This is a genomic window from Mesonia phycicola, assembly GCF_900141885.1.
GTDB classification, from domain to species: domain Bacteria; phylum Bacteroidota; class Bacteroidia; order Flavobacteriales; family Flavobacteriaceae; genus Mesonia; species Mesonia phycicola.
This window is the reverse complement of sequence record NZ_FQYY01000007.1, coordinates 115,344-173,014: the sequence shown is the minus strand read 5'-3', so window position 1 is coordinate 173,014 and position 57,671 is coordinate 115,344. Positions and strand designations below refer to the sequence as shown.

47 protein-coding genes and 4 tRNA genes (1 of these 51 only partly in view) are annotated in these 57,671 nt (G+C 31.9%); 17 read left to right on the top strand and 34 right to left on the bottom strand.

Going from position 1 to position 57,671, the window contains the following annotated elements:
* Window positions 1-198: 198 nt before the first annotated feature.
* From secDF to gyrB, 5 genes are all read right to left on the bottom strand, one after another.
* Entirely contained in the window at window positions 199-3,198 is a 3,000-nt protein-coding gene (gene secDF, locus BUC03_RS11745; RefSeq protein WP_073152197.1) for a protein translocase subunit SecDF, read from the bottom strand.
* Between the two features lie 152 nt (window positions 3,199-3,350).
* Entirely contained in the window at window positions 3,351-4,277 is a 927-nt protein-coding gene (gene mdh / locus BUC03_RS11740) for a malate dehydrogenase (protein ID WP_073152194.1), read from the bottom strand.
* Between the two features lie 100 nt (window positions 4,278-4,377).
* Window positions 4,378-5,385, bottom strand: coding sequence for a DUF6588 family protein (locus BUC03_RS11735; RefSeq protein ID WP_073152192.1), 1,008 nt, complete (start codon window positions 5,383-5,385; stop codon window positions 4,378-4,380).
* Between the two features lie 24 nt (window positions 5,386-5,409).
* Window positions 5,410-6,411, bottom strand: coding sequence for a DUF6588 family protein (locus BUC03_RS11730; RefSeq protein WP_073152189.1), 1,002 nt, complete (start codon window positions 6,409-6,411; stop codon window positions 5,410-5,412).
* A 2-nt stretch (window positions 6,412-6,413) separates the two neighbouring features.
* Window positions 6,414-8,351: a DNA topoisomerase (ATP-hydrolyzing) subunit B gene (gyrB, locus tag BUC03_RS11725; RefSeq protein ID WP_073152187.1), complete on the bottom strand. Its 1,938-nt coding sequence runs from the start codon at window positions 8,349-8,351 to the stop codon at window positions 6,414-6,416.
* 235 nt (window positions 8,352-8,586) lie between these two features.
* Here gyrB and BUC03_RS11720 point away from each other — a divergent pair, with 235 nt between their 5' ends.
* The gene (locus BUC03_RS11720; RefSeq protein WP_073152184.1) at window positions 8,587-9,123 is read left to right on the top strand and encodes a DUF2911 domain-containing protein; all 537 of its coding nucleotides are present in this window, start codon (window positions 8,587-8,589) and stop codon (window positions 9,121-9,123) included.
* Window positions 9,124-9,194: 71 nt separating this feature from the next.
* Here BUC03_RS11720 and BUC03_RS11715 read toward each other — a convergent pair whose 3' ends face one another.
* From BUC03_RS11715 to BUC03_RS11675, 9 genes are all read right to left on the bottom strand, one after another.
* Complete coding sequence (locus BUC03_RS11715) at window positions 9,195-9,812, bottom strand: low molecular weight phosphatase family protein (RefSeq protein WP_073152181.1); 618 nt, start codon at window positions 9,810-9,812, stop codon at window positions 9,195-9,197.
* A 1-nt stretch (window position 9,813) separates the two neighbouring features.
* Window positions 9,814-10,854: an ACR3 family arsenite efflux transporter gene (gene arsB, locus BUC03_RS11710; protein WP_073152178.1), complete on the bottom strand. Its 1,041-nt coding sequence runs from the start codon at window positions 10,852-10,854 to the stop codon at window positions 9,814-9,816.
* Window positions 10,855-10,866: 12 nt separating this feature from the next.
* Window positions 10,867-11,388, bottom strand: a complete 522-nt coding sequence (locus BUC03_RS11705; RefSeq protein WP_073152176.1) for a DUF6428 family protein — start codon at window positions 11,386-11,388, stop codon at window positions 10,867-10,869.
* 43 nt (window positions 11,389-11,431) lie between these two features.
* Complete coding sequence (locus BUC03_RS11700; RefSeq protein ID WP_073152173.1) at window positions 11,432-11,767, bottom strand: ArsR/SmtB family transcription factor; 336 nt, start codon at window positions 11,765-11,767, stop codon at window positions 11,432-11,434.
* A gap of 245 nt (window positions 11,768-12,012) precedes the next feature.
* Window positions 12,013-12,768, bottom strand: coding sequence for a triose-phosphate isomerase (tpiA, locus tag BUC03_RS11695; RefSeq protein WP_073152171.1), 756 nt, complete (start codon window positions 12,766-12,768; stop codon window positions 12,013-12,015).
* 28 nt (window positions 12,769-12,796) lie between these two features.
* Window positions 12,797-13,873, bottom strand: coding sequence for an ABC transporter permease (locus BUC03_RS11690; protein ID WP_073152168.1), 1,077 nt, complete (start codon window positions 13,871-13,873; stop codon window positions 12,797-12,799).
* 5 nt (window positions 13,874-13,878) lie between these two features.
* Complete coding sequence (locus BUC03_RS11685) at window positions 13,879-14,103, bottom strand: hypothetical protein (protein WP_073152165.1); 225 nt, start codon at window positions 14,101-14,103, stop codon at window positions 13,879-13,881.
* 19 nt (window positions 14,104-14,122) lie between these two features.
* Window positions 14,123-15,091 (bottom strand): BT_3928 family protein, encoded by a 969-nt coding sequence (locus tag BUC03_RS11680; RefSeq protein ID WP_073152161.1) that lies wholly within the window; start codon window positions 15,089-15,091, stop codon window positions 14,123-14,125.
* A gap of 130 nt (window positions 15,092-15,221) precedes the next feature.
* Window positions 15,222-15,758, bottom strand: coding sequence for a DUF1599 domain-containing protein (locus BUC03_RS11675; protein WP_073152159.1), 537 nt, complete (start codon window positions 15,756-15,758; stop codon window positions 15,222-15,224).
* A gap of 68 nt (window positions 15,759-15,826) precedes the next feature.
* Here BUC03_RS11675 and folP point away from each other — a divergent pair, with 68 nt between their 5' ends.
* The 3 genes from folP to BUC03_RS11660 are packed head-to-tail and all read left to right on the top strand — an operon-like array spanning window position 15,827 to window position 18,222.
* Window positions 15,827-16,651 carry a dihydropteroate synthase gene (folP, locus tag BUC03_RS11670; protein WP_073152156.1) on the top strand — a complete coding sequence of 275 codons (825 nt, stop codon included), beginning with the start codon at window positions 15,827-15,829 and terminating at the stop codon, window positions 16,649-16,651.
* A 28-nt stretch (window positions 16,652-16,679) separates the two neighbouring features.
* Window positions 16,680-17,465, top strand: a complete 786-nt coding sequence (cdaA, locus tag BUC03_RS11665; RefSeq protein WP_073152153.1) for a diadenylate cyclase CdaA — start codon at window positions 16,680-16,682, stop codon at window positions 17,463-17,465.
* 1 nt (window position 17,466) lies between these two features.
* Window positions 17,467-18,222 (top strand): DUF3667 domain-containing protein, encoded by a 756-nt coding sequence (locus tag BUC03_RS11660; protein ID WP_073152150.1) that lies wholly within the window; start codon window positions 17,467-17,469, stop codon window positions 18,220-18,222.
* 44 nt (window positions 18,223-18,266) lie between these two features.
* Here the strand turns inward: BUC03_RS11660 and BUC03_RS11655 are convergent, their stop codons facing one another.
* The 3 genes from BUC03_RS11655 to truA all read right to left on the bottom strand — a co-directional run bounded on the left by BUC03_RS11655 (window position 18,267) and on the right by truA (window position 21,462).
* Window positions 18,267-18,878, bottom strand: a complete 612-nt coding sequence (locus BUC03_RS11655) for a hypothetical protein (RefSeq protein WP_143159190.1) — start codon at window positions 18,876-18,878, stop codon at window positions 18,267-18,269.
* A 72-nt stretch (window positions 18,879-18,950) separates the two neighbouring features.
* The gene (locus BUC03_RS11650) at window positions 18,951-20,714 is read right to left on the bottom strand and encodes an ABC transporter ATP-binding protein (RefSeq protein WP_073152144.1); all 1,764 of its coding nucleotides are present in this window, start codon (window positions 20,712-20,714) and stop codon (window positions 18,951-18,953) included.
* Between the two features lie 4 nt (window positions 20,715-20,718).
* Window positions 20,719-21,462 (bottom strand): tRNA pseudouridine(38-40) synthase TruA, encoded by a 744-nt coding sequence (gene truA / locus BUC03_RS11645; RefSeq protein ID WP_073152141.1) that lies wholly within the window; start codon window positions 21,460-21,462, stop codon window positions 20,719-20,721.
* A gap of 74 nt (window positions 21,463-21,536) precedes the next feature.
* On the opposite strand from truA, the gene BUC03_RS11640 reads away from it, so the two are divergent.
* Window positions 21,537-22,031: a metallophosphoesterase family protein gene (locus BUC03_RS11640; protein ID WP_073152138.1), complete on the top strand. Its 495-nt coding sequence runs from the start codon at window positions 21,537-21,539 to the stop codon at window positions 22,029-22,031.
* A 71-nt stretch (window positions 22,032-22,102) separates the two neighbouring features.
* Here BUC03_RS11640 and BUC03_RS11635 read toward each other — a convergent pair whose 3' ends face one another.
* On the bottom strand, window positions 22,103-22,513 hold the full coding sequence (locus BUC03_RS11635) for a DUF4293 domain-containing protein (RefSeq protein WP_073152135.1): 411 nt from the start codon (window positions 22,511-22,513) through the stop codon (window positions 22,103-22,105).
* Between the two features lie 195 nt (window positions 22,514-22,708).
* Here BUC03_RS11635 and rho point away from each other — a divergent pair, with 195 nt between their 5' ends.
* Window positions 22,709-24,349 (top strand): transcription termination factor Rho, encoded by a 1,641-nt coding sequence (gene rho / locus BUC03_RS11630; RefSeq protein ID WP_073152133.1) that lies wholly within the window; start codon window positions 22,709-22,711, stop codon window positions 24,347-24,349.
* Between the two features lie 160 nt (window positions 24,350-24,509).
* Here rho and rpsT read toward each other — a convergent pair whose 3' ends face one another.
* The 4 genes from rpsT to proS form a co-directional block, all read right to left on the bottom strand.
* Window positions 24,510-24,758, bottom strand: a complete 249-nt coding sequence (gene rpsT / locus BUC03_RS11625) for a 30S ribosomal protein S20 (protein ID WP_073152130.1) — start codon at window positions 24,756-24,758, stop codon at window positions 24,510-24,512.
* A 34-nt stretch (window positions 24,759-24,792) separates the two neighbouring features.
* Window positions 24,793-24,864 (bottom strand) — tRNA-Glu (locus tag BUC03_RS11620).
* A gap of 46 nt (window positions 24,865-24,910) precedes the next feature.
* Window positions 24,911-24,982, bottom strand: a tRNA-Glu gene (locus BUC03_RS11615).
* 83 nt (window positions 24,983-25,065) lie between these two features.
* Entirely contained in the window at window positions 25,066-26,544 is a 1,479-nt protein-coding gene (gene proS / locus BUC03_RS11610; RefSeq protein WP_073152127.1) for a proline--tRNA ligase, read from the bottom strand.
* 102 nt (window positions 26,545-26,646) lie between these two features.
* Between proS and BUC03_RS11605 the strand changes: the two genes are divergently transcribed.
* Together BUC03_RS11605 and BUC03_RS11600 are read left to right on the top strand one after the other, a co-directional pair.
* Entirely contained in the window at window positions 26,647-27,744 is a 1,098-nt protein-coding gene (locus tag BUC03_RS11605; protein ID WP_073152124.1) for a hypothetical protein, read from the top strand.
* Window positions 27,745-27,750: 6 nt separating this feature from the next.
* Window positions 27,751-29,271: an OmpP1/FadL family transporter gene (locus BUC03_RS11600; RefSeq protein ID WP_073152121.1), complete on the top strand. Its 1,521-nt coding sequence runs from the start codon at window positions 27,751-27,753 to the stop codon at window positions 29,269-29,271.
* A 72-nt stretch (window positions 29,272-29,343) separates the two neighbouring features.
* Here BUC03_RS11600 and BUC03_RS11595 read toward each other — a convergent pair whose 3' ends face one another.
* Window positions 29,344-30,471, bottom strand: a complete 1,128-nt coding sequence (locus BUC03_RS11595; protein ID WP_073152119.1) for a DegT/DnrJ/EryC1/StrS family aminotransferase — start codon at window positions 30,469-30,471, stop codon at window positions 29,344-29,346.
* A gap of 95 nt (window positions 30,472-30,566) precedes the next feature.
* Between BUC03_RS11595 and BUC03_RS11590 the strand changes: the two genes are divergently transcribed.
* Both BUC03_RS11590 and BUC03_RS11585 read left to right on the top strand, forming a co-directional pair.
* Entirely contained in the window at window positions 30,567-31,820 is a 1,254-nt protein-coding gene (locus tag BUC03_RS11590; RefSeq protein WP_073152116.1) for a 3-deoxy-D-manno-octulosonic acid transferase, read from the top strand.
* A gap of 201 nt (window positions 31,821-32,021) precedes the next feature.
* Entirely contained in the window at window positions 32,022-32,423 is a 402-nt protein-coding gene (locus BUC03_RS11585; protein ID WP_073152113.1) for a hypothetical protein, read from the top strand.
* A 71-nt stretch (window positions 32,424-32,494) separates the two neighbouring features.
* On the opposite strand, the gene BUC03_RS11580 is transcribed toward BUC03_RS11585, so the two are convergent.
* The 7 genes from BUC03_RS11580 to BUC03_RS11550 form a co-directional block, all read right to left on the bottom strand.
* Window positions 32,495-33,271, bottom strand: coding sequence for a glycoside hydrolase family 16 protein (locus tag BUC03_RS11580; protein ID WP_073152110.1), 777 nt, complete (start codon window positions 33,269-33,271; stop codon window positions 32,495-32,497).
* Window positions 33,271-35,559, bottom strand: coding sequence for a beta-glucosidase BglX (gene bglX, locus BUC03_RS11575; RefSeq protein WP_073152108.1), 2,289 nt, complete (start codon window positions 35,557-35,559; stop codon window positions 33,271-33,273). Before bglX ends, BUC03_RS11580 begins: the two co-directional genes overlap by 1 nt.
* A gap of 72 nt (window positions 35,560-35,631) precedes the next feature.
* Window positions 35,632-37,284 (bottom strand): glycoside hydrolase family 16 protein, encoded by a 1,653-nt coding sequence (locus BUC03_RS11570; protein ID WP_073152105.1) that lies wholly within the window; start codon window positions 37,282-37,284, stop codon window positions 35,632-35,634.
* 12 nt (window positions 37,285-37,296) lie between these two features.
* Complete coding sequence (locus BUC03_RS11565) at window positions 37,297-38,850, bottom strand: carbohydrate binding domain-containing protein (RefSeq protein ID WP_143159189.1); 1,554 nt, start codon at window positions 38,848-38,850, stop codon at window positions 37,297-37,299.
* An 11-nt stretch (window positions 38,851-38,861) separates the two neighbouring features.
* Window positions 38,862-40,355 carry a RagB/SusD family nutrient uptake outer membrane protein gene (locus BUC03_RS11560; protein WP_073152099.1) on the bottom strand — a complete coding sequence of 498 codons (1,494 nt, stop codon included), beginning with the start codon at window positions 40,353-40,355 and terminating at the stop codon, window positions 38,862-38,864.
* A 10-nt stretch (window positions 40,356-40,365) separates the two neighbouring features.
* Window positions 40,366-43,404 (bottom strand): SusC/RagA family TonB-linked outer membrane protein, encoded by a 3,039-nt coding sequence (locus BUC03_RS11555; protein ID WP_073152096.1) that lies wholly within the window; start codon window positions 43,402-43,404, stop codon window positions 40,366-40,368.
* 239 nt (window positions 43,405-43,643) lie between these two features.
* Window positions 43,644-46,430: a triple tyrosine motif-containing protein gene (locus BUC03_RS11550; protein ID WP_073152093.1), complete on the bottom strand. Its 2,787-nt coding sequence runs from the start codon at window positions 46,428-46,430 to the stop codon at window positions 43,644-43,646.
* 62 nt (window positions 46,431-46,492) lie between these two features.
* On the opposite strand from BUC03_RS11550, the gene BUC03_RS11545 reads away from it, so the two are divergent.
* On the top strand, window positions 46,493-46,720 hold the full coding sequence (locus BUC03_RS11545) for a hypothetical protein (protein WP_073152090.1): 228 nt from the start codon (window positions 46,493-46,495) through the stop codon (window positions 46,718-46,720).
* 1 nt (window position 46,721) lies between these two features.
* On the opposite strand, the gene BUC03_RS11540 is transcribed toward BUC03_RS11545, so the two are convergent.
* A complete protein-coding gene (locus BUC03_RS11540; protein ID WP_073152087.1) occupies window positions 46,722-47,633 on the bottom strand; it encodes an AEC family transporter in 912 nt (303 codons plus the stop codon).
* A gap of 233 nt (window positions 47,634-47,866) precedes the next feature.
* Here BUC03_RS11540 and BUC03_RS11535 point away from each other — a divergent pair, with 233 nt between their 5' ends.
* From BUC03_RS11535 to BUC03_RS11515, 5 genes are all read left to right on the top strand, one after another.
* Window positions 47,867-48,877, top strand: a complete 1,011-nt coding sequence (locus tag BUC03_RS11535; RefSeq protein ID WP_073152084.1) for a LacI family DNA-binding transcriptional regulator — start codon at window positions 47,867-47,869, stop codon at window positions 48,875-48,877.
* Between the two features lie 9 nt (window positions 48,878-48,886).
* Window positions 48,887-49,972, top strand: a complete 1,086-nt coding sequence (locus tag BUC03_RS11530; RefSeq protein ID WP_073152081.1) for an acyl-CoA dehydrogenase family protein — start codon at window positions 48,887-48,889, stop codon at window positions 49,970-49,972.
* A gap of 27 nt (window positions 49,973-49,999) precedes the next feature.
* On the top strand, window positions 50,000-50,830 hold the full coding sequence (locus tag BUC03_RS11525; RefSeq protein ID WP_073152078.1) for a glycerophosphodiester phosphodiesterase family protein: 831 nt from the start codon (window positions 50,000-50,002) through the stop codon (window positions 50,828-50,830).
* A 269-nt stretch (window positions 50,831-51,099) separates the two neighbouring features.
* On the top strand, window positions 51,100-52,569 hold the full coding sequence (locus tag BUC03_RS11520) for a sensor histidine kinase (protein WP_084112927.1): 1,470 nt from the start codon (window positions 51,100-51,102) through the stop codon (window positions 52,567-52,569).
* Entirely contained in the window at window positions 52,569-52,964 is a 396-nt protein-coding gene (locus BUC03_RS11515; protein ID WP_073152075.1) for a response regulator, read from the top strand. The genes BUC03_RS11520 and BUC03_RS11515 overlap by 1 nt, the downstream gene beginning before the upstream one ends.
* A 709-nt stretch (window positions 52,965-53,673) precedes the next feature.
* Here the strand turns inward: BUC03_RS11515 and BUC03_RS11510 are convergent.
* The 3 genes from BUC03_RS11510 to mutS all read right to left on the bottom strand — a co-directional run bounded on the left by BUC03_RS11510 (window position 53,674) and on the right by mutS (window position 56,552).
* Window positions 53,674-53,757: transfer RNA gene (locus BUC03_RS11510), tRNA-Leu, on the bottom strand.
* Between the two features lie 39 nt (window positions 53,758-53,796).
* A tRNA-Gly gene (locus tag BUC03_RS11505) sits at window positions 53,797-53,869 on the bottom strand.
* Window positions 53,870-53,960: 91 nt separating this feature from the next.
* Entirely contained in the window at window positions 53,961-56,552 is a 2,592-nt protein-coding gene (mutS, locus tag BUC03_RS11500) for a DNA mismatch repair protein MutS (protein WP_073152317.1), read from the bottom strand.
* 173 nt (window positions 56,553-56,725) lie between these two features.
* Between mutS and BUC03_RS11495 the strand changes: the two genes are divergently transcribed.
* Window positions 56,726-57,671: the 5' portion of an aldo/keto reductase gene (locus BUC03_RS11495; RefSeq protein ID WP_073152073.1), read on the top strand. Its footprint extends 74 nt past the window's final position; the window shows 946 of its 1,020 coding nt (coding positions 1-946); it begins with the start codon at window positions 56,726-56,728; the stop codon falls past the right edge of the window.

The following is a 57,671-nucleotide window of genomic DNA, read 5'->3' as shown; positions in this document are numbered from 1 at the left end:
CAATTATATTTACTATATATTTTCTAATAATTAATACACCTGCCAAATAAATCTCATCATTAGGTGACTTTAAAACAATCACTTAGTTAACTAATATATTAATCAGAAACATCATAATTAATATCCATTACACCCCATAAAAAAAGCCATCTAAATAAATAGATGGCTTTTTAATTGTTATAAGAACTAAGAGTTGTTTTACGCTAACTCTTCTTCTGCTTCTTCTTCTTTACGCTTTAAAAGATCTTCACTATTCTTTTTAGCAGTATCATACATTAATGGTGTTGCTATAAATAATGAAGAATAAGTACCTACAATTACACCAATTATTAATGCAAACATAAATCCTCTGATACTTTCTCCTCCAAAAATAAAGATAGCAAGTAACACTATTAAAGTAGTTAGAGAGGTATTTACCGTTCTACTAATAGTGCTATTTAAAGCAGAATTAATTGTTTTGTTAAACGGCCAGTTAGTATACTCATCAAAATATTCTCTAATCCTGTCAAATACAACCACCGTATCATTTAACGAGTAACCTACTACGGTTAATATAGCTGCAATAAATGCTTGGTCTATCTCCATATTAAATGGCATAAAGCTATAAGTAGCAGAGAATACACCAAGTATAATTAATACATCATGGAAAACTGCAGCTACGGCACCTAAACTAAATTGCCATTTTCTAAACCTAAATAAGATATATAAGAATACTACAATTAAAGAACCAATTACTGCAAAATAAGATGCGTTTTTAATATCATCTGCAATAGTAGGTCCAACCTTCATAGAAGACATTACCCCAACTGCACTTTGAGAATTAGTTACTGTAAAATCTTCAAAAGTAGTACCATTTGGTAAATAAGACTGAAGTGTAGAATATAGTTTTTGAGAAATTTCAGCATCTACTTCACTACCTTCTTCTTCTACCTTATATTTTGTAGTAATTTTTAATTGATTATCTGATCCAAAAGTTTTTGCTTCTGCACTACCAAATTCTGCAATTAAATCATTTTCTATTTCTGTAGGATTTACTGCTTGATCAAATCTAACTGTGTAAGATCTACCTCCTACAAAATCTACTCCCTGGTTAAGACCAACGGTAGCTAAAGATATTAAACTTGCAACTATTGCTACTCCAGAAATTACGTAAGCAATTTTTCTTTTTGCAATAAATTTGATATTTACATTTTTGAATAAATTTTTAGTTGCTCCTGTAGAGAAAGCTAAAGATTTACCGTTTTTACCATAACCATCAATAAACAATCTAGTAATAAAAATTGCTGTAAATAAAGATGTACATATACCTATTAGTAATGTAGTAGCAAAACCTTTAATTGGTCCTGTACCAAAAACTAATAATATAACCCCTGTTAGACCAGTAGTAATGTTGGCATCTAAAATAGAAGAAAGTGCATTACCAAAACCATCTTTAATAGCTTCTAATTGAGTTTTGCCTTTATCTAATTCTTCTTTAATTCTTTCAAAAATCAATACGTTTGCATCTACAGACATACCAATAGTTAAAACAATACCTGCAATACCTGGCAAGGTTAGTACCGCTCCCAGACCTGCTAGAATACCAAATATAAATAAGATGTTTACTGCTAAAGCGATATCTGCAAAAAGACCAGCTTTACCGTAATAGAAAATCATCCAAGCTAATACAAATAATAGTGCTATTAAAAATGAATTGATACCACTATCTATAGCTTCTTGCCCTAAAGAAGGACCAACAATCTCACTTTGTACAATATCTGCTGAAGCAGGTAATTTACCAGCTCTTAATACGTTTGCTAAATCTTTTCCTTCTGCAATAGTAAAATCTCCAGAAATTTGGCTTCTACCTCCTGCAATTGGCCCGCTACTTAAACCTGGTGCAGAGTACACAATATTATCTAGTACAATTGCAATTTGACTACCTTGCTGATACGCTTTTGTAGTCATTTCTTCCCATTTCTTAGAACCTTTACCGTTCATATTCATAGAAACTACAATACCTCCAAACTGATCGTAAGTTTGTGTTGCATCTGTAATTACACTACCACTAAGATCTGGCTCATTAGATTTATTTCCTTTTAAAGCATATAAATCTACTAATTCACTATTTCTAATTGGCTTACCCCATACAAATTTAGCGTAACGCTGTTCTGCTGGTAAAAGAGATTTGATCTCTGGCATTCTCAAGTATTTCCCTACTGTTGCAGTATCTTTTAATTGAAAACTTGCAATTACAGGACCTCCTTGCTGACCTGGAGCTTGTATTAAATCGTAGATTGGATTTTCCTCTTGCTCTGCAACTTCTTCTTCCTCTGCATTCTCTAATAAATCATCAATACTATCTTCGTCTGATACTTTTGTAGAGTCTACTTCTTCAACAGCTACTTCTTCTTTACCTAATAAAGCTTTTAATTTCTCGTTAGCTTGCCCTAAGAAAGGAAATAACTCTTGCCCTTTGTATACGTCCCAAAATTCTAATTGAGCTGTACTTTGTAAAAGACCTTGTACACGTTCTACATCTTTAGCTCCTGGAAGTTCTACTAAAATTCTACCAGAATCTCCTAATCTTTGAATGTTTGGTTGAGTTACTCCAAATTTATCTATACGCTTACGCAATACTTCAAAAGCAGAAGTAATACTTTCGTTTACTTTTCTAGTAATTACACTTTTTACTTCTTCATTAGGAGTATCAAAGTTAATTTCATCACTTAAAGATTTATTTGCAAAAATATCTGGAGATGCTAATTTAGACTCTCCATTTTCTTCAAAAGCATCAAAGAAAAGATCTAAATAATCATCTTGACTATTTTTTTGTAATTCATCTGCTTTAGCTAAAGCGTTTGTAAAAGCAGGATTTTGAGAACCATTAGCTAGTTCTTTTAAAATATCTTTTACAGAGATTTGAAGTATTACGTTAATACCACCTTTTAAATCTAAACCTTTATTAAGCTCTTTGTCTTTAGCTGTATTATAAGTAATACCAGCAAAAACCTCTTCACCTCCAATAGAATCTAAGTATCTACTCTCTTCAAGGTCTCTTAAAGTAGCATAGTCTTCTCTATCTTCTCCTATTTTTTGATTCGCGTAAGTTGCTGCTTCATCTTCAACTTTGTTAGCGATAAACGTAAACGATAATTGGTAAATACTTACCAATCCGAATAAAATAGCGAATAGCTTAATTATTCCCTTATTCTGCATTATTCTTTAAGTTATTGATTAATCTATTTTTTAAAAACGGACAAATATAGGGTTTCAATCATGAAATGACAATTATTTTTTTAAGATAAATTTCACAAAAAAAGCCTGTTGAATAATTATTCAACAGGCTTTAGTATTTGTACTTAAAAGACTTACAGTTCTAACAAACCATTAGTTTTCTTTACACCTTCTGCACTTTCTTGAAGTTTTGCTTTTTCAGCATCACTTAAATCTATTTCTACAATTTTTTCTATTCCGTCTTTTCCTAATACTACTGGCACACCAATACATAAGTCACTTAAACCATATTCACCATCTAATAAGGTTGAACAAGGGAAAATTTTCTTTTGATCACAAGCAATTGCTTGTACAAGTCCAGAAACAGCAGCTCCAGGAGCATACCAAGCACTAGTACCTAACATTTTAGTTAAGGTTGCCCCTCCTACTTTAGTATCTTCTGCTACTTGAGATAATCTTTCTTCAGAAATAAATTCTGAAACAGGAACACTATTTCTTGTAGCTAATCTTGTTAATGGCACCATACCAGTATCACTATGACCACCTATTACCATACCATCTACATCTGATGCTGGCGCACCTAATGCTTCTGATAATCTATATTTAAAACGAGCGCTATCTAAAGCCCCGCCCATACCTATAATTTTATTTTTAGGTAAACCAGTGGTTTTGTGTACTAAATAAGTCATAGTATCCATTGGGTTACTTACAACAATGATAGTTACTTCTGGAGAATGCTTAATTAAATTTGAAGATACTTCTTTTACAATACCTGCATTAATACCTATAAGCTCTTCTCTTGTCATTCCTGGTTTACGAGGAATACCACTAGTAATAACAGCGATATCACTTCCTGCAGTTTTAGAATAGTCGTTAGTACTTCCTGTAATTTTAGTATCAAAACCGTTTAAAGAGGCTGTTTGCATAAGATCCATTGCTTTCCCTTCTGCAAAATTTTCTTTAATATCCACTAACACTACTTCTGAAGCGAAATTTTTAATCGCAATATACTCTGCACAACTAGCACCAACGGCACCTGCACCTACTACTGTAACTTTCATTATTTTATGTTTTTATAAATAATTATATATATTTTTTTTACTTCTGCTAAAATACGAAATTGATTTAGCATACAATAAAATTTATTGGTATAAAAATTAATTAATAACCAAAATTAAGTCCTAAATTAATATTTTGATATTCTTGAAAAGAGTAAGAAGCATTTAATCTAAAAAATGCTAATTTTAATTTAAAACCTAACGTAGCATTTAAACCGCTAACATTATTGGTAACCGTATAAGGATTAATTAACACTTCTCCCTGAATAGGACCTTCATCAATCACATAAGTACCATCTAGAGTAGAAGTAGCGTCTCCTGTAACATAACCTAAACCTGCATAAAAATTAATTACAGGTAATTTTGTAGAAACAATAGCAGAATAAATCCAACTATTCATTTCTGTTTTAATTTTTTGATTACTGCCCTGTATGAGAGAATTATCATCTAACAAATAAGAAGCCTCTAACCTATTGTAGCCTATTAAACCTGAAATAGCTACTGGGAGTATTTTTTTTACACCTAACCAACTTGTAAATTCATGTTGAATTGCGCCTCCATAAAATTTAGTTTTAGCTCCATCATAATCTACTTCTGGCAAAAAACGAGCTTTCACCTCAAAGCCTTTACCTAAACCTAAACTTCCTTGAAGGTATGCTGTAGGAAAAAAATCAATATTACTCCCTCCTAAACCTTGCGGTAAAGTAAAACTTGTAGTTTCTGTACCATTACTAGTTTCATATTCTACAATCACTATTTGGTCTGGATTATTTTCTCCAAATACGGTAGCTACATTTTTACTTTGCGAGCCATCTGCAAAACTAATATAATTGTAATCGTCTATATTTAAATTGAATGACTGATTTTTTTCACTTACTAAACCTACATTAGCAACAACAGAAATTTCAAAATGCAAAGTTTCTTTTGCTTTAGCTGAATTATACCAGCCATTTGCTAAACTATAAATTGCAGCTTCTGAGGCTGGGGCTATATAGTTTTCACTAAACTTTGTAGCATCGTCTACACCTGCTCTTAAAATTGCTTGTATATTATCTTGCGCCTGAACAGTTGAAACAACTATAAAAACAAATACGGAAAAAAATTTCTTCATATATAAAATTTTAGTTTCATCAACTTAATTAACATACGCAAAGCCTAAAGATATATTGTGGTATTCTTGAATATTAATTGCTAGGTTAATTTTTAATTTACTCCACAAATAACTTGCCCCAAGTGTACCTGAAAAACCACTCATTTTATTAGTGACCGTAATTTGGTTTAAAACATCTTCATAAATCTCCCCTTCTTCTGGCAGAGAATACAAACCTTTAAATCTTGAAACAGAGGTAGCTACCGAATAATCTACTCCCGCAAACAACTCAAAATTTGAAAAATCTTTAGAGGTTATTAATGAAAACGACCAAGAGTCAAGCTCACTAACAATTGCAGCATTATCTGAGTCATCTGTAGAAATATGATAGACCCCGTCAAAATTAGAGTAAGAAACCAAACCAGAAACAGCTACAGGCAAACCTAAAGATTTATCACCCCAAGAAGTAAATTCATGTTGCAAAGCCACTCCCAATACTTTGGTAGAAATGTCATTAAATTTTAACTCTGGAGAGTATCTTAATTTTAACTCGGTACCTTTAAACAAGCCTAAATTACCTTGAAGAAATACAGAAGGCAAATAACTTCTATCTTTTGTATCTATACCTGCAGGCAATTCAATTTCTATAGTTTCTACTCCGTCTCCCGTATCATAATCTATAAAAACAGATACCTGCTCTTGACTACCAAAAATAGTAGATACTGTTTTAGGCTCATAGCCATCTTCAAAATAAATAGTATTATAAGCAGATGGGTCTAATTGAAAATTATTATCAGATTTTGGTACTAAAGAAGTATTAGTGGTAATTGAAATCTCAAACTCAGGAAAAGATTTAGATTTTGCAGTGGTGTACCAACCACTATTTATATTGTACATAGCACCGTCTGCAGCAGGAGCGATATAAGCTTCTCCAAATTGCTGAATATCTTGCATGACATTAGGTATAAACTCTCCGAAATTAGTTTGTGAAAAACCAAACGGAGAGATACCTAATATAATTATTAAACTACATACTATTTTTGTCAAGATTATACATCTATATTAGCGTAAACCGCATTTTTCTCTATAAATTCTCTACGTGGCGGAACCTCATCTCCCATTAACATAGAGAAGATACGATCTGCCTCCCCTCCATTATCTATGGTTACTTGACGAAGAGTTCTAAATTCAGGATTCATGGTTGTATCCCAAAGCTGCTCTGCATTCATCTCTCCAAGACCCTTATAACGTTGTACCGCTACTCCTCCTGCATATTCATTAGTAATTTCATCACGCTCTTTATCATTCCAAGCATAACGTTTTCTATTACCTTTTTTAATTAAATATAATGGTGGTGTAGCAATATAAATATGCCCAGCCTCTATAAGCTCTCGCATATACCTAAAGAAGAAAGTTAAAATTAGTGTAGCAATGTGACTACCATCAACATCCGCATCACACATAATCACTACTTTGTGATACCTCAACTTTGTTAAATTTAGCGCCTTACTATCTTCTTCTGTACCAATAGTAACCCCTAAAGCCGTATATATATTTCTAATTTCTTCGTTTTCAAAAACTTTATGTTGCATCGCTTTTTCAACATTTAAAATTTTACCTCTTAATGGTAAAATTGCTTGAAAATTACGATCACGACCTTGCTTTGCAGTTCCACCTGCAGAATCTCCCTCTACTAAAAATACTTCACATTGTTCTGGGTCTTGCTCTGAGCAATCTGACAGTTTACCTGGCAAACCACCACCACTCATTACGGTTTTACGCTGCACCATTTCACGTGCTTTTTTAGCGGCGTGACGTGCTTGAGCTGCAAGTATTACTTTTTGAACAATTGTTTTGGCATCATTAGGGTTTTCTTCAAGGTAGTTTTCTAACATTTCTGAAACTGCCTGAGATACTGCTGAAGTTACCTCTCTGTTACCTAATTTTGTTTTAGTTTGCCCTTCAAACTGAGGTTCTGAAACTTTTACAGATACAATTGCTGTAAGACCTTCTCTAAAGTCATCTCCTGCAATCTCGAACTTTAACTTATCTAACATTCCAGAATTATCTGCATATTTCTTTAATGTAGAAGTAAGCCCTCTTCTAAAACCTGCAAGGTGAGTACCTCCCTCGTGAGTATTAATGTTGTTTACATAAGAATGTAAATTTTCATTGTAAGAATTATTATAAATCATTGCAACTTCTACAGGGATATCATTTTTTTCCCCTTCCATAGAAATTACATCTGCTATAATTGGCTCTCTTGTTGCATCTAAAAAGCGAATAAACTCTTTTAATCCTTCTTCAGAGTGAAAATGCTCTTCTATAAATTCTCCCTTTTCATCTTTAAAGCGTCTATCAATTAAAGAAATTTTAATTCCTTTATTTAAGAATGCTAATTCTCTAAGACGTTTTGCTAAAGTATCATAACTATACTCTAAGGTTTGCTTAAAGATTTCTCCATCTGGCTTAAAAGTAACAATAGTACCATTAAAGTCTGTCTCTCCAATATGCCTAACAGGATACAGAGTTTTACCTCTTTCATATTCTTGCTCCCAAATTTTCCCGTCTTTATGAACTACAGCCTTTAAGTGTTCTGAAAGTGCATTAACACAACTCACACCTACCCCGTGAAGACCTCCCGAAACTTTATAAGAATCTTTATCAAATTTACCTCCTGCTCCAATTTTAGTCATTACAACCTCTAAAGCAGAAACTCCTTCTTTTTTGTGAAGATCTATAGGAATACCACGCCCGTTATCTTTAACAGAAACAGAATTATCTTCATTTATAATTACATCTATAGAATCACAATGACCTGCCATTGCCTCATCTATAGAGTTATCTACAACTTCATAAACTAAATGATGTAAACCTCTTACACCTACATCTCCAATATACATAGATGGACGCATACGCACATGCTCCATTCCTTCTAGTGCTTGAATACTATCTGCTGAATAATTTTTCTTAACCTCTTCGCTCATATAATTCAAAAAATTAACATACTTAAACAACAAAGATAGAAAAAGCAACCTTGTAAAGGAAGTACGAAAGTACTGCAAGACTTGAAGTTATTAACAATTAGTTTAAAATAAGAGCTCTAAGAGGCTTATTTTAAACAATTGAACTTAAACCTTCAAATTTAACAGAAGATATGTAAAACCTTAACAATAATAATTCTGTGATTAAGTTATATTGCGTGCAAACAAAAATTAAATCATGAAAGTAGTTTTAAGTTTATTTTTAATGGTTAGCTTATTAAGTTTTGATGTGAAAGCACAAGATTTTTCTGACCTAGACAAAAGTCCTATGGACGTAACCATCATTAGAAATGATGACCACTCTCCAATGGCGAGAGTAATTTATAGCCGACCAAAAATGAATGGTCGTGAAATATTTGGAAAATTAGTACCTTACGGAGAAGTATGGAGAACTGGAGCTAATGAAGCTACAGAAATTCAAATATATAGTGATATGACAATTGGCGGACAAACTATACCTGCCGGAACTTACTCTTTATACACTATTCCTGAAAAAACAGAGTGGACCATTATTTTAAACAAAGCTCAAAACCAATGGGGAGCATATAATTACGACGCAGATAAAGATTTATTAAGAATTAAAGCACCTGCAAGAAAAGCTGCTGCTCCAATAGAAGATTTATCTATTGCATTTCAACCAATAGACGGCGGAGCTAATCTTTTAATGGGTTGGGAAAATACTTACGTAGAATTACCGCTTAAAAACACGAAGTAATTATTACTACAAATAACAAAAAGGCTTTCTATTAATTTAGAAAGCCTTTTTTATTAAAATCATCTTTAAATTTATACTAAAGAAGCTGTATAAAGCATCTCTTTACCAATCTCCTTTAATGTTTTTTGGTAAGCTTCTTTTTCTTCTGAAGTACCATCTGCATATTTAGGGTCTGTATAAGGTAATGCTAATCTTGCAACGCTACCCGCTACAAACGGACAACCACCATCTGCCTCTGTACATACCATTACTGCTATAAAATTTTCTTGCGGATTATATTCATCTGAATATACTTTAGAAAATAACTGTTCTTGATTGTTATCTTCTTCTGAAATAGTTATTTGATAACGAGGATTTTCTCCTGAAGAAGTTTCTTCTACCTGAAAACCTGCAGTTTGTAAAGCTGCCACCATGTTAGGATGAAAAGCAGTAGCCTCTGTACCTCCAGAAAAAGTTTCTATAGGTAAATTATATTTATTTGCTGCCACACGAAGCCATACTTGCCCTAAATGACTTCTTCTTGAGTTATGTGTACAAATTACAATTACTTTTGCTTTTTCAAATTGCTGAATGCTTTCTTTAATTTTTTCAGCAAATAATGCTAGATCTTGTTTTCTTTCGCTAGAAATAGAAGAGAAATCTTCTTCTAATTCTTGAACTAAATTTTGAATTTGAGAATAAAGTTTCATATTAAGCTGGTTGAGTTTTATAATATTTTTTTCTAAGCCAAAAAGCTACTTTCACTAATAAAATTAACGCAGGTACTTCTACTAACGGACCAATAACTCCTGCAAAAGCTTGCCCACTATTTAACCCGAAAACTGCAATAGCCACTGCAATAGCCAACTCAAAATTATTACCACTTGCAGTAAATGCTACAGAGGTGTTAACTTTATAAGACGCCCCTAAACCTTTACCGGTGAAAAAGCCAATTAAAAACATTGCTATGAAGTAAATAAGCAACGGAACCGCTATAATTAGTACATCTTGAGGTATCTCTACAATTAGCTCTCCTTTTAAACTAAACATTAATACAATAGTAAACAACAGAGAGATTAATGTTATTGGAGATATTTTAGGAATAAACTTTTCATTATACCATTTTTCACCTTTTGTTTTTACTCCAATATATCTAGTTAAAATACCTAATAAGAAAGGAATACCTAAATAAATAGCTACACTCTCTGCGATGGTTGCTATAGAAATATCTACTAAAGCACCTTCAAAACCGAATAACGGCGGTAATTTTGTAATAAACAACCAAGCGTAAAAACTATAGGCAAATACTTGAAATATACTGTTTAGTGCCACTAAGCCAGCTCCGTATTCTGGACTACCCTCTGCAAGATCGTTCCATACTAAAACCATAGCAATACAACGAGCCAAACCTATAAGTATTAAGCCTATCATATACTCTGGATAATCTCTTAAAAATGTAATGGCTAAAAAAAACATTAATAACGGCCCCACTATCCAGTTAAGTACTAGTGACAATGTTAAGACCTTGGTATTTTTAAATACCTTTGGTAACAAAGCATAATTTACTTTTGCCAACGGAGGAAACATCATTAAAATTAACCCAACTGCAATAAGGATATTGGTTGAACCAACTTGAAAGCTATTTATAATTTCTGAACTTTGCGGATAAAAATACCCTATAGCTACCCCTAATAACATGGCTATAAAAATCCATAAAGTTAGATAACGGTCTAAAAAACTAAGTTTTTTCATTTTTAATAAAGTTTAGCAACAACCACTATTTGGTGAGCATTGATTAGATTCTGTTTTTACTTCTACCTCTACTGGAGAGCCACAACAAGCTTGTGCTTTTTCTTCTTCTGTGGTAGCTCTATCTTTAGCTTTACAAGTTGTAAAACCTTCTCCTAGTCTAAATATTAAAAGATTTTCTCTTAACTCATAACCAGAAACAGGAAGTGTTGCTTTATGAAAATTCTGATTTTGATATTCAAACAAAATTTCAGCATCATTAAGTGTTTCTCTTACTTTATTAACCACCTCAAAAATGGATAAAACTTTAGCTCCTGTAAGCTGATGGTTTGGCTCTGGAGTTACGTTTTCCCAGATTTGCACGTGTACTTCTTGCCATTTGTTTTGTACTCCACCACAATCTACCGTATCAAAATCTACGTTTTTAATTTCTGTAAGGTGGTAATCTGTTCTTACAAAATCACCTGGCTGGTATTCAAAATACACAGGTAAATCTGTGTTCTCTTTTAGTACGTTTAAAAATTCTGTAGTTTTCATAATTGTTTTATTGCAATATTACGATTATTAATATTAAATTTTTTTAACAGCAATCGTCACTTTGACATTGGGTATTGGTATTAAAAAACCCGTTGAATAATTGCTGAATTTCTCTCCAAGCGTTAGCATCTATACAATAACAAACGCTGGTACCTTCGATGTTTCCTTTTATAATTCCTGCAGATTTTAGTTCTCGCAAATGTTGACTAATTGTTGCTTGAGCCAAACCTATTTCACTTACTAAATCTCCACAAATGCATTGATTTACTTTTATTATATACTGAAGTATAGCAATGCGTGCTGGATGAGCTAACACCTTAGCCATTTGCGCTAAATGGTTTTGCTCTTTAGTAAATATATCTGACTTAGTTAAACCCATTGTTGAATTATATATTGCAATATTACGATGAATAAATTAAGTGCACAAAAAAACTGCCTAGAAAAATAAAAATAAATCATCCAGAAAAAAATCTGGGTAACAAAAATTAAATTTCTAAACAGTTTATAAAGTTATATCGCGCAAGGGATTGAGTGATTGTTGAAGCTCTTTTAAAATTGATTGAAATGAAATTTTAAAAAGCGACTCACGAAAGCCCGACCCTTTAGGGTTGCGCCCAAATTTTATTAGTAAGAATTAGCGATTGCTAAAAAGTCGTCTGCTTTAAGAGAAGCTCCACCTATTAAACCGCCATCTACGTCTTCTTTTGCGAAAATTTCTTTTGCATTAGCTGGTTTTACGCTACCACCGTAAAGTATAGAAACTTTATCTGCAATGTCTTGACTAAATGCAGATGCTAACATTTTTCTTATTTCGGCGTGCATTTCTTGTGCTTGCTCTGGAGATGCTGTCTCCCCTGTACCAATTGCCCATACTGGCTCATAAGCCAACACGATGTTTGACCAAGCGCTATCTTCAATATGAAAAAGTCCGTTTTGTAATTGACTTTTCACTACATCAAAATGCTTATCTTCTTTACGGTCTTTTAATTCTTCTCCAAAACAGAAAATTACTTTCATGCCATGTGCTAAAGCTGTATTTACTTTTTCTGCTAACAACTCATCTGTTTCGTTAAAAATTGCACGACGCTCACTATGCCCAAGTATTACGGTTTCTACCCCAACACTTTTTAGCATACTTGGTGAAACCTCTCCTGTAAATGCTCCATTTTCACTTTGGTGCATGTTTTGAGCTACTACAGTGATAGGAGTTTCTTTTGTTGATTGAAATGCTGGATAAAGGTTAGTAAATGATGGCGCTACCATTAAACTTACATCACTAGGAATAGTTTCTGCTTTATTTTTTAATCCGGCTAAAAGCTCTTCCATTTCTGCTAGGTCGCAGTTCATTTTCCAGTTTCCTGCTACAATTTTTTCTCTCATTTTAAAGTTATTTTGGTTTGTGTTTGTATTAGTTATTGGTGATTTTAGGATCTAACCACCCGTAGATCACATCTACAAAAATATTGATTATTATAAACATAAGCGCAATGATTAACACTGCCCCCATGATAATTGGTAAATCTAAGGTATTTAGTGCATCTACAATTTCTTTACCTAAGCCATTCCACCCGAAAATATATTCTACAAAAACTGCTCCAGCTAACATAGATGCAAACCAACCAGAAATTGCAGTAACTACGGGATTTAGTGCATTTTTTAGAGCGTGTTTTCTTATAATTTGGGTTGAAGAAAGTCCTTTTGCTTTTGCTGTTCTTATATAATCTTGCTGCAAGACTTCTAATAAAGAGTTTCTCATTAATTGTATAACAACGGCTAAAGGCCTAATGCCTAAAACTAGCGCTGGAAGAATTAGGTTTTTTAATTGTAATCTATTTTCTTCTCCAAAATCGTCTAATTCATATAAACTACCTGTCATATTTAAATGAGTGTATTTGTGCAGAACATAACCAAAAAACCACGCAAAAAGTATTGCACTAAAAAAAGAAGGTACACTCATACCTAAAGTGCTCAAAATTTGGATAGCTTTATCTAAGGCTGAATCTTTTTTTAAGGCTGAAATAATTCCGAAGAAAACACCAATAATTAACGCTACAACTATTGCTGAAACTGCTAGCACAAAAGTATTAGGTAGCGTTTCTGCAATTACGCTAGATACTTTTTGACCATTTTTTTGAAATGATTCTCGTAAATAGGGAGTTTTTAAAGCTATTTGGGTTTCTGCAACATTCAATAACGTAATAGCATTATATTTTTCTTCAGATAAATAAGTGTAATCTTCTTTATTAAATGAATGAAATGAAACCAGAGACAAATCATTTAAATAATAAAAATACTGCGTAGTTAAAGATTTATCAAAACCATATTTAGCACGTACCGCTTGTAATTGCTCTTCACTTTCATTTTGCCCTAACATCATTTGCGCAGGATCACCTGGCAACACATTAAAAAGAAAAAATATAACTGTGGTTACTCCAAATAATGTAAGAAGCGCGTATCCCGTTTTATTTAAGATATAATTTAGCAAATAGGTTATTTTCTTAATGAATTAAATCTCCATATTACTTGCAGCTTTGTACCAGACTGTGTTTCTATATTTTTAAATTTTGGAACAATTAGAGTCATTAACCCTCCCAATATTGCGTAGTGCCAGGTTTTCAATTCTATTTTTAAAACATAAATACATACAAATAGCAATAATAACATTACCGCTATAGAGCAGAGAATATGATAAATATACGGAAGTGCTTTTTTCATCTTAATATTTCTACTTTAATTATTTCAACTCTAAATCGTCTGCATCATTATAATGCACCTTTTGGATAATTACTCCTTTTTCTATAGTTACCAATCCTGGGTTAGAACGTACGATAGTTTTAATAGCTGTTTCATCTGTAAAGTAAAAAGGAAAATCAAACCCGTAAGTTTCTTTTACTTGATTGGTTTCTTGAGGTCCGGAAGCAGATAGTCCCACTACACGGTAACCTTTTTCTTGCGCTTTTTTTACTGCTATTTTAATGTTAGACCAACCTTGATTTTCAGATTTTGATAAATTATAAGCTACTACTAGTAAAACTTTATCTGCATTTAAAATTTCTTCTGTAGCATCTCCTTCTCTACTATAAAAACCAAAATCGTGTATTGGCGGAATAACTTCTCCTTTCTTAGGCTTCATTCCTTCTCTTATAACCGTACCTTCTTTATAAGCTCTAAAGTCTATAGCTGGTAAATGCATTAAAACGTGGTAAGTAAAACCTAAACAAGCTATAAATACCAGAAACACTATCCATTTATGAGAAGTTGCTGGCTCAAAGAGAGGTTTAAAAAATTTCCCTTTTATAAAAATCAATAAAATAAGTACTAATAAAACAACATCTTTCCAGAAAGATTGCCAAGGTGTTAATGGTAGCGCATCACCAAAACAACCACAATCTGTCACTTTATTAAAGTAAGCTGAATAAAAGGTAAGAAAGGTGAAGAAAACAATCATTAATAATAAACTCCACATGGTAAACTTTTTACGGTATCCTAGTATCAACATCACTCCTAAAAGCAACTCATAGATCACTACAAAAACAGCGATCCCTAAAGCAAAAGGTTGTAAGAAGGGTAAGTTTAATACATCTTCACCAAAATATTCTTGTAGTTTATAAGAAAAACCAACAGGGTCATTCATCTTTATAAATCCACTTATAATAAAAAATATACCTACAAATATTCTTGCAATACCTACTAATACTTTCATCTTTTAAATTGTGCTATCTTAATTATAGATTCTTATCTAGTTCGTTATTGTTATTCCGGATTTAAATCGAAATCTCATATATTATATATTCCTAACTGAATGCGCCCCTAAATCAAGTTCAGGGTAACAATTAGTTCTCTAATAAAATAAGCGCAAAAATCGAGTAATTAATCATGTCTTGATAATTAGCATCGATACCTTCACTTACTATGGTTTTCCCTTTATTATCTTCAATTTGTTTTACGCGAAGTAACTTTTGCAAAATTAAATCGGTTAAAGAACTTACGCGCATATCTCTCCAAGCTTCTCCATAATCATGGTTTTTATTCTCCATGAGTTGTTTGGTTTCTACTACCATTTTATCATAAAGCATTGTAGCTTCTTCTTCGCTTAAATCAGGTTGCTCTACTACTCCTTTTTCTAGCTGAATTAGAGCCATAATCGAGTAATTAATAACCCCAATAAACTCGGGCACTTCCCCTTCATCTACTTTACGCTCAGCATTTTCTTGCAAACCTCTTATACGTTGTGCTTTGATAAAAATTTGATCTGTTAGAGATGGTAAGCGCAAAATTCGCCAAGCACAACCATAATCTTTCATCTTCTTTAAAAACAAATCACGACACTTTTCAATAATTGCATCGTATTGCATAGAGGTATTTTGCATAAAAACGCTGTATTTTGTGTAAATTTCGGAGAAAATTTTAAGTTACACCAATTAAATTCATTTTTTTGATGAACCTCAACTGTAAAGGCCAGCTTATAGACCTTCGTACCCCAAAAGTAATGGGGATTTTAAACATAACTCCCGATTCATTTTTTGATGGCGGAAAATACAAAAACGAAAAACAAATACTATCTCAGGTTGAAAAAATGCTGAATGACGGAGCTACTTTTATAGACGTTGGCGCATACAGCTCTAGACCTGGCGCTAAACATATTTCTGAAGATGAAGAGTTAAACCGAATTACTCCAATCATCAAGTTATTGGTAAAAGAATTTCCTGAAATTTTACTTTCTATAGATACTTTTAGAAGCAAAGTAGCACAAGAAACTGTGCAAGCTGGCGCAAGCATAATTAACGATATTTCTGGTGGAAGTTTAGATAAAAACATGTTTACCACCATTGCAAAACTTCAAGTTCCTTATATTTTAATGCATATGAAGGGAACACCACAAACGATGAAAACAGAGAATATCTACAAAAATTTAATACAAGAGATTGTTTTTTATTTTTCAGAAAAAATAAATCAATTAAGAATTTTAGGGGTAAGTGATATTATTTTAGATCCTGGCTTTGGTTTTGCAAAAGACACTACTCAAAATTTTGAATTAATGAATAATCTAGAAGTTTTTAAACATCTAGATCTACCTCTTCTAGTAGGCGTTTCTAGAAAATCTATGATTTACAAAACTCTAAACGTTCTCCCAGAAGAAGCTTTAAACGGCACAACATTTCTTAATACCGTCTCCTTAATGGCAGGAGCTAAAATTTTAAGAGTACACGATGTAAAAGAAGCGGTAGAATGTGTGAAGCTACACCAACAACTTAAAAAGTAATTTTAGTACATTTACAAAAAAGAGACTTTTGGATTCACTCGATTTTCTACACCTACGTATTTTAGATGTTATAGACATTTTACTGGTTGCAGTCTTACTTTATTACGTTTATAAACTCGTAAAAGGTAGTGCGGCAATCAATATATTTATAGGTATTGTTATTGTTTATTTAGCGTGGAAGTTTACCCAATTACTGCAAATGGAAATGTTAAGTAGTATTTTGGGTCAATTTATTGGAGCCGGAATGTTTGCTTTAATTGTAGTTTTTCAGCAAGAGATAAGAAAATTTCTACTAATGGTTGGCTCTACTAATTTTGGTAATAAACGTAATTTTTTACGACAACTAAAATTTATGAATGATGATAACCGTGAAATATCTACCAATATTTCTGCTATTGTAAATGCCTGTGAAAGCATGGGCAAAACCAATACCGGGGCTTTAATTGTTATTAAGAGAAATACTCAATTAGAATTTATAAAAACTTCTGGAGATGCAATGGATATTGAAATTAACTCTCCTATTATAGAATCTATTTTTTATAAAAATAGCACCCTTCACGATGGTGCAATGGTAATTGAAGATAATAAAATAACGGCAACTCGAGTGATTTTACCCGTTTCTAACGATAGAAGTATCCCGTTACGTTTTGGTTTGCGTCACCGTGCTGCGGTTGGTATTACAGAAAAAACAGATGCTCTTGCCTTGGTGGTTAGTGAAGAGACCGGACAAACATCTTATATTAAAAACGGATCTTTTGAAATTTTTGACTCTTACAAAGACCTTGAAAACAAATTAAACGCAGATTTAAAGTAAAATGAATTGCAAAAATTGCCAAGTTTCGCTAAAAAACACCGACAACTTTTGCTATGATTGTGGCGCAAAAGTGATTAATGAACGACTGAGCTTTAAGCATGCTTGGGAAGAATTTAGCACCATTTTTCTTAATTATGATAATACTTTTTTAAAAACCTTTATCCATTTATTCACCGCTCCTCATATAGTAATTGGTGATTACCTAAATGGTGTTCGAAAAAAATATTTAAATGTAGTGAGCTATGTTGCTGTTGCTATAACACTTGCAGGTTTTCAGGTTTTTATACTAAAAAACTTTTATCCTGAGACTTTAGATATATCGAAAATTCAAGGGAATGAATACAACCCAATTCAGATGGATTGGCTTTTAGATTACCAAACCTTTTTATTTTTCTTAAATATTCCGGTTAGTGCATTTTTGGCAAAAGTCTCGTTCTTTCGTCAGAAAAAATTCAATTACATTGAGCATTTGGCAATAATAGCTTACATAGTAGCTCAATTTACAATTACTTCTACGCTGCTTACTATTTTATCAAGCTCATTAGGTTTCAATTTCTATATTTTCGGAAATATTTTAAATGTCTTACTTATTATTTATACCAGCATTACCTATAAAAAACTTTACGGTATTAATTTAAAAGAGACATTGTTAAGTGTTTTTGTCTTTTTAATAATTTTAACCGTGACATTTATAATAACTACATCTCTTTATGCTTGGTACCTTTACCAATCTGGCGCTTTTGAAAATTTAATTTAATGAAAAATTAGAAAACAAATTAAGTGCAAATTTGAAGTGATTTATTATTCTGAAGAAGTGTTTTTATTAACACTTAAATCTACAATTGACACATTTCTTAAGCCTTCAATCTTAAAAGCTGGCAAACTACGTTTTCTCAGTTTTTTGCCTAGAAACGAACCTCCAACGTATAAAACATCCCATTTTGCAACGCTGTCTTGCTTAGATTCATTATCAAAAGAAACCTCAAAATTTTTATTAATATATTTTTGTTGATTTAAATATTGGTTTGAGATACTGTCCTTGTCCAAATAATCCCAGCTATATTTATCATTTATAATATTTTCAATATCATAAGTAATATCTTCATAACAACTCAATCTATATAAAGATTGAGTTTCTGTATTTTTTAAATACATTAAAGGCATATTTTTAGCTAAAGTATTTATCGTACCAATAATACTATCTAATTCTTTATCTTTTAACGTATAAACTTTAACATTAGCCTCATTAACCGCAGAAATAAATGATGCATAATAAGCTTGACGTTCTTCGTTAGTCTGATATATTACAATTTTATTTTTAACACCAGTATAAAGCCGAAATACAGATTGACAAGAATAAAATATTACCGCAATAAACATTGCCGTAATACTTCTCAGCATAAATTTCTTCAAAATTTAAAAGTTTTCAGTTAGTATTACCTAAACAATATTACGGATATATATCCAACAAAAAACCTTAAAAAACTAAACTTCTTCTTGTATAAATTGTACTTCGTAAAGATTTCTATAATACCCATTTTCTTGCTGAAGTAACTCTTGGTGACTACCAATTTCTACAATTTCACCAGCATCCATCACTATAATCTTGTCTGCTTTTTTTACAGTTGCTAAACGATGTGCTATTACTATAGAAGTTCTTCCTTTAGTAATATTTTCTGTTGCTTCTTGTATAAGTTGTTCACTATAGCTATCTACAGAAGATGTAGCTTCATCTAACACCAAAATACTAGGATTACTAACACAAGCTCTTAAAAATGCAATTAACTGCCTTTGCCCAGAAGAAAGCATTGCCCCTCTTTCTTTTACATTGTAGTAATAACCGTCTGGCAGTGTCTCTATAAACTTATGCACCCCAATTTGTTTGGCTGCCATAATAACTTCTGCCTCCGTAATATTTTTATTATCGAGCGTAATATTACTCATAATTGTATCTGCAAATAAAAATACATCTTGTAAAACTACCGCTATTTCATTTCGAAGTGATTTAAGAGTAAAATCTTTAATATTAGTATTATCTACAGAAATTTCACCACTATCAATTTCATAAAACCTACTCAGTAAATTAATAATAGTACTTTTACCTGCACCTGTAGCTCCCACAATAGCAATAGTTTCTCCTGCATTTACTTTAAAAGAAATACCTTTAAGTACCTCTTCATTTTTTATATAACTAAAACGTACATCTTTAAATTCTATATCTCCTATAAGATTTTTGGCTATTTTAGTTCCGTTATTCTCTATAGTAGATTGCGTATCTATAATTTCAAATACACGATTGGCAGCAACCATACCCATTTGTAGGGTATTAAATTTATCGGCTATATGCGTTAAAGGTCTAAACAACATTTGCACCAATTGAATAAACATAATAATTACTCCTAATGATAGAGTATCACTTTCAACCACTTTTAAACCTCCGTACCAAGCTATAAGTCCTACAGTTATTGATGCTGATATTTCTGCAATTGGAAAAAATATAGAATTGTACCAAACCGTTTTTACCCAAGCATTTCTATGCTTATTATTTATATCTTTAAAACGCTCGTATTCTGTTTCTTCTCTACCAAAAATCTGAACAATTTTCATTCCCGTAATTCTCTCTTGTACAAAAGAATTCAAATTAGAAACTTGTGTTCTTACTTCTTCAAAAGCTACTTTCATTTTTTTCTGAAAAACTCTTGTAGCATACAATATAAAAGGTAAGACTATAAATACTAATAGAGTTAAACGCCAACTCATACTTAGCATTACTCCTAATATTACTAACATTTTAAGTAAATCACTTATAATCATGAATAAACCTTGGCTAAAAATACTAGCTATGGTTTCTATGTCACTTACAGCTCTAGTAACTAATCTTCCTACGGCAGATTTATCATAATATTGTTTTTTAAAGTTAAGCATATGTTCAAACAGCTTAACTCTTATATCTCTCACTACTTGTTGCCCTAACCAGTTAGCAAAAAATATAAAACTGAATTGACACACTACCTCTAACACCAATGCAATTACCATAAGAGTAATGTAGAAGATTAAATTATCTCCATCTTTTGGTACTATGCTATCATCTATGGCAAATTTAGTAAGATATGGTCTTGCCACAGAAAAGAAAGACAATAATATAGCTGCCACAGCTACATAATAAAAAGTCAACTTATATGGATTGGTATACCTTAATAAGCGTTTAAACAAATCAACATCAAATGCATTACCACTTTTACCTGCCATATAATTAAATTAAAACCGTTTTAGGATATTCTACTTTTGTTAAAAATAAGCCTTTAGCATCTACAGACTTCCCTGCGTTACTTCTATTTCTAGAAACAATAACATTTTCAAAATCTTCTATACTCAACTTATGCAAACCAACCTCTATAAGTGTACCTACAATTGCTCGTACCATATTTCTTAAAAATCTGTCTGCTTTTATAGTGAAAACTAACAAATCTTCTTGCTTAATCCATTCTGCAAATACAATATCACAATTATAAGTGTAGACATCTGTTTTAGATTTAGAGAAACATTTAAAATCTCTATGTGTAAGTAAAATTTTTGCTGCTTCATTCATTAAATCTAGATCTATCTCTTTCTTTACATAGTAAGAATAAGCCTCCACAAATGGATTTTTTTGCGTAGTTACATAATATTTGTACTCTCTTGCAACCGCATCAAACCTAGCGTGGGTTTCGTCTTGTACTTGGTAAATTGCATTTATTGCAATTTCTTTAGGTAATAAAGTATTGAGCTTAAACTTTAATTGAGGCGCATTAATTTTTGCCTCCACATCAAAATGTGCTATTAATTGTTTGGCATGAACACCTGCGTCTGTTCTACCAGCACCTACCACATTTATTTTTTTTTGAAAAGCAACACGTAAGGCTTTTTCTAAATTTTCTTGTACAGAAATAGCGTTGGGCTGTATTTGCCAACCGTGAAAAAGACTACCATCATAAGCTAAATCTATAAAATACCTCAAGGTTTTTCTTATTTTTGCTCGGCAAAGATACTTAAAGAAAATTTTCTAAGTCTTAAAAACACCTCTAATTCATTTTGAAAAAAATACTACTTCTCAGTGACAACCATAGCTATATTGATGACCGAATTTTATCTTACGCAGAAAAAGCTGATGAAGTTTGGCACGCTGGAGATATTGGCTCTTTAAAAGTAACAGATGCTTTAGCAGAAAAAGCTTTACTAAGAGCTGTTTTTGGTAATATAGATAATCACAAAGCCCGTAAAGAATTTCCTTTAGTTAATCGTTTTTATTGTGAAGAAGTTGAAGTAGTGATTACTCATATTGGTGGCTACCCAGGAAGATATTCTCCAGCAATTCGGGAAGAAATTCAACAAAAACCTCCACAACTATTTATTAGCGGTCATTCTCATATTTTAAAAGTAATGAATGATAAAAAACTAGGTTTATTACACATGAACCCTGGCGCCTGTGGCAAACACGGTTTTCATCAAGTAAGAACCATGCTTCGCTTTACTATTGATGGCAAAAAAATTGACAACTTAGAAGTTATAGAATTAGGTAAACGATAATTTAAAAACTAAAAAACCCAAAAGACAAAGCTTTTGGGTTCTTACGCACTAATACTACTAAGATGTTAGGTTTATCGTAAACGATCTGCTGATTTTACGAGCGCTTCATCCTTCTTAACAGCCTTGTTGGCTAGCACTAAAAAAACGATAGAAAGTACAGGAATAAGCATCCCAATACCCTTCTCAGAAATTTGCATTTCTCCAGGTAAGCTTAGCGACCAGTAAACAAAAAATCCTAGTAAAATAAAGTTCAATATTATATTTAGACGTCCCAAAACAAATTGCAACTGTCTTTTTTTAAATAGAAAAATAGTAATAAATGCTAATAAAGCAGATCCACTTAATAGAGATAATACTAATAATTGGTCTACAGCAAAAATAGATTCACCATCTTCTGCATACCATAAAGGTACAAAAAAAGGCAAAACCGCAGTTAATAAAACCACTATAAATAAATATACACTTTGTATTCTTTGAATCATAATTTATTATAAACTCTACGCAAAAATATAAGATTCTTTTCAAAATAGCACTTTAAAAATTAAAATAAAGTTGTATAATTGCATATACAATTCGTAACCACTTCAAAATAAGGTTACTTACAACTTCATTTTTTTATTCTTCTTTAAAAAAATAAACAAATCTTAAAAAATAAACTTTTATATATTTTTGAATAAATGTTAGAAATTTCAGAATTAAAAGCAAAGAAACTCCCAGAACTTCAGGAGATTGCAAAAACTTTAAATGTACCTAAGTATAGAACTTTAAAGAAATTAGACTTAGTGTATCAAATTCTAGATTACCAAGCTGCTAATCCTAAAAAGGCTCAAGAAGCTTTGACTGAAGATTCTAATACAGATTCTCAACCCAAACAAGAGACTAAAAGACCACGTAAAAGGACAAGAACCATCCCAAATACTACTTTAAAGTCTGATGTTAAAGAGCAAAGCGATAATAAACCGGTTAGCAAAAACACTACCGATACCGCCAAAAGCAAAGAAGTTACCACTTCTACTTCTGAAAAAACAGAACCAAGCAAGCCTAACAAAAATACAAGACCTGTAAAGGAAAAAAAGGCTCCAGAACACAAAAAAGAACAAGCTAAATCTAGCAACAAAAATAGAAACAACCAAAACAACAACTCTTCTAAAAACAACGGTAACAGAGACAACAGAAACCGTTACAAAGAACCAGATTACGAGTTTGACGCTATTATAGAAAGTGAAGGAGTTTTAGATATCATGCAAGATGGTTACGGTTTTTTAAGATCATCTGACTATAACTACCTTTCTTCTCCTGATGATATTTACCTTTCTCAGTCTCAAATTAGATTATTTGGTTTAAAAACAGGAGATACTGTTTTAGGTCAAGTAAGACCACCAAAAGAAGGTGAAAAATACTTCCCTTTAATAAAGATTAATAAAATTAACGGTTTAGACCCACAAGTAGTAAGAGATAGAGTTTCTTTTGAACATCTTACACCGTTATTTCCTCAAGAAAAATTTAATCTAGGAGAAAGACAAAGCACTTTATCTACTAGAATCATAGATTTATTTTCTCCAATAGGAAAAGGACAGCGTGGGATGATTGTATCTCAACCAAAAACGGGTAAAACCATGCTTCTTAAAGATGTAGCAAATGCTATAGCTGCTAATCACCCAGAAGTATATCAAATTGTACTTTTAATTGACGAGCGCCCTGAAGAAGTTACAGATATGCAACGCCATGTGAAAGGTGAAGTAGTTGCTTCTACTTTTGACAAAGAGGCACACGAACATGTTAGAGTAGCTAATATTGTACTAGAAAAAGCTAAAAGATTGGTTGAATGTGGCCATGATGTTGTTATTCTTTTAGATTCTATTACGAGACTTGCAAGAGCTTACAATACCGTTCAACCCCCTAGCGGAAAAGTTTTAAGTGGTGGTGTAGACGCAAATGCTTTACACAAACCTAAAAGATTTTTTGGTGCCGCTAGAAATATAGAAGGTGGCGGCTCTCTATCTATTATAGCTACTGCACTTACAGATACTGGATCTAAAATGGACGAAGTTATTTTTGAAGAATTTAAAGGTACCGGTAACATGGAACTACAGTTGGATAGAAAAATTGCTAACCGTAGAATATTCCCTGCCATTGACCTTACTTCTTCAAGTACAAGAAGAGATGATTTATTGCTAGACGAGACTACACTACAAAGAATGTGGGTGCTACGTAAATACCTTGCAGATATGAATCCTATAGAAGCTATGGAATTTATAAATCAGCGTATTAAACAAACTAAAAATAATGAAGAGTTTTTAATCTCTATGAACGGTTAAAAAACACCTCTATTATAAAAAAAAGCGATACATTTATTTATGTATCGCTTTTTTTTATAATAAATATCTAGCATTTAACTAGAAAACACCACGAATAAAAAAAGCCCCTTTAAAAGGAGCTTAATATTCTGAACACTAAATTTAACTAAATAACCAACTCTTAAAGAGATGCTACGTGCTTAGCTAATTTAGATTTTAAATTAGATGCTTTGTTAGCGTGAATAATATTATTCTTTGCCAATTTATCAATCATAGATACAACACTAGGGAACATTGTTTCAGCTTCCTTCTTTTCTGCACCTTTCAATTTTTTGATGGCATTACGCGTAGTTTTATGTTGGTAACGGTTTCTTAAACGCTTAACCTCACTGTTACGTATTCTTTTTAATGCCGACTTATGATTTGCCATAACCCTATATTTATTTCTTAATTTCTAAAAATAGTAGTCCGTAGGGGAATCGAACCCCTGTTACCAGGATGAAAACCTGGCGTCCTAACCCCTAGACGAACGGACCATTAATCAATAATTCAATAACAAGTTTCACTCTGAAACTTTAGTTGTAGTCCGTAGGGGAATCGAACCCCTGTTACCAGGATGAAAACCTGGCGTCCTAACCCCTAGACGAACGGACCATTTTCTTGCTAAAATGCGGTTGCAAAAATAAGACTTATTTTGAATGCAACAAATAATAATTCACATTTTTTTTATTTTTTTTTTAATACGCCTTAGCAAACAAAACTCTTTGTGCAGATTTTTTTCCTGTAAACACACAATTACCCTCTTTTACTTCTCCATCAAACGGTATACATCTAATAGTTGCTTTTGTAAGCTCTTTTATCTTATTTTCTGTTTCTGGAGTTCCGTCCCAATGTGCTGAAATAAATCCTCCTTTAGCTTTTAAAACTTCTTTAAACTCTTCGAATGTATCTACTTCTGTAATATGGTTATCTCGATAAGATTTTGCTTTATTAAATAGATGATCTTGAATTTCAACCATCAATCCAGTAATTTTATCTACCACTTCTGTTTGCGCTACAAATTCTTTGGTAAGGGTATCTCTTCTCGCTAACTCTACAGAACCTTTTTCTAAATCTTTAGGTCCTATTGCTAATCTTACTGGTACACCTTGCAATTCGTATTGTGCAAATTTCCAACCAGGTTTATGGGTATCTCTATTGTCGTATTTAACAGAAATTCCTGCCGCTCTCAAATCTGCAGCTAATTGATTTGCTACTTCTGAAATTTGATTTAATTGCTCTTCTCCTTTATATATAGGTACAATTACCACTTGTACTGGCGCTAATTTTGGAGGAAGCACTAAACCTTTATCGTCACTATGGGTCATAATTAAGGCTCCCATTAATCGAGTAGAAACTCCCCAACTAGTAGCCCAAACGTGTTCTAACCCACCTTCTTTAGATGCATATTTAACATCAAACGCTTTAGCGAAGTTTTGCCCTAAAAAGTGAGAAGTTCCTGCTTGCAAAGCTTTACCATCTTGCATTAATGCTTCTATACAATAAGTATCTACCGCACCTGCAAAACGTTCACTTTCTGTTTTCTTTCCTTTTATCACAGGAATTGCCATGAAATTTTCAGCAAATTCTGCGTAAATATTATTCATTTGTTCAGTTTCTGCTATTGCTTCTGCTTTTGTAGCATGAGCAGTGTGCCCTTCTTGCCATAAAAACTCTGCGGTTCTTAGAAACAATCTTGTTCTCATTTCCCAACGTACAACATTTGCCCATTGGTTAATTAAAATTGGTAAATCACGGTAAGATTGAATCCAACCTTTATAAGTGTTCCAAATAATAGCTTCTGAGGTTGGTCTTACCACTAATTCTTCTTCTAACTTTGCATCAGGATCTACAATTAGTTTACTACCATCTTCAGGATCTGTTTTTAATCTATAGTGTGTTACTACAGCACATTCTTTAGCAAAACCTTCCGCATTCTTTTCTTCTGCTTCAAATAAACTTTTAGGTACAAATAATGGAAAATATGCATTTTCATGACCTGTAGCTTTAAATTTAGAATCTAATTCAGCTTGCATTTTCTCCCAAATAGAATATCCGTAAGGTTTGATAACCATACATCCTCTTACTGCAGAGTTTTCTGCTAGGTTAGCCTCTACCACTAACTCATTATACCATTTTGAATAGTCTTTATCTCTCGGGGTTAGCTTTTTGCTCATTATTTGGTATTTGGCACAAATGTTGCGCTTATATTAATAACTTTTTTTAGTTAGCACAAAACTAACTAAATTTGATATGTAGAACAATAAAAAACTTGAGATATGCAAACTCTATACAATTTCCTAAAAAATAAAACTTTAATATACTGTAGTATAGCCTGTTCTGCATTACTTATCTCTTGCAGTTCTTCCCAAAACACACAATATAGTGATGGTATTTACACACCTAACCCAAACGATTCTAACTATAGTGCCGAGCAAACACCGCAAAGCAATAAACAAGTAGTACAAAACACTACAAAAGACGGTGCATACTATCAAAATTACTTTGCAGAGCAAGCGCAACAAATTTCTGAAGCACAGCAATACAATTCTGATGAAGAAATTTTTACCGATGTAGAAACTTATTCTTCAGAAAATAATCAAGATACAATAAGTAATGAAGAGAATGTTATCTATGCAGATGATTATGATTATTATAATGAAGGTGCTTCTTGGGGATCTAACCCAACTACCGTAGAGGTAAATTATATTAATACAGGTTTTAACAATCCGTATATATATGGCCCATATGGCTGGGGAGGTGGTTATTACAATTCTTGGAACGTTGGGTGGGGCTGGAATAGCTATTACCCATATAATAGATGGGCCGTAGGTTTCTCTTGGGGCTGGGGAGGTTATTATTACCCTTGGGGTGGAGGTTTCTACGGAAACTACAATCCTTATTACCACCATTATTATAACAACAATCACTATAATAGATCTTATAGAAGAAGTTACGCTAATTCTGGAAGAAGTAATTATAACACTAATAGAACAGCAAGCGTTAATAGAAGTAACTATAGCAGAAATAATAGTAATGCAAGATCTAATAGTATTAATAGAAGTACCATTACCAGAAAAAATGTTAGAAACTCTAGTAATTTAAATGCAAATACTAGAAGTAACTCTACAAGTACTAGATCTACTAGTAATTCTAGAGTTAATTCAACAAATACAAGATCTGGTTATTACAATAATTCTACCAGAACAAGAAGCACCACCACAAGAACAACAATACCAAGTTCTACAAGATCTTACAGAACTACAAGCCCTTCTAGCACGAGAAGTTCTTCAGGGACTTTTAGCAGAAGTAGCAGTACCAGAAGCAGCGGATCAAGCAGAAGTTCTAGCGGAAGACCTTCATCTTCTAGAAGATAAAAAGTTATGAGATTAAGATTAATACTTCCAGTATTCACTTTGCTAAGTTCTCTTGCGTATGCACAAAATATGCAAGAGGCTTATCAATTTTCTACCTCTGAATTGAACGGAACAGCCAGATATACATCTATGTCTGGTGCATTTGGAGCACTAGGTGGAGATATTTCTGCTTTAAAAGATAACCCAGCAGGGTCTTCTGTTTTTTTAAATAATTACTTTTCTGGTACACTTACATCTAGGTTTTACAAAAACGAATTAAATGTATCAGATAATCTATCTACCGCTAGAAAAAACAATATTGACCTTAACCAAATTGGAGCTGTATTTGTATTTAACAATTACAACGAAAAGGCTACTATTAACAAATTTACAATAGGCTTTACCTACGACAAAACTACCAGTTTAGACAATTCTCTAGACTGGCAAGGTAATACAGATAATTCTTACGCTAATTACTTTTTAAGTCAAGCACAAGGTATACCTGTTACAAGTTTAGAGGCAGAACAAGGTATTTACCAACAATACGACCAGTTATTTTATGCAGACTTGTCTCAACAAAATTATACAAACCCTCAAGCCCAGACTGCCTTTTTAGGTTACCAAGCATATTTAATTGATCCCGTAACAGAGTTTGATGACAACTCTGAATATACATCTAACATAACTGGCGGTGAATATTTACAAGAATATAAATTTTTATCTAACGGTTTTAACGGGAAATTTTCTGGAAACGCTTCTTTAGCTATAAAAAATAAATTACTATTTGGGCTAAACCTTAACGCACACATTATTAATTATGAACGTAATACTCGTTTATATGAAGATACAGGTAACGGTAATGCTGTTGAAACTATTTTTTACGAAGAAAATACTCTAACCTTAGGTAGCGGTTTTTCTTTTGATTTAGGTACCATTTATAGAGTTTCAAAATCTATTAGACTGGGTGCTAGTTACCAATCACCTACTTGGTACACTATTCATGATGAAACTTCTCGATATTTAAGAACAAGCTCACAAACTTCAGCAATTGGAAATAATATTTTAAACCCTGATATTATAGATATTTACCCTAATTACAATTATAAAACAGCAGGTAAGGTAAATGGAAGTCTAGCATATATTTTCGGAAAAACTGGATTAATTAGTTTTGAATATTCTTACACAGATATGTCTAACAATGAATATAAATCTGACGATTACAATATAAACTCTTTAAATAATACCATTAATGAAAATTTTACCGCTGCATCTACTTACAAAATAGGAGGCGAATACAGAATCAAAAAATGGAGTGCAAGAGCTGGATATAGATTTGTTGAATCTCCTTATAAAGATAAAAGTACTGTTGGTGATTTAACTGGTTACTCATTAGGTTTAGGGTATAATTTAGGAAATACAAGAATTGACTTAGCTTATTACCGATCTTCTCAAGATTTTGAAGGTAACCTTTACCTAACTAATTTTAACAATGCAAGCAATACGAGAATAACATCTAATATAGCTGCAACTTTCTCTATTAATCTGTAGACATTAGAAAGTAATAAATAAAAAAGCCTGAGTTAGTAAAAACTCAGGCTTTTTTATTCAACAAACAACTTCTTATACAGTTTTATTTATAATAGAAGTTATCAGCTTTATTTGTTCTTCTTCTAACTCTGTATGCATAGGTAAAGAAATAACTTCTTTCACTAATTGATTAGTTACAGTAAATTTATCTTCATCATACCTTTCATCTTTATAAGCTTTTTGTAAGTGAAGCGGAATTGGGTAATAAATACCAAACGGAAGATTATTTTCTTGAAAAACTTTAGCAAGCTCATCACGTTTACCATTTTTCACTTTAATAGTATATTGATGAAACACATGCGTATCATCACTACCAATTATTTCTGGAACTTCAATATTCTCATTTTCTTTAAGTTCTTCAGAATACAATTTTGCTGAATTTCTTCTAGCATCATTATACTTATCTAACAAAGGTAGTTTAGCTCTTAAAACTGCTGCCTGAAAACTATCTAATCTAGAATTAACACCTACAACATCATGATGGTAGCGCTCATACATACCGTGATTAACTATCCCTCTTATCGTATGCGCTAACTCATCGTTATTGGTAAAAATAGCCCCTCCGTCTCCATACGCTCCTAAATTCTTTGAAGGAAAAAATGAAGTTGTACCCACATCTCCAATAGTACCCGTTTTTTTTGTAGAACCATCGTTAAAGTGATAATTTGCACCAATTGCTTGAGCATTATCTTCAATAACATATAAATTGTGCTCTTTAGCTATTTCTAAAATTTCATCCATATTAGCAGTTTGCCCAAAAAGATGCACAGGTACAATTGCTTTTGTTTTAGGAGTAATTGCTGCTTTTATAGCATCTGTATCTATATTATATGAGACTGGATCTACATCTACCAAAACAGGTGTTAAATTTAAAAGCGCTATCACTTCTACGGTAGCTGCAAAAGTAAAATCTGCAGTAATCACCTCATCACCAGGTTTTAGACCTAATCCCATCATTGCAATTTGCAATGCATCTGTACCATTTGCACAAGGAATTACGTGTTTTACTCCTAAATATTCTTCTAATTCTTTTTGAAACTGATGAACCTCTGGTCCGTTAATAAAAGAAGTATTTTCAATAATATTTTGAATTGAACTATCTACTTGCTCCTTAATTGCTTGGTATTGACCTTTAAGGTCTACCATTTGAATTTTTTTCATCCTATCATTTTTCTGAACACAAAAATAAGAAATAAAGAAGCTATAAACGCCTAATTTTTAACTAAAGCTTTATTTTAGCATAAATTTCTTTTACGTTGAAGCTACTCTATAATTTATTCATATTTCTTACCGAAAAAATAGGCTTACCTATTGCCTCAATTTTCAGTAAAAAACTCCAAAAATTTACTCAAGGAAGAAGACATGTTTTTAAAGAATTAGAGTTAGAGCAGTTTTTAGAAAAAAATATTATTTGGTTTCACGCAGCATCTTTAGGCGAGTACGAGCAAGGCTTACCAATTATGGAAGAAGTTTTAAAAGCCTACCCAAGTTATGAGCTTTTATTAACTTTTTTCTCTCCATCTGGTTACGAGGTAAAAAAACACAATTCTATAGCTACCTATGTATATTACCTTCCATTAGATACTGCTAAAAATGCAAAACGCTTTGTACAACTTACACAGCCCAAACTTGCTGTATTTATAAAGTATGAAATATGGCCAAACTACTTAAATGCACTACAAGCAAACAATATAAAAAGTTTATTGATTTCTGGACTATTTAGAAAAAATCAAATATACTTTCAACCCTACGGAAAGTTTTTACTAAAAGCTCTACACAATTTTAATCATCTTTTTGTACAAAATGACACTAGTCTAAAAATTCTCCAGCAAAACGGAATAACACATTCATCTATTAGTGGAGACACTAGATTTGATAGAGTTAATTTACAACTACAAGCAGATAACCATTTAGATTTTATTGAAAATTTTAAAAGTGACCAACTGTGTGTTGTTTTTGGTAGTACCTGGCCAGAAGGAGAAGAGTATATTACTAAATTTATAAACGCTTCTACCAGTAACACCAAATATATTATTGCTCCGCACCAAATTAAAGATGAAAAAATAAAGAATCTCAAAAAGAATTTAAATAAAAAAACAATTCTTTATTCTGAATTAGCAAATCAAGACATATCTACTTATAATGTTCTAATTGTAGACACCATTGGTTTACTTTCTAAAATTTATTTCTATGCAGATATTGCCTATGTGGGGGGCGCAATAGGCAGTACAGGATTACACAATATTCTAGAACCCGCAACCTTTGGTGTGCCAATAATTATTGGCGCAAATCACAAAAAATTTCCTGAAGCCCAAATTTTAAAAGACTTAGGCGGGTTATTTTCTATTCAGAATTATGAAGAATTTGAAAAAAACCTCTCTCAATTACTAACTAATCCACAACACAGATTAAATTGTGGTGCAGCTAGCAAAAACTATATACAAAACAATAAAGGAGCTACTCAGTTGGTTTTAAATTACATTTCTAAGCAAAGGCTACTAATTTTATAATTTATTTAAAATATATTATACAATTTAAATAAATAAAAAAGAAAATATATATTTTAGCACCAAATAACTATTGTATATAAATTTTAAAAAGACTAATTTTACCACTTATCTTTTCTGAATTTATCTTTTAAACAATCATAATTTTAGATTATATAAATTAATAACCAAACCAGAGTATAAATCAAATTAAATTCAAAAATCATGAAAAAATCAATTTTCTTTTTAGCAACGTTATTTGCATTCAGTACAACTTTAATTTCTTGTAGAGATACTAAAGACGCTGAAACTAAAATGGAAGAAGCTACTGAAGAAGCAGAAGCTAAAATGGAAGAAGCTTCAGAAAATGCTGAAAGCGCAATGGATGATGCAGAAGCTGCTATGGAAGAAGCTGCTGAAGAAACTGAAGGTGCTATGGAAGAAGCAGGTGATGCTGTAGACCAAGCTACTACAGAAGCTGGTGAAGCTGTAAACGATGCTGCTGAAGCAACTGAAGGTGCTGTTAAAGATGCTGCTAACGCTACAGAAAGTGCTGCTAAAGACGCTGCTAACAAAGCAGGTGACGCAGTTAAAACTGGAACTGATAAAGTTAAAGCTCACATGTAATCTTTACATATATTACATAAAAAAAATCCTCTTCTTTCGAAGAGGATTTTTTTTGCTTTAAAGCCAAAATTTTATTGATAAACTCTTATGTAATCTATATAAAATCTTTCAGGAAAAATAGATTCATCTACCTCTGGCCCTCCAAACTTACCTCCTACAGCCATATTCAATAAAAAATAAAAAGGTTGATTATATGGATAGGTTTTATCATTCTTTACTTTAGGAGAAAACGTATAGACTTTCTTATTATCTATATAAAATACAATGGCATCTTCATTCCAATCTATTTTATAAGTATGAAAATCGTTTATAATATTCTCTACCTTAGTAATTTTAGTATTAATACTATTACCAAAACTATCTGGTGTGTGTAAGGTTGTATGTAAAGTATCTGGTTGTTTACCCACAAACTCCATAATGTCTATTTCTCCTGCAGCAGGCCATCCAACTTCAGTAATATTACTTCCTAACATCCAAATTGCTGGCCATAAACCACGCCCACCAGGTACTTTTGCTCTTATTTCTGCAGTACCATACTTAAATTCAAACTTGTTTTTAGAGTTTATTTTACCACTGTAGTAAACATCGCCTACTTTATTTGCTGTAATAATAAGCATGCCGTCTTTTACTTCGACATAATCTTTATGATAGATTTGCCTTTCATTATTACCCCAACCACAAAGATTGGGGCAACCATCACCTAACTCATAATTCCAATTTTGCAAATTTATACTATCTCCTGCAAAACTTTCTTCCCATATTAGTTGTTTTTGTTCTTGTGCTTGAAGACTAACAAAGCAAAGTAAAATAACTAATGTAGAAATTTGGAAGTTTTTAATTTTTATCATTATTTAAATTCAATTTCTGTTTGATTTAAATTAACAGAATCTCCACCGATAAATAAGTGAAATTTACCTGCATCTGTAACCCATTGCTTATCTCTACCAAAATAGCTAAGTAATTCTTCATCTATTTTAAAACTAACCGTTTTAGACTCTCCAGGATTTAATTCTATTTTCTCAAAACCTTTTAACTCTTTAATAGGTCTTGTTATACTTGCAAAAAGATCTCTAATATACAATTGCACCACTTCTTCTCCTTTTACAGTACCAGTATTCTTAACTGTTACAGAAGCTGTAATTTCTTCCCCTTTTGTAAATGAACTTTGAGATAATTGAATATCACCATACTCAAAATCTGTATAACTTAAACCAAAACCAAACGGATATAAAGCATCTCTATCTAAATCTGTGTAATGAGAATAGGTAACCTCACCATTAGCACTTGGCCTACCAGTATTTTTCTGGTTGTAATAAAGAGGTTCTTGCCCAACACTTCTTGGGAAAGAAACTGGTAATTTTCCAGCTGGATTATATTTACCAAATAAAACCTCTGCAACTGCATTACCGTGCTGAGAACCTAACAGCCAAGTTTCTAAAATAGCAGAAACATGCTCACTACTCCAGCTTAAATCCATAGGTCTACCATTCATTAAAACCATCACCACATTTTTGTTAGCCATTTGAATTTCTTTAATCAATTCGTCTTGAACTCCTAAAAATCCTATTTCTGCTTGGCTTCTACCCTCTCCAGACTGGTAAGCATCTTCTCCTACTACTAATATTACTAAATCTGATGATTTTGCTAATTCTTTAGCTTCAGCAATACCACTTATATCTGTATGGTTTATAGTTAAAGGTTTTAAGAAGCTTCTCTCTCCTGTACTCAATTTTACTCCTTCTGCATATTTTACTTCTACAGACTCCGGAACATGATTTTTAATTCCCTCAAGTACAGAAACTGCAGAATTTGGCTCTGCTTGAGCTCTCCAGTTACCAAGTGGAGAATCCTTATCATCTGCTAACGGACCAATAACTGCTATAGATTTAACCGATTTTTTGATTGGCAAAATGTCACTTTCATTCTTTAAAAGAACAATAGATTTTTTAGCTGCTTCTAACGATAGGTTTTGATTTTGCTTAGAGTAAAGTTCTTTTTTCTCAAAACTTTCATCGCAATATTTATAAGGGTCATCAAATAAACCTAGTTGAAATTTAATACGAAGTATTCTTTTTACAGAATCATCTATTAATTCTTCAGAAACTTTACCTTCAGCTATTAAGTCTTCAATAGAAGTTTCATAAGCTCCACCTTCCATATCCATATCGCTACCACCTTTTAATGCTAAAAGAGCAGCATCTTTTTTGTTTTCTGCAATACCATGCGGAATCATTTCTGAAATAGAACCCCAATCTGAAACGATGAAACCATCCCAACCCCAATTGTCTTTCAAAATATCTCTTTGTAAATAACTACTTGAAGTAGCAGGAACCCCATCTATTTCATTAAAAGAATTCATAAAAGTAGCAACACCAGCTTCTGCTGCAGCTTTAAATGGAGGTAAAATGGTATTATGTAATTCGTGAATACCAATATTTACAGTATTGTAATCTCTACCTGCTTCAGCAAAACCATAACCAGCAAAATGCTTAGCGCAAGCAGCAATGGTTAAATTACTTGCTAAATCGTCTCCTTGAAAACCTTTAATTCTAGCTACTGCTATTTCAGCATTTAAAAACGGATCTTCTCCTGCACCTTCCATAATTCTACCCCAACGAGCATCTCTAGATACATCCATCATTGGTGCAAACGTCCAATGTATACCAGATGCTGCAGTCTCTCTAGCTGCTGCTGCTGCAGTTTTTTCGGCTAAAATCATATCCCAACTTGCAGTCTCTCCTAACGGAATAGGGAACATGGTTTTGTATCCGTGAATTACATCATAACCAAAAATTAAAGGAATTTTAAGTCTTGAATTTTCCATCACTAAACGTTGTGCTTCTCTAGTATGCTGTACAGAAACTACGTTTAGCATAGAACCTACAAGTCCTTTTTTTAGTTGTTCTAACTTTTTTTCGTTAGTAGTACCAGTTGCTGGGCCAGTTACATCCCAACTACCATTGTATTGCACCATCTGCCCTACTTTTTCTTCTAAGGTCATTAATGCTAATACAGAATCTACTTTTTGTTCTATATTTTTTTCTGTAGCACTAGTTGAAGATTGTTGACTCTTAACTTTACAAGCATTAAAAGTAAGCACAACACCAGTTGCTAATAATATTATTGTTTTTTTCATTTTAACGTGGAATATAAAAGGCAGGCTTTAATACCTGCCTTTCGTGCTATTTATAAATATGAAAACAATGGTTTATTGATATACTCTTATATAATCAATCTCCATAGTATCTTGAGTAAAGTTTGAATCTATTGTACCGCCAAGAGTACCACCCATAGCAATATTTAAGATTAAAAAGAATTCATGGTCTACAAATGGTGTACCTGCCATATCTGTAAATTCATGAAATACTACATTATCTACTGCAAACACAATGTGATCTTGTGTCCACTCCATAGTATAGTTATGAAATTCTGTAGCTACATCTTCAACAGTTGTACCTTCAGAAATTGCATTTCCTGCAGAATTACCTTCGAAATGTAAAGTACCTAGCACTTCCCCTAAATTGTTACCAACATGCTCCATAATATCTATCTCTCCACATTTAGGCCATCCGTCTGTAGAAATATTTTCACCAAGCATCCAAATAGCTGGCCAAGTACCACCTGTAGAAGGAAGTTTAGCTCTTACTTCTATTCTACCGTACTGAAAAGTATATTTATCTTGTGTAGTAATTCTTGCTGAAGAATAATTGTAACCACTTATACTTTCTGCAATAGCATTAATTTTTAAAGTACCGTTACTTACTTCCGTATTTTGATCTGTGTAATATTGAAGTTCATTATTACCCCAACCATTAGTACCATTACCTGTTTCAAAATTCCAAATATTAGTATCTAAACTACTACCATCAAACTCTTGAGACCAAGCTGCTTCTGTAGCAGAGTCTCCAGGGAATTCTGTTACTAAATCTGTAGATGTAGATCCCGCTCCGCCTTCTGGATCTGTAGTGAATTTTAAATACCAAGCTAATGTATTATCTGACCCCATAATAGCTCTTACATGCATATAATCTTCTGTAATTTCTAAAATTTCGTAAGTACTAGCACCTATATAATAACTCATAAAGCCATTATCTGCAATAATCATTTGCGTTCCTGTAGTTTCGTCTTCTGGTACAATTGAACCTGCAGAAGACAACCCAACTGTTTTACTACCAGACGTATCAAATGTTAAACATTGATCTTCACTACCACTACCTCCTGCTACACTTAAATAAGAGGCATTAAAGAAAGTTGCTCCCATGTTGTCTTGAACCACAGTAATAGAATTCCCTTCCTCTGTAAAAGTGATCTCATCATCATAAAAACAACCTTCACTTTCTTTTTCAAATGGTGCTGCTTCATAATAATCTGGAGTAGAAGTAGTAGAAGGTCCCACACCTAAATGACCTGATAAAGCGTAGGCTACATACCAAGTTTTAGAAGTACCTCCTGTAAGGAAGTTTTGAGTTTCTGCATCTTCAAAAGCGCTAAAAACAGTTACCGCTATACTTGTACTTGTACTAGCACCACCTGTACCATTGGCTACAACAGTTACAATATACTCATGAGTTCCTGTGGTTTTAAAACCGTACTCTACTTCTCCAGAATTTACTAATTCTGAAGTACCATCTCCATAAAAATATTGATAAGAGATTGCATTATCTGCACTTGCTACAAAACTTACCAACCCACTACCATCTCCATCAGGAAATTCTGCTGAAGTATTAAGTACTGTAGCTTCTAGAGTTAAATTTGTTGGCGCTACCACATCACCAAACTCTTGATCGTCTTCTTGACAGCTATATAAAATCATCCCTAAAGACAACATTACAAAGCTTATTATATATCTAGTCTTTTTCATTATTTAATTATTTTATAGTTGAATATCATCAAAGTAATAACTGTTACCCATTCCTGTTGCTCCAAAATTCATAAACACAGTTACAACATCTATTACTTCTGTAGTACTAATGCCTGTAAAATCAAAAGTTAATTCTTCCCACTGGTTAGTAACTGTAGTAGTAGCTTGAATTTCCATAGAATACGTATTATTTTCATCACTAGTTTCTAATTTTAATAATACCGGGGTATTAGCTACAGAAGACCATACTTTCATGCTTACTGTCTGTGAAGAAGAAAGATCTATTGCATTAGCCAATATAATATTAGACCCTGCCCAAGTTTCTGCTCCACTTGATTTTACCAACTCTGTAACATTTGCAGAAGTGTTAATACCACTCTGATCTGGATTACTAACAACGGTAGAAGTAGCTCCTCCAAAATTCATCCAAGCATATGCGCTAGAAGTACCTTCAAAAGTAAGTGGCAACTCTACTATTGTTGGGTTATCTAATCTAATATTATCAAAATAATAGGTTTCTCCTGTTCCTGAAGTATTCATATTGAAAAACAATATTATTGACTCATAAGAGATAGAAGTATCTACTGCAGATAAATCAAAAACTAAGGTTTCCCATTCATTAGACGTTGTTGTATTTACTTCTATTTCTGCTGAATTATTAGAATCTGCACTATCTTCTACTTTTAATAATATTGGTGTTCCTGCTGTTGGAGAATACACATCTACTGCAATTAATGTACTTGTATTAAAATCTATTGCTTCATTTAAAGTAGTAATAGTACCTGCCCAAGTTTCTGAACCTGAAACTTTGGTATAAGATGCTACAGTTTGACTGCTATTTACCGCGTTAGTTGCAGGATTAGCTACTAAAGGCGCACCATTACCTTCACCCCCTCCAAAATTATAAAATGTATAATCTACTGTAGAAGACTCAAAAGTAATTGGTAATAACAACGGATCTACAATAGTAACTTGCTCTGTATAAGTTGTACTTTCTACACCTCCACTTAACGCAATTACAGTAATATCATAAGTACCTACGTTTGTATAAGTGTGAGAAACAGTTTCACCTATCATCATTAAAGTTGCTGTTTCTCCAGTTACGTCTCCAAAATACACCTCAAAAGAAGCTGCGTAATCTGCCTCTGCAGATACGCTTACTGTAAATGGATCACTAGCATCTTTAGTAATTGTTACTTCTAAATTTTCTGGTGCTCTAAAAGAAACTTCTAATGCTTGCGTTACAGAAGTAGTTTCTCCAGACAGACTCATTGCTGTTAAAATTACGTTATATGAACCTTCTGCGTAGGTATGCATAATATTTTCTCCTGTTGCAATCGATTCTGAAACTTCACTACCATCACCATAATCTATTACAAAACTATTTGCATTTTCTGCACTTGGATAAATGGTTACTTCTCCAGAATTATCTTGTTCTATTTGAAAATCTATAGAAAGATTCTCTGGTGCTCCTGTGTCTACTGTTTCTAATCCTTCGTCTTCTGAGCATCCAATAAATGCTACAAAAAGTAGACTAAATAAAATATATTGAAATTTATTTTTCATTGTATTAGTTTTTAATATCCTGGGTTTTGCTCCCAATTACCATTAGCAAATTGCATTTCCTCTAAAGGAATAGGGAAAACTTCATGCTTACCCGTTGTAAAGCCATCTATAAAATCTGCGGCTCTACCTGTTCTAACCAAATCAAAGAAACGGTGACCTTCTCCCATCATTTCAGATCTTCTATCTGCATAAATATCTTCTAGTAAAGCATTACCGCTTGAAGAAACATCGGTTAACCCTGCTCTGTTTCTTACTTGATTTAAATAACCTAAGGCTTGAGTTTCGTCTAAACCTCCTCTTACTAAAGCTTCTGCAGCCATTAATAATACATCTGCATATCGTATTGCTCTATAATTATTTGGCTGAGTTAGGTTTGCATCACCAACATTATCATTTTGGCGTGGTAAATACTTTCTATTATAGTAACCTGTATGACCCGTTACCGCATCTTGATTTCCTATATTATAAGTAGCGCTACTATTTGCTGCAACCCAAGCTTCAATATCTAACACAGTATACTCTTGTCTAAGATCTCCGCTTTCAAATGAATTGAATGCTTCTTCTGTTGGTAAATTAAAACCGTAACCAGAAGCAAAAACAGGACCGTTGTAACCTCTAATTCCGCTAAAACCAACCATTACATTACCTTCACTACACTGTAAACAATCAAAACCAGCCCCTTCTGATCCTGTATACTGAATTTCAAACACTGCTTCTGCACTATTTTGACCAATAGAGTCGAATAAATTTTCATAAGCTTCCCCTTGTTCTGTTCCGTATAAATGATATTTCCCAGAGTTGATTACCTCTGTTAATTGAGTAGCAGATTCTGAAAATCTTTCATTATATAAATATACTTTACCTAATAATGCTTGAGCAGATGATTTTGATATTCTACCTACTTCTGGTGAGTTTTCTGACAAATCATCTATTGCTAATAATAAATCATCTTCTATAAATGCATAAACTTCTTCTGTAGAAGATCTAGGGTATGTGGCAACATCTCCTAAAACAAATTGACCTTCTGGCTTAATAGGAATTGCCCCAAACCACTTTACTAATTCAAAATTAAAGTAAGCTCTTAAAAATCTTGCTTCTGCAATAATTTGTGCTTGGCCATCAAATTCTATCTTATTTTCATTCTCAATAATAAAAGACGCTCTTTGTACACCAGCAAAATTCCAATCCCAAATATCATCTAGGTTATCGTTAATTGCTGTATGTTGCATACGATCTACTTGTTGCCAACCTATAACGTCATTTGCACTCTCTCCTCCTGCATGTGTATTATCTGATGCTATTTCACCTAAAATAACATTTACATAGGTAGATTGTAAAATATCGTAAGCTCCAATTAACGCATTGCTATAATCATCTTGCGATTCAAAGTATGAGTCTGAGTTAATACCGAAAGGTGGTGTTACTTCTACAAAATCATCTGAACAACTTATAACACTCGCAGATGCTAATAATAGAATTGCTATATGTTTATATATTTTTTTCATAGTTTATTTTTTAAAATTGAAGATTTACACCTAATGAATAAGTTCTAGGTAATGGATAGAAACCATAATCTATTCCCTGACCAATTGGCTCTCCCGTAGACGCTGTAGGATCGTAACCTGTATATTTTGTAAATGTGTATACGTTATCTACTTTAGCGTAAACTCTAAGTTTACTTATGTAAGCTTTTTCTGTAACTTCACTAGGTACTGTGTACCCTAATGTTAATGCTTGAATTCTTAAAAAAGATCCGTCTTCTACAAAAAAGTCTGAAAAAACACTATTTGTATTAGAAGCAATAGTTGCTCTTGGCACATAATTACTTGTTCCCTCGCCTGTCCAACGATCTAACTTATAGCTTAATTTGTTTACGTTAGGTTGATTTCTCTCGTAATTTCTTACTATTTCTTGACCTAAACTAGCATATGAATATGCTGAAAAATCGAAGTTTTTATAATTAATTTGAAAATTTAATCCCATAGTTACATCTGGAATTGGATCTCCTAGATTTGTTCTATCATTTTCATCTATAACCCCGTCTTCATTTAAATCTTTATAACGAATATCTCCAGGAGAAGCTTCTGCACCTAATGCTAATTGTGAAGGGTGCGCATCTACCTCATCTTGGTTTTGAAATAAACCATCTGTTTGGTAACCGTAGAAATAACCCATTGGCATACCAACTTCCATTCTTGATGGTGCTGGTTGGCTAACTCCAAAAGTTCCTCCTTCTACATAACCTGTCCCGTTATCTACACGTGTAACTTCATTTTTTAAAAAGCTAACATTATAACCTGCTGAGATAGAAAAATCATCAGAAATATTTTCTTTAAAATTTAAAGCAAACTCCCAACCTTTGTTCACAACCTCTCCTGCATTAATAGTAGGACTTCCTGCTCCTGGAGCTCCTGTACCATAAATACCTGAAACTGGTATATTAGAGATTAACAAATTATCTCTTGTATTGTGAAAATAATCTGCAACGAAAGAAAACTTATTATCAAAGAAATCTACATCTACCCCTATATCTAATTTTTTAGCCTCTTCCCATTGTAAATCTGGATTAGCTAAAGCACCTAATGCATTACCATTTACTAAAGATTGATCTGCACCTAAAACATAAGTTGCTTCTCCATCTAGTAATGATAAATAACCAAAATCTTCAATTTGATCATTACCTAATATACCGTAACTACCTCTTAATTTAATTAAATCAAAAAAGTTTGAATTAAAATAATTTTCTTCTGAAATTACATAACCAGCTGTTACAGAAGGAAAGTAAGCTACACGATTATTTGTACCAAATTTAGTAGAAGAATCTCTTCTTAACATTGCTGAAACTAAATACTTACCTTGGTAAGAATATTGTAGTCTACCAAAGTATGAAAGTCTTCTTAGTAAATATGAATAAGAACTATTTGTTTGATCTTCTCCTGTTCCGTAAGCTGAGCTTAAATCTGCAAACTCCCAACTATTAGCATTTACATCATTTCTACTTCCGTAAAGACCTTCTCCTTTAGTTTGATAAACCGTTGTACCTAATAAGAAGGTTACGTCGTGATCATCACCAAAAGTATTTTCATACGTATTAAACAAGTCAAATGTGTAATCGTAATCATTTATTTTACCTAGAGTTACAGAACTATTTGGTGTTGTATAAATTTTACCTGCACCATAATTATATTCTGGGGTAAAATCTCTATCTCTGGTGTTGGTATTATTAAAACCGAAACGCCCTTGAAGGTTAAGGTTTTTTGCATAATCTATACTAGCTTGTACTGTACCACTTAAACGATCTACAATACTACTATTATATGTATTGCTAATTTGGGTTAATGGGTTTACTACTTCATTACCTAAATCTATTGTACCGTCTAAATTATCTTGACTAGGATCTATAATTGGAGCTATGTTGTTAGCGTTAAACAATACAGAACCTAAACCAAAAGAATTAATATCTCTAACATCTGTACTACTATAAAATAATTTACTAGAAAGATTTATCTTATCTGTTAAATCAATATCTAATGATAAATTAGCTGTACTACGCTCAAAGTTAGATTTTTCTGGAGCAACAATCCCTTCTTGATAAAAGTTAGATGCACTTAAGCTGTAGCTTATTTTTTCTTCCCCTCCTCTAATTGCAAAATTATGACTTCTAATCATTGCATTTTCAAAAACTTCATCTTGCCAATCTGTATCTGCACCAAGATTATTTACGTTGGTAAATGGAATTTCTTGTCCTGCGTTAGCGTAAGATTCATTTAAATATAATGCATACTCTTTTGCATTCATTAAAGATAGTTTTCTTGAAGTTTCTTGAATACCTGTATAACCCTCATAACTAACTTGTATTTTTTGATTTTTTCTACCTTTTTTAGTGGTAATCAAAATAACACCATTAGCACCAATTGTACCATAGATTGCTGCTTGCGCATCTTTTAATACGGTAATGCTTTCAATATCTGCTGGGTTAACTGAGTTTAAGCCTCCATCAAACTGAAATCCATCTAATATAATTAAAGGTTTACTCTCACCATTAGTAGAGACCCCTCTAATTCTAATATTAGCGTTAGATCCTGGTGCACCACCATTCATCGCTACATTTACACCAGAGGTAGTTCCTTGTAATGCTTGGGCTGCATTTACAGGTTCTAGATTATCTATCGTTTCATCTCCAACGGTAGAAACTGCACCAGTAACTTCTTTTTTAACCTGAGCACCATAACCTACTAACACAATTTCATCTAAAGCCTGTGAGTCTGGCTTCAATACAATATTAATTGTTTCTTGATTATTAAATAAAATCTCTTGTGACTCAAAACCTACATAAGAAAAGACAATAATATCCCCTTTTGCTATATTTTCTAATCTGTAGTTTCCGTCAAAATCGGTCACTACACCTTTACTTGAATCTTTTACCAAGACATTTACTCCTGGCATAGGCATATCTGTTTCTGACTCTACTACAATTCCCGATACCGAAAACGTTTGAGCAAATGAAGTAACAGATGCGAAAAACATTAAAATTAATAATAGTTTTTTATTCATTTGTTGATGATTTAATTTGAAAGCAAATTATTAATAAATTGTTAAGTCAAGTAAAAATCAACCTCAACAAAAAACATACATTATTATAAAACAGCGTTAAATTTTAGGAATATTCATTTATAACCCCTTAAAAATTAGTAATTCACAATTATTAACATTCTTTTAATTTTTCACCTGAAAACCAATAGATTACACAAATGTTGTGGTAATGTTGTAGTAATTTGAGTTACTGTTGAGGTTTAAAAAGACAGAATATATTCGGTTAAACCTTGCTCGTGATCTAATTCCATCTTTTTACGCAAACGATATCGCTTAATCTCTACGCTTCTTAATGAGATATTAAGCATTGGAGCTATTTCTTTAGAAGTTAAATTCAATCTTAAATATGCGCAGAGTTTTAAATCGTTAGCTGTTAAGTTAGGGTGTTTTTCTTTTACTGATTTTAAAAAGTCTTTATCTGCATTATCAAATGCTTCTTTAAATAATTTCCAATTATCTTTCTCTGCAATATTTTTATTGATGATAGAAATAACCTCTTCAATATCTTTTGCTGTTTTAGAGTTATCTAATTTATTTTTCAAATCTGATAAGAACTCATTCTTCTTTATAATATTCATTGTAGAAGCAGCTAATTCTCTATTTTTAGCCTCTACTTCTGTCACCAATTGTTTATTTTTTAAAGTGAAAATTTCTTGTTGTGCAGATAGTTGCTGCATCTTAAGTTTTTCTTTGTTCTCTTCTATTATTTTTTCTTGCTCTCTAGAATAGTAACGGTTATACAAAACGTGAGTACTCCATAAAATGGATAGAAAAATTAAAATATATACAGCAATTGCTAGTGTGGATAAATACCAAGGTTTTAAAATTGAAAATGTATAAACTTGAGTTTCTAAATTTTCATCGTTAAGTTTTGCTTTTACTGAAAAGGCGTAATCACCATAAGGTAAATTTTTAAAGCTTGCTTCACTATTGTCTGACCAAGAAGACCATTCTTCATTATAACCCTTTAACTTATAGCTATATTTTACCACATTTAATAAATTAAAGTTTGGGATAGCGTATGAAAAATTTATATAGTTCTTTTGAAAGGGTAATTCTATTGAATTAGAGTTAACAGAAATAGATTGAAATTCATTTGTTTTAGTTGCTATCTTAACAGAATTTATTTTTAAATCTGGTAAAGCTGGTTGATTAAATGGTAAAGTGAATATTACAAAACCAAAGTTAGAGCCTATTAAGTACTTATTTTCTCCTAAATAAGAGATATTTTCGAAACCGGTGGTTATACCTCGCAAACTAGATGGTATAGGAATTTTTGTAAGTGTTAAATCTCCTTGAAATGCATCTTTAGAAACTTGATAAACATATTCGTGCCCAAAACCAAACCAAGAATTAGTCTCTATTACTTTAGACATACCAGTAATTCTCTTGGTATCTTTAAACAGTTTATTGAAATTATCTGCTTGAAAAAAAGCATCTTCAGTAGAATTATATTTAAATACACTATCTTTAGTAGAAACATATAACTCATTATTGAAGTTATAAATGGTTGTACCGGTTCCTCCTGGAGAGTTAAACTCATAACTTTTTTCCACTACAACATTAGCTTCTTCGTTGTTTATTTTTAGCTTAAAAATCCCTTTATGATCATGACCTACCCAAATCTCTTTATTGTTTCTAATAATGATATTTCTAGAAGATAAAGAGTAATTGCTTAAATTTTTAAATGCAGTAATTTTATTATTTTCTAGTAAACCTAGTGACAATCCGTTATAATGACCTTGCAAAATACGGTCTCCATAAGGTACAATATCCCAAGTACCTGAGCCTTCATAAATATGCTCTGCAGAAAAATTTTCAATTAAAAAAGTTCCTTTATTGTGACCTACCAATAAATTGTTTTTAACTATTTGAATAGTCCAAACTTGTCCGCTAGTTTTTGGGATTAATTTAAAAGGACCTTTCTCTTCATAATTCTTAGCATACAAGCCTTGATTAGTACCTAAGTATAAAATTCCGTTATGTTTTAAACTACAATAAACAGTTCCTATTTCTCCGTATATATCAGAAAAAATTTGAACCTTGTTATTTAAATTAATTACACTCAAACCATTATCTAAACCTGACCATAAATTGCCTTGAGAATCACAATAGACAGATAATATGGTATTATTTAAAATACTTGGTTGCTTAAAATGAGTTAAATGCTGATCTTCAAAATTATAAAGCTTTAATCCGTTACCTATGGTACCTAATGCTAGAATTTTATCATTAATTAAATTGGCGGTAAAGACACTTTCATCAGAAGCAAAATTTAAATCAGGAAAACTTACAGCAAACAAACGCTTATTACTTAATTTAAATATTTTACTATTTCTAGTAACCACATAATCTTCATTTAAATACTTAAATAAACCAACAATAATCTGATTGTTTATTTCTGAATTTTCTACTACCAAACGACGTTCACCATTATCTATCACATACAAACCTTCTTCAGCTACTTGATAATATAATTTATTATCAGACTTAAAAAGATTATAAATTGCATAGTTAGCAGCCATTACCACTACTTTATTGGTTTTTAGATTATAACTATACAACCTTCTTAAACTTTGAAAGACCACATAATTATCTACAGTTTCTATGTGCCAAAACTGTTCTCCATCTAAAAAAGGAACTTCTACTAAGTCTTTTAAACTAGTGTAAAATAGATCTCCAGTATTATCTTTTTGCCAATAACCAAAATCCATGTAAGAACCAGAAAAAACTTTTCCCTTAGTATACTTTACAGATCTCAGGTAAGACGCAGAAGGCAGTTTATGTAATTTCCATTGCTCACCATTAAAACTTAACAATCCAAAATTGTTAGCAACATATATTTGCTGGCTCTCATCTTGGGTTATCATCCAGTTTTGATTTCCTGCAGAATATTCTTTTGAAGAGATATTTAATATTGGTGGAAGTTCTTGAGAATAACTAACATGAAAAAAAAGAAAAATAATATATACGTAAAGTAACTTCATATGGTTAAAACTAGAGTGTAAAAGTATTAATTTTACCGCTAATTAAATGGAAGACTATTACAATGAAGCATTATATAATACTATTATATGTATTTCTGTTAACAATTACCACTGTTGCTTGTAGAGAAAAAACAGAAGTGAATACAGAAAAAATTAGCACTGAAATAAAAACTGCTGCTAAAAAAACTAAAGAAATAATTAAAAAAGAAGTAAAAGAAACTAACCAAGCTATACAACTAGGCGAAGATAAAATAGAAAGGGCTGTTCAAAAAAAGCCAGGCACAAATTAATTTAAAAGAACATTGCTACTAACGGCACCACAATTAATGCTAACAACATAGAAAGCAAAACTAACAATGCAGATTGTTTCTCATTAGATTTTAAAAACGAAGCAAACACGGTTAAATTAGCTGCAATAGGAAAAAACGGTAGTATAATTAGCACTTTAGTTTCAGTTAAACTCAACCCGTTATAAAAAACTCTTTCAAGACCTAATAAAACAAGCATAATTAAAGCAGAAGCCACCATTCTTACTCCTAATATTTTTGCATAATACCCCCAATTTAAAGCTTTAAAATCTACTTGCTGAATATTAATACCGATAATTAACATACCAGCGACAGATACTATAAGTCCAAATACACTTACTACAGGTTTTAGTTCTTCTGGAGAGTGAAACCCAGAAACTTTTAAAACAATTGCTAAAACAAATACATATATAAAAGGTACTTTAAATATTTCTGTAATAGCACGTTTGGCACTATACCTTGTTCTTGCTACCTGAAAATAACCTATTACATTTCCATAAAGAGCTCCACCTAAATAAATACAAATTAGTATTGTAATAGCGTCTTTACCAAAAAGAGCATCAATTACTGGTATTCCAAAAAAAGCTAAATTGTAAAAAGAAAAAGCACTTTTTAATAAGCTTTTACTTTCATTTTTTGCAATTTTTTTGTGTACCCAAACTGCAGGTATTATCATACCTAGCGATAAAGCAAAAGATAAAATAGGTAAAATAGTTAAATTTTCTACAGAAGCTTCTAACACATGATTTATTACCAATACAGGCACAAAAAAATACAGTAAAGGTTTAGATACTATATTTTTAGGAATTATATTTTTCTTCGCTATAATGTAACCTATAGGAATACACAATAAAAAAGGAAATAAGGTTTTATATAAATTAATAAATACATCCATTTTTCAAACAATAATTACTTTTGAAATAATGAATGACGTATCATTTTTTCAAAACAAAGTTTTTAAAAAGCTTATTTTTTTGCGAAAGTAAATCAAATTCATCATACAAGAAATGTATTACGCTTATTTTATAACATTAATATTTCACTTAAATAACATATAAATCATATTATAAAAATTGATTTTAGTATTTTTGGAGATTAACTATTCTGGATTTAAAGTATTGATTAGCTATGAAGAAAAAAATAACCATCAAAGAAATTGCAAAAATTTTAATGGTCTCTGTATCTACCGTATCAAAAGCAATGAATGATAGTCCAGAAATTAGCGAAAAAACAAAAAAGAAAGTAAAAGAATTGGCTAAATTTTACGGGTATGTACCTAACCACATAGCAGTAAGTTTAAAAAATCAATCTACTTTTAATATTGGGGTTATTATTCCAGATATACAAAACTCTTTTTTAGCAGAAGTTTTAAAAAATATAGAAGTACACGCTAAAAAAAATGGGTACCGTATTATCACCTTTTTTACTGGTGAAAAACTAAAAGAAGAAAGAGAAAGCTTAAACATTTTATCTAATGGAATGGTAGAAGGTATTATTGTTTGCCCTTGTGAAGAAACTTTTGTAGAAAAAGAATTTAATCATTTTAAAAATATAGCAGAAACTACCCCTCTAGTAACTTTTGATAGAATTCATAAAGAATTAAATTTTAATTCTGTTTCTGTAGATGATGACCAAAGTATTTTAAAAGCTTGTGCTCACTTTCAATCTACACAAGCAAAAAATATATTATTTGTATCTTCTATTGGTTGGCTATCTGTAGGTAAAACCAGAAGAAGAACCTTTAATACTTTTATAGAAGGAGAAGCTTCTTTAAACGGAGAAACTATAGAAGAACACAATTTAGAAGAGCTTCGTAAAAAAATAGAAGACAGAATAACAGATACTTCTTTACCTAAAATAGACGCTATTTTAGGAGCAGATATTGAGTCTACTTTAATTTCTAACGCCTCTATAGCCAAAAATAATATTCCGTTAATAGATAGAATTTCACTTATTGGTTATGTAGATAAAAACCATAATGAGCTACAATACCCTAGAGTATCTTATATTAATCAGTTTCCAGAAAAAGTTGGAGAAAAAGCGGTAGAGTTACTAATTAAAAACTTAAAAGAAGAACAAAAAATTATTCAGCAAGAGGTTATTAAAACAGAAATTGTTGTAAAAGACACTTCTAAATAAATTTCTTTTATGTGGAAAAATGCCATCGCCGCCATTAAAAACAATGACAAAGATTGGATTTTTAAACACCAGAGTGAATTCTCTAAATTCTTTATAAGCGAAAATGTAAAACCAACAGGTAAACTTTCTACAGAAGCGCTTCAAGCACATTACCAAGAAAAATTATTCAAGCTTTTTTTACCTGAAAACTATAACGGCCTAGCTTTACCTTTAACTAAAGGAGCTAAAATTATAGAAAATGCCTCAATATTAGATTCTAATTGGGGTTGGCTGTTGGGTATTGGGGTTGGCGGTGCTTATTTTGCTGATTATTGCGAACCAAAAACAGCTCAAAAATTTTTCTCTCCTCCAGAAGCTCTTGTCGCAGGTAGCGGTAAACCTACTTCTTCTATAGAAAAACAAGGTTCAAATTTTTTGATTAGCGGAGAATGGAATTATTGTAGTGGCTCAGAACAAGCTTCACTATTTACCGCTGTAGTACAAAAAAACAATAAAATTACTGCCTTTATACTCCCTACCAAATTAGGCAAAATTAAAAAAGATTGGAATGCTATTGGCTTACCATTAACCTGTAGCCACACTATTGTTGCTAAAAAAGCCATTATCCCTAATCATTATTTTTTTGATTTAGAGAAAGCTCCAAGACAAAATAAGTATCCTATTTCTTCTTACTCGTTTTTAGCATTTGCAATGGCTTGTTTTGCTCCAGTAATTAGTGGTATAACACAAGGTTTATGTGCTGAAATTGAAAAATTTATCGCTCAAAAAAAAGATACTTGGCAAAAACACCAACCACAACGCTATAGTTATTTAGTAGAAAAAATGGACACCTTTCAGCAAAAACAAGCGGAGTTAATATTACATTTTTACACCAACTTAGATAAAAGTTGGAAAAACCATCTTAATAACAAAGAAAATAACGAAGAAGAAGTAATTAATTCTGGTAGAGCTTTGGCAGATTTCAATTATTCTGAAGTGGGTAAAATAATTCCTCAATTAGGCATGCAGGTTTTACATAAAACTAATATTATTCAACAGAAATATCAAGATTTACAAACCGCATATCAACACATGATTTTTAGAAATTATTTATAATTATATTTCATCTATAAAAAAATAAATATGAAAATTCAAGTTCAAGGTCACCGTGGAGATAGAGGTAATTTTCCTGAAAATAGTATTCCTGCTTTTTTAAGTGCTTTAAAAAAAGGAGTAGATGTTCTAGAAATGGATGTGGTTATTTCTCAAGATAATAAGGTAGTAGTATCTCACGAGCCTTTTATGTCTTCTTTATATATGCTTCAGCCCAACGGGAAAGAAATTACCAAAGAAGAAGAACTGTCTTTTAATTTATATAAAATGCCTTATCATTTAATAAAGCAATTTGATAGCGGCTCTAAAGGCAACCCTAATTTTCTTCAGCAAAAAAAAATAAAAACATACAAACCATTACTTTCTGAAGTTTTAGATACTGTAGAAGATTTTTTAAAAGAAGAAAAAATAGATTCTATTCAATATAATATTGAAATTAAATCTGAAGCAATAGAATATCACAAATCTCAACCTGCACCAGAAGAATTTGTTACATTAGTTACAGAAGTGATAGAACAAAAGAAACTCACTAACCGAGTGATTTTACAATCTTTTGATCCTGCAATATTAGAAATATTACATAAAAAGTATCCTGCAATACAACTATCTTATTTAGTAGAAGAAAAATCTTTAGAAGAGAACTTAAATTTATTAAGTTTTACTCCAAATATTTTTAGTCCGTTTTACAAAATGATTTTAAATGAAGAATATGTAAATCAGGTTAAAAAGTTAAATATGAAACTTATTCCTTGGACGGTAAACCAACCAGAAGCTATAAAAGAAATGATAAAATTTCAAGTAGATGGTATAATTACAGATTACCCGGAGCGAGTGATAGAACAATTATCTACAAACAAATAACATTTTATTAAATTCGCTTCATCTTACCATTTTAATGATTCGTCGACACTTTAAAACTTAATATCGATTTAAAGTTACCACGAGCTATTCTAAAGTTAAATTCACATAAATTTAATACCATTTATTATGCTACTAAATGCTTTAGAATATTTTATTATGTTTGTAATTGTAATTATGCCAATTGCCTTAAAAACATCTGATTAAAAAAGTTGTTTTTAAAATAAAACTATGGCTGTATTCTTCTCGTAGTTATAATAAAACACCCCACCATGCCTTATCTTCAAGATTACAAAAATCTTCTTCAGAAAACAGCTATTCACACCAAAATGGGTAGTTGGGAGTTAAACATTGCTAATAATACTGTCTATTGGAGTGATGTTACCAAAAAAATTCATGAAGTAGACCAAAACTATACCTGCGATGTAAATGAAGCTATCAATTTTTATAAAGACCCTTATTCTAGAGAGCTAATAACTCACAGCCTTAACGAAGCCATTGAGAAAAAAATAAATTTTGATGTAAAGTTGAAAATAACCACAGCAACCAATAAAACTAAATGGGTAAGAGCTATTGGTATTCCTGTATTTGAGAAAGACAAATGTACATCTGTATACGGTTTATTTCAAGATATTGATGACACAGAAATTAAACAACAAGAATTAGATAAGCAAATTCAAATCACTAACGATATATTTTTAAATACAAGTATTGGTATTGTTATTTGTGAATTGGACGGAAAAATTATAAAGGTTAATAAAGGATTAGCAAAAACATTGGGTTACACCATTAGTGAATTAAAAAACCTAACTTTTAAAGATTTTACTCACCCAGATGATTTACAAACTTCTATTAAAGGTATGCAAAAGCTTATTTTAGGAGAAGTTAAAAGTTTTTCTACTGAAAAAAGATATATTAAAAAAAATGGAGAAACTGCTTATGCTTTTCTTGTATTAAGCTCAATTCTAGATAGAAATAAGCAACCTATACAACTTCTAGGTCAAGTAATAGATTTAACCGATCAATATAAAAGTAAACAAGAGTTAACCTCTTACCTCAATATTACAAAAGATCAAAATCAACGTCTTTTAAACTTTGCTCACATAGTATCGCATAACCTTAAAAGCCATTCTGGTAACTTAAAAATGTTACTAGAACTAATAAATATTGAGTATCCGGAGTTGAATGAAAATGAATTAATACCTCTATTTTCTCAAGCCGTAGATAGTCTATCTGATACGGTTAAGCATTTAAATGAAGTAGTTATGGTACATACTTCAGACAAGAAAAGCTTTCAATCTCTTAATTTATATAAGTATATATCTAAAACTATAGAAAGCTTATCAGCCTTAATTAAACTTGAAGATGTTGGAATGCATTTAGAAGTAGATATGAATTTAAACATAAAGGCTATTCCTGCATATTTAGAAAGTGTTTTGCTTAACTTACTTTCTAATGCTATCAAATATAAATCACCTAACAGAAAATTAATCATTCAAATTTTAACATTTATAGATGACGAATTTGTAACTTTACAAGTAATAGATAACGGACTTGGTATTGACTTAAACAAGCATAGATCTAAAATCTTTGGAATGTATAAAACATTTCATAATCATAAAGAATCACGAGGTATTGGCTTATTTATCACAAAAAATCAAATTGAAGCCATGGGTGGTTCTATTGATGTACAGAGTGAAGTTAACAAAGGTTCTAAGTTTATAATAAAATTTAAAAAATAGTGGCAGAAAAAATTAAATTAGCTTGTATTATTGATGACGATCCAATCTTTGTATTTGGCACAAAAAAAATGATGCAATACACAGGTTTTTGTGATACATTTTTAATATTTAAAAACGGAAAAGAAGCTTTAGATCATTTAAGTGTAATCTTAATAGAAAAAAAACCAATTCCAGATATTATATTTCTAGATATTAATATGCCTGTAATGGACGGATGGCAGTTTTTAGAAGAAATCACTAAAATAGATATTTCTGAAACTTTAAAAATATTTTTAGTTACTTCTTCAGAGACACAAGAAGATAGAGATAAAGCTAAAAAGTTTTCTGCAATAAAAAATTACGTAGTTAAACCCATTACTTTAGAGAGTTTACAAGAATTATTACCTACAATTTAGTTAACAAAACCAAATTTAAAGCAAAAAGCCAACTCTCTAGAGTTGGCTTTTTGCTTTATACCTCACTCCTATAGCTAACTTGAAATCAGTATTTTAACAATTAATCAAATTACTTTTTAGCCAGATTATCAAAAAAGTGAAAAATATTTAATGAGTGTAAATTAGCGAAGCCAACGAAAGCTTCTTACCTCTAGAAATAGATATAACCAACTATGCCAAAGTAAAGATAGATACTATTCAAATTGCCTTACAGAAAAATCAACCTTTAGCGACTTCACAAGGTTTTAAAATGAAAAACTGAAATAGAAAATTTAATTACATGCAAAAGAAATAGTATTTTAATGAAGAGACTTCATCTTTTATTTCCCCTAATCAAGTGTTGAAAATTGAAATATATCAGAATACATAAACCTAAGGGCTGGTTACTATTAATACACCCCGATATTTTTGTAGAACACCCATTTAGCTAAAACCATGAAAAAGTATCAGGTTTTTTGATTACGTTGTAAATGAAGCTTTATTTCTTTCTGAATAAGAAAAGTAAAATGTAAAGCAATTGCTCTTAGAAAACTATGCAATTAATTAAATATTTTTCCCTGTACTCTTAAAATTTATAGAAATAAAAAATGTTTTTAGATTTAAAAACAGAATTACCGTAACCTATACAAAATAAAAAACCCTCAAAATCAAAAGATTAAGAGGGTTCTTGTACTCGGGACGGGACTTGAACCCGTACGAACTAATGTTCATTGGATTTTAAGTCCAACGTGTCTACCAATTCCACCACCCGAGCCTATATATTTTCATAAGATATTTAGACTTGTCTACTCAGAGCGAAAAACGGGATTCGAACCCGCGACCTCCACCTTGGCAAGGTGGCGCTCTACCAGCTGAGCTATTTTCGCGTTAAGTTTATGTTTAAGAACGTTTGTACTCAAATGCGGTTGCAAATGTATTCTTTTTCTACCTACCACACAACTTTTTTTGAAAAAAAATTTACTTTTTTTTCACTTCTTCTTTTGCAGGCATTAGCATACGCTTTATTTCATTTAGCTTCATTAAAGCCTCAACTGGCGTAAGTATATCTATATCAGTTAATAATATTTCTTGTTTTATTTCTTCTAACAACGGATCGTCTAATTTAAAAAAACTTAGTTGTGGCTCTTCTTCTGTGGCTTGTTTTAATTTTCCGCTCAATTCTTCGCTTCCGTGAGACTTTTCTAGCTTTTTAAGTATTTTGTTGGCTCGGTGCAAAACTTGCTGTGGCATACCTGCCATTTTAGCTACATGAATACCAAAACTATGTTCGCTTCCTCCAGGCACCAGTTTACGCAGAAATAGTACATTATCTTTCAGCTCTTTTACAGATACGTTGTAATTTTTAATACGTTTAAATGTTTGCGTCATCTCATTTAACTCATGGTAATGTGTAGCAAAGAGAGTTTTGGGTTTTGCAGGATGCTCGTGTAAGTACTCACTAATTGCCCAAGCTATAGAAATACCATCATAGGTGCTGGTACCTCTACCTATTTCATCTAACAAAACCAAACTACGATCTGATATGTTATTCAAAATGTTGGCAGTTTCATTCATTTCTACCATAAAGGTAGACTCCCCCATACTAATGTTATCGCTAGCTCCTACTCTAGTAAAAATTTTATCTACTAAACCTATTTCTGCAGATTTTGCAGGCACAAAACTTCCCATTTGTGCTAAAAGTACAATTAGAGCTGTTTGTCTTAAAATAGCAGATTTACCACTCATATTTGGCCCAGTAATCATTACTATTTGCTGCTCGTCTCTATCTAATTGTATCGTATTTGTGATATAAGCCTCTCCAACTGGTAATTGCTTTTCTATAACAGGGTGTCTTCCATCTTGTATATCTAAATGGTAACCATCTGTAATTATTGGCTTACTGTAATTTTCTTGTAATGCTAATTGAGCAAATGCGCATAAACAATCTAGCCTACCAATTAGGTTAGCATTTTGTTGTACAGATTTTATATAATCGTTAATCCAAATAATTAATTTCTGAAAAATCTCTTGCTCTAAAACATGTATCTTTTCTTCTGCTCCTAAAATTTTAGCTTCATATTCTTTTAACTCTTCTGTAATATAGCGCTCTGCATTTACTAGGGTTTGTTTACGTATCCAGCTTTCTGGCACTTTGCTTTTATGAGAGTTTCTTACCTCTATATAATAACCAAACACATTATTACTAGCTATTTTTAAACTTGTAATGCCAGTAGCTTCTACTTCTCGTTCCAGCATTTTATCTAGGTAATCTTTTCCTGAGAATGCAATTTTTCTTAACTCATCTAGTTCTTCAGAAAAACCTGTAGCAATAGCATTTCCTTTCACAATATTTACAGGAGCTTCTTCTGCTAAACATTCTGATATTTTTTGACGAAGCAAATCACAACCGTGTAAATTTTCACCTAATACTTTTAAGGGATCATTATTAGATTTTGAAATCTCTTTTTTTATAGGAATAATAGCTTCTAAAGAATTTTTTAACTGAACAACCTCTCTTGGGTTAATTTTTTGTGTCGCTACTTTAGAGATAAGTCGCTCTAAGTCTCCTATTTTTTCTATTTGTTGCTGTACTTTTTGTTGAAGCGAATGATTATTTAAAAAATAACTTACCACTTCATGACGCTTGGCTATCTTCTCTGTATTTTTTAATGGTAAAGCCAACCAACGTTTTAACATTCTTCCTCCCATAGGAGAAATAGTTTTATCTATTACATCTAATAAAGTAACTGCATTTTGAGCATTTGCATGATACAACTCTAAATTACGTATAGTAAACCTATCCATCCACACATATTCTTCTTCTGCAATTCTAGAAATAGAAGTTATATGTTTTAGCTGGTGGTGTTGGGTTTCTCCTAAATAATAAAGAATTGCCCCAGAGGCTATCACGCCTTCTTCTAAGTGGTCTACACCAAAACCTTTTAAAGAGCTTACAGAAAAATGTTCTTGTAAAGTTTCAAAAGCATAATCTGGTTTAAAAACCCAATCTTCTAAATAAAACGTATGGTAATCTTGACCTAATTGCTCTGCAAATTGTTTTTTAAATTTCTTCGGAATTAAAACCTCACTCGGATTAAAATTTTGCAATAATTTATCTAAATACTCTACATCTCCCTGTGCGGTTAAAAACTCTCCGGTAGACACATCTAAAAAAGAAATACCATTCATTTTTTTACCAAAATGAATAGCACACAAAAAGTTATTTGTTTTACTCTGCAAAACTTCATCGTTAAGCGCTACTCCTGGTGTAACCAACTCTGTTACCCCACGCTTTACAATAGTTTTAGTTTGTTTTGGGTCTTCTAACTGATCACAAATAGCCACTCTTTCTCCTGCTTTTACCAACTTAGGTAAATACGTATTTAAAGAATGATGAGGAAAACCTGCCAACTCTTTACGCTCCCCACCGTTATTACGTTGGGTAAGCACTATATTCAAAATTTTTGCCGTTTTTACAGCATCTTCTCCAAAGGTTTCATAAAAATCTCCTACTCTAAATAACAATAATGCATCTGGGTACTTCACTTTTATTGTGTTGTACTGTTTCATTAACGGAGTAACTTTTGCGGCTTTTTTTGCAGACAATTTGATAGGTTTTAGATAAAGGTAAAAATAATAATTCTGCTTATTTTGATAAACACAACTGCAAAAACTTATGGAAACTTCTTAACATCTTAAAACTATTACTTCAAAATAATTATTTTTGCGCAAACCTTTTTTTTATGAAATACAATCTATTAGGTAAAACAGGTCTTTGGGTTTCTGAGATCTGCCTAGGAACAATGACATTTGGTACCAAAGGAAAATTTGCAGCGGTTGGCGGTGTAGACCAAAAAGGCGCCGATGAGTTAGTAACACAAGCTATTGATGCTGGTGTAAACTTTATTGATACTGCTAATATTTACTCTGAAGGGATTTCTGAAGAAATGACAGGAAAAGCTATCAAACACTTAGGTATTTCTAGAGACGAGTTGGTACTAGCTACTAAAGTAAGAGGCTCTATGGGAGATAAACCCAACCAAAAGGGACTTAGCCGCAAACACATTATGGATCAAGTAGAGGCTAGCCTAAAAAGATTAGGTACAGATTACATAGATTTATATCAAATTCACTCTAACGATCCGCTTACACCTATTGATGAAACTCTAAGAACTTTAGATGATTTAGTAAGAAGTGGAAAAGTAAGGTATATTGGTGCAAGTAATGTTGCTGCCTGGCAACTAATGAAATCTTTAGATTATAGCTATTACAATAATTTAGAGCGTTTTAATTCTCTACAAGCATATTACACTCTTGCAGGAAGAGATTTAGAAAGAGAAATTATACCATTATTACAAGACCAACAAGTTGGTTTAATGGTTTGGAGCCCTTTAGCAGGAGGCTTATTAACTGGTAAATACGACAGAGATAACAAGAAAAAATCTGGAGGCAGAAGAGATAATTTTGATTTTCCTCCGGTTAACCAAGACAGAGCATTTAATATTTTAGATGTATTAAGACCAATGGCTAAAGAAAATGGAGTTTCTATAGCACAATTATCTATTGCTTGGTTATTAAAACAAAAAGCTGTTTCTACAGTAATTGTAGGTGCTAAAAAACCGCACCAACTACAAGAAAACTTAAATGCATCTATTATTGAGTTTTCTAAAGAAGACTTAGTTAAATTAG

Coding starts and splice junctions, on each gene's coding strand:
- BUC03_RS11585 (WP_073152113.1), top strand. CDS start 32,022: ATGAAAAAATCAATTTTCTTTTTAGCAACGTTATTTGCATTCAGTACA.
- BUC03_RS11580 (WP_073152110.1), bottom strand. CDS start 33,271: ATGATAAAAATTAAAAACTTCCAAATTTCTACATTAGTTATTTTACTT.
- BUC03_RS11680 (WP_073152161.1), bottom strand. CDS start 15,091: ATGAAAGTATTAGTAGGTATTGCAAGAATATTTGTAGGTATATTTTTT.
- rpsT (WP_073152130.1), bottom strand. CDS start 24,758: ATGGCAAATCATAAGTCGGCATTAAAAAGAATACGTAACAGTGAGGTT.
- folP (WP_073152156.1), top strand. CDS start 15,827: ATGAACCTCAACTGTAAAGGCCAGCTTATAGACCTTCGTACCCCAAAA.
- BUC03_RS11650 (WP_073152144.1), bottom strand. CDS start 20,714: ATGGCAGGTAAAAGTGGTAATGCATTTGATGTTGATTTGTTTAAACGC.
- mutS (WP_073152317.1), bottom strand. CDS start 56,552: ATGAAACAGTACAACACAATAAAAGTGAAGTACCCAGATGCATTATTG.
- gyrB (WP_073152187.1), bottom strand. CDS start 8,351: ATGAGCGAAGAGGTTAAGAAAAATTATTCAGCAGATAGTATTCAAGCA.
- rho (WP_073152133.1), top strand. CDS start 22,709: ATGTTAGAAATTTCAGAATTAAAAGCAAAGAAACTCCCAGAACTTCAG.
- tpiA (WP_073152171.1), bottom strand. CDS start 12,768: ATGAGAGAAAAAATTGTAGCAGGAAACTGGAAAATGAACTGCGACCTA.
- BUC03_RS11635 (WP_073152135.1), bottom strand. CDS start 22,513: ATGATTCAAAGAATACAAAGTGTATATTTATTTATAGTGGTTTTATTA.
- BUC03_RS11560 (WP_073152099.1), bottom strand. CDS start 40,355: ATGAAAAAAATATATAAACATATAGCAATTCTATTATTAGCATCTGCG.
- BUC03_RS11540 (WP_073152087.1), bottom strand. CDS start 47,633: ATGGATGTATTTATTAATTTATATAAAACCTTATTTCCTTTTTTATTG.
- bglX (WP_073152108.1), bottom strand. CDS start 35,559: ATGAAAAAAACAATAATATTATTAGCAACTGGTGTTGTGCTTACTTTT.
- BUC03_RS11520 (WP_084112927.1), top strand. CDS start 51,100: ATGCCTTATCTTCAAGATTACAAAAATCTTCTTCAGAAAACAGCTATT.
- proS (WP_073152127.1), bottom strand. CDS start 26,544: ATGAGCAAAAAGCTAACCCCGAGAGATAAAGACTATTCAAAATGGTAT.
- BUC03_RS11550 (WP_073152093.1), bottom strand. CDS start 46,430: ATGAAGTTACTTTACGTATATATTATTTTTCTTTTTTTTCATGTTAGT.
- BUC03_RS11535 (WP_073152084.1), top strand. CDS start 47,867: ATGAAGAAAAAAATAACCATCAAAGAAATTGCAAAAATTTTAATGGTC.
- BUC03_RS11600 (WP_073152121.1), top strand. CDS start 27,751: ATGAGATTAAGATTAATACTTCCAGTATTCACTTTGCTAAGTTCTCTT.
- mdh (WP_073152194.1), bottom strand. CDS start 4,277: ATGAAAGTTACAGTAGTAGGTGCAGGTGCCGTTGGTGCTAGTTGTGCA.
- BUC03_RS11715 (WP_073152181.1), bottom strand. CDS start 9,812: ATGAAACTTTATTCTCAAATTCAAAATTTAGTTCAAGAATTAGAAGAA.
- BUC03_RS11700 (WP_073152173.1), bottom strand. CDS start 11,767: ATGGGTTTAACTAAGTCAGATATATTTACTAAAGAGCAAAACCATTTA.
- BUC03_RS11705 (WP_073152176.1), bottom strand. CDS start 11,388: ATGAAAACTACAGAATTTTTAAACGTACTAAAAGAGAACACAGATTTA.
- BUC03_RS11545 (WP_073152090.1), top strand. CDS start 46,493: ATGAAGCATTATATAATACTATTATATGTATTTCTGTTAACAATTACC.
- BUC03_RS11675 (WP_073152159.1), bottom strand. CDS start 15,758: ATGCAAAATACCTCTATGCAATACGATGCAATTATTGAAAAGTGTCGT.
- BUC03_RS11555 (WP_073152096.1), bottom strand. CDS start 43,404: ATGAATAAAAAACTATTATTAATTTTAATGTTTTTCGCATCTGTTACT.
- BUC03_RS11595 (WP_073152119.1), bottom strand. CDS start 30,471: ATGAAAAAAATTCAAATGGTAGACCTTAAAGGTCAATACCAAGCAATT.
- BUC03_RS11660 (WP_073152150.1), top strand. CDS start 17,467: ATGAATTGCAAAAATTGCCAAGTTTCGCTAAAAAACACCGACAACTTT.
- BUC03_RS11735 (WP_073152192.1), bottom strand. CDS start 5,385: ATGAAGAAATTTTTTTCCGTATTTGTTTTTATAGTTGTTTCAACTGTT.
- BUC03_RS11570 (WP_073152105.1), bottom strand. CDS start 37,284: ATGAAAAAGACTAGATATATAATAAGCTTTGTAATGTTGTCTTTAGGG.
- BUC03_RS11605 (WP_073152124.1), top strand. CDS start 26,647: ATGCAAACTCTATACAATTTCCTAAAAAATAAAACTTTAATATACTGT.
- BUC03_RS11530 (WP_073152081.1), top strand. CDS start 48,887: ATGTGGAAAAATGCCATCGCCGCCATTAAAAACAATGACAAAGATTGG.
- BUC03_RS11685 (WP_073152165.1), bottom strand. CDS start 14,103: ATGAAAAAAGCACTTCCGTATATTTATCATATTCTCTGCTCTATAGCG.
- BUC03_RS11565 (WP_143159189.1), bottom strand. CDS start 38,850: ATGAAAAATAAATTTCAATATATTTTATTTAGTCTACTTTTTGTAGCA.
- BUC03_RS11525 (WP_073152078.1), top strand. CDS start 50,000: ATGAAAATTCAAGTTCAAGGTCACCGTGGAGATAGAGGTAATTTTCCT.
- BUC03_RS11720 (WP_073152184.1), top strand. CDS start 8,587: ATGAAAGTAGTTTTAAGTTTATTTTTAATGGTTAGCTTATTAAGTTTT.
- arsB (WP_073152178.1), bottom strand. CDS start 10,854: ATGAAAAAACTTAGTTTTTTAGACCGTTATCTAACTTTATGGATTTTT.
- secDF (WP_073152197.1), bottom strand. CDS start 3,198: ATGCAGAATAAGGGAATAATTAAGCTATTCGCTATTTTATTCGGATTG.